This window comes from Chitiniphilus eburneus (assembly GCF_005048205.1).
Lineage (GTDB): Bacteria > Pseudomonadota > Gammaproteobacteria > Burkholderiales > Chitinibacteraceae > Chitiniphilus > Chitiniphilus eburneus.
Genome location: NZ_SUMF01000021.1, coordinates 1 through 57,671, shown reverse-complemented (window position 1 = coordinate 57,671; position 57,671 = coordinate 1). Strand labels below are relative to the sequence as shown.

Below are 57,671 nucleotides of genomic sequence, written 5' to 3'. Positions count from 1 at the left end.
GAATCGCTCGCCTCCCAGGCGGCGGTGGCGCTGACCAACCAGCAACTGATCCTGTCGCTGAAGAAGTTGTTCGAATCCTTCGTCGGCCTGATCAACCTCGCCATCGACGACAAGTCGCCCTATACCAGCAGGCACTGCCAGCGGGTGCCGGTGCTGACCATGATGCTGGCCGAGGCGGCCGTCCGTACCCGCAACGGGCCGTTGGCATCGTTCGAGATGGACGATACCGATCGCTACGCATTGAAGATCGCGGGCCTGCTGCACGATTGCGGCAAGATCACCACGCCGGTGCACGTGATCGACAAGGCGACCAAGTTGCACACGCTATTCGACCGCATCGCGTTGATCGAAACGCGGTTCGAAGTGCTCAAGCGCGATGCGCGCATCGCCCATCTGGAGGGCGAACTGGATGCTGCCGCTTACGCCGCGCGGCTGACCGAGCTGGACGATGCCATGGCGTTCCTGCGGCGCTGCAATGTTGGCGGTGAGGCGATGGCCGATGCCGATGTGGCGCGCGTGGCGGAGATCGCACGCTGGACCTGGCACGGGCCGGACGGTGAGGCATCGCTGCTCGACGACGATGAGCAGGAAAACCTGTCGATCCGCCGTGGCACGCTCACCGCCGCCGAACGCCAGATCATCAATCATCATATCGACGTGACCATCCGCATGCTCGAATCGCTGCCGTGGCCGAGCCGCCTGGCGATGGTGCCGGAATACGCGGGCGGACATCACGAGCGCATGGATGGGCGCGGCTATCCGCGCGGGCTGACCCGAGAGCAGATGAGCGTGCAGGCAAGGGTCATGGGTATCGCCGATGTGTTCGAGGCGCTGACCGCGCGCGATCGGCCATACAAGCCGGGGATGAAGCTATCGCAGGCGCTGACCATCCTGGCCCGGATGGCGCATGAACAGCATGTGGACAGCGATCTGTTCGAAGTATTCATGCGCGAGCAGGTCTGGCTGGAATACGCGAACGAGTTCCTCCCGCCCGAGCAGATCGACGCGGTGGACGAGGCGGCGCTGCTGGCGCAGGCGGGCTGCGGCGGATAGATGCCGTCGCCCGCATCGGCGTAGCGGCAAGGAAAACGCCCCGCCAAAGGCGGGGCGTCGTGGCTGGCGCTGGCGATCAGCGGGTATGGCCGGCGAGTACGTAATGCACGCGCTCGTAATCCACACCACGCTCCAGCGCCGATTCCAGGCGCAGCTTGCGCGTGCTTTCGCCATCCCACCATTCCACCACGCGGCCCGGCCGGAACCAGCCGACCGGCAGGATCAGCGATGCGGGCGAACGCAGCGTGGGGGTGGCCGGCAGTGCCAGGCCTTCGGTCCAGCCGCGACGGCCGGCGTGGACCAGGTCCACCGGGCGGACCGCCGCGGAATGCGGTTGTCCCGGCAACAGTCGGACACCGATGACAACCTGGTCACCTTCCTGTTGCAACCAGCGCACGGTACCGACGTAGTAGCGATTGGCGATGGAGACCGCCAGCAGTTGTTGCAGCGCCACGCGATGGCCCGGCGTGGCCTTGCGCGACAGTTGCATGCCCTGCGGGCTTTCGTTGCGCAGCCACCACGATTCGGACGGGGCCAGTTCGGCGGAGGCGGCGGCCGAGTTCTGTAGCGTCTGCGTGCGGCCGAACAACTGCATGCGTACCAGATCGTCACCGGCCAGCTCCTGCGGGCCGTCGGTCGGCAGTGCAAAGCTACCCTTGCCCACTGCCAGATGCTGGCGCGACAGACCGAAGATCACGTCGATGGTACGGTTGCCGTCGGCACGCGGGTGAACGCGTTCGGTCGGTTGCTCGCACCAGGTGCGGTAAAGGTCGGTCAGCAGCGATTCCACCGCGCTGGACGGGAACTGCTCGCCCAGGCCGAGTTTTTCGGGGTTTTCGCCATTGCGCAGCAACTTGATGCGGCGCGACAGCGCCTGCGCCAGTTGATAGGTATCGATTTCCCGCACCGTGTCGCCGGAAAGGCGTGGTTCGATCCGGCGTGGCGCCGAGGGCGCGGCGAAATCCACTTGCAGGCTGCCACGCCCAGGCAGGGCGCGGGCTTCGCGTTCCAGCGGCGCACGCTGGGCGAAGGCGGGCAGGCGCTCGTCCAGCCACAGGATCTGGCGGGCGGTGAAGTGATACGGGCTGGCGCCGGCCAGCAACAGCGTATGGACGAACACGTTCTCGGGCGCGGCGACACCGGCGACCTTGAGCATGCTGTCCTTGGCGGGTTTTTCGGCCACGCCGGCCTTGTCGGCCAGCGTGTAGTAGCCGTAAAGCGCCTGCCACAGTTCCGGTGGCACCGGCTTGTAGGCCAGCAGGTGTTCGCGCATCACCAGGCACTGGTAGCGCAATGTGCGTTCGGCGGCCAGCGCGTGGTGGTCCAGCGCTTCGGCTTCGCCATCCAGCGCGGCACGCCAGCAGCGGGCATAGGCGTCGCGTAGCAATGCCCACATGCCCACCACTTGTTGCCAGGCATTCTGTTCATCCTGGCCAAACGGTACGGCGCGGCCCAGAAAGCGCTCGGTGAGCGAGGTCTGGACCATGTGGACGCCTTCGCGGAACAGCTCCAGGATCTTGAGCGATTCGTAAGGACTGATACTGCTGGCGTTGAGCAGGGCCAGCGCCTCGGTGAGTTCGTTATGGGCAACCGGTGCGTTGATCAACGGCAGAAGCTGCATCCAGCTTTTGGCCGAACGGGCATCGGTGAAGGGCGGTGCGGCGGAGCCGCGATAGGTGGGCAGGTGTTCCGAATCCATTATGGCTCGAGCAGGCTAAGCCGTTGGCGCAACATGGCGAGCATCTCTTCAGAGACAGGCGGCACGGCGCTCGGACGGCGGGGTTCGGCCCAGACCGGGCTGGGGAAATGCCGATCGCCTTGCCATCGCGGGATCACGTGCCAATGCAGATGCGGCACCATGTTTCCCAGACTGGCAAGATTGATTTTGTCAGGGTGCAAGACATCGCGCACCACATGCTCGACGGCGGTCACTACATCCATCAGCCGCTGACGTTCCGTTCTGTCCAGGTCGCTGAGTTCGGCGACATGGCGATTCAGAATGACGCGGGTAAATCCGGGATATGCGGCATCGTCCACGAGTACCACGCGGCAGAGTTCATCCTGCCACACGCGTTCCCCGCCCATTGAGGTACACAGCTCGCAAACGCTTTGCATTACCCTTTCCTGATTTTTCAGGGATTATAAACAAGCCCCAACCAGAAACAATCAGGAGAACCCCCGTCGTTTGGCCCCGGCCGTCTACGACGGACGTAAGCGGCCCGTATTAATGGTGGGCCGCCCCATCAACCAAACAATTAAAGCAAAACGCGCTCGATCCCGCCGTTGCGGGCGCGTTCCACATATTGCGCCTGCCAGTCGCTGCCGAGGATGTGCTTGGCGATCTCGATCACGATGTAATCGGCCTCGGTGCCCGAATCGTCGTTGTAGCGCGACAGGCCCTGCAAGCATGACGGGCACGAGGTCAGGATCTTCACCGGCGTTTGCGCGCCCGATTCCTCGCGCAGCTTGTCGGCGCCCTTCTGCATCTCCTCCTGCTTGCGGAAGCGCACCTGGGTGGAGATGTCCGGGCGAGCCACGGCGAAGGTGCCCGATTCGCCGCAGCAGCGGTCGTTCAGGTCCACCTGGCTGCCCATCAGCGTATTGGCCACGTCGATGCCCTTGTATTGCTTCATCGGCGTGTGGCACGGCTCGTGGTACATGTAGCGCACGCCATCCACGCCTTCCAGCTTCACGCCCTTTTCCATCAGGTATTCGTGGATGTCGATCAGCCGGCAGCCGGGGAAGATCTGCTCGAACTGGTACTTCATCAACTGATCCATGCAGGTACCGCACGACACCACCACGGTCTTGATATCCAGGTAGTTGAGCGTGTTGGCGACGCGATGGAACAGCACGCGGTTTTCGGTGGTGATCTTTTCGCCCTTGTCGGCAAAGCCGCTGGACGTCTGCGGGTAACCGCAGCACAGGTAGCCCGGCGGTAGCACCGTGGTGGCGCCGACATGCCACAGCATCGCCTGGGTGGCGAGGCCCACCTGCGAGAACAGTCGCTCCGAGCCGCAGCCGGGGAAGTAGAACACGGCTTCCGATTCTTCCTGCGGACGCTCCGGATCGCGGATCACCGGCACGATGGCGCTGTCTTCGACATCCAGCAGGCCACGCGCGGTCTTCAGTGGCACTTTGGCGGGCAGCGGCTTGTTGATGAAGTGGATCACCTGCGCCTTGATCGGCGCCTTGCCCAGCGTGGCCGGCGGTTGCCGGGTGATGCCGCGGATCAGGCCGAACCGTTTGGCCAGGGCGTGGCCCAGGCGCTGTGCCTTGTAGCCGAGCTGCACCATGCCGACGCGCAGCAGCTTGATGGTGGCAGGGTCCTTGATCGTCAGGAACGCCATGCCCAGCGCGGTGCCGGGGTTGAACGGCTTCTTGCCTTCCTTGCGCAGGAAGTTACGCATTGCCACCGTGACGTCGCCGAAGTCGATCTTCACCGGACAGGGATTCACGCAGCGGTGGCAGACCGTGCAATGGTCGGCCACGTCGGCAAGCTCCGCGAAGTGGCGGAACGAGATACCGCGCCGGGTCTGCTCTTCGTAGAGGAAGGCCTCGGTGAGCAGGCCGGTGGCCAGGATCTTGTTGCGCGGGCTGTAGAGCAGGTTGGCGCGCGGCACGTGCGTGGAGCACACCGGCTTGCACTTGCCGCAGCGCAGGCAATCCTTGATCGAATCGGAGATCGCGCCGATATCCGATTGCTCCAGGATCAGCGATTCCGCGCCCAGCAGGCTGAACGATGGCGTGTAGGCGTTGCTCAGATCGGAGCCGGGCAGCAGCTTGCCCTTGTTGAAGCGGCCCTCGGGATCGACCTTGCGCTTGTAGGCTTCGAACGGCGCCAGTTCCTCGCGGGTGAGGAACTCATACTTGGTGATGCCGATGCCATGCTCGCCCGAGATCACGCCATTCAGCCGCCGCGCCACGGCCATGATGCGCGCCACCGCGTGGTGGGCGCGTTGCAGCATCTCGTAGTCGTCTGAGTTCACCGGGATATTGGTGTGCACATTGCCGTCGCCGGCGTGCATGTGCAGTGCCACCCAGGTACGGCCCTTGAGCACTTTCTGGTGCAGCGCATGGATCGCGTCCAGCACCGGTTTGCTGTTGCGGTCGGCGAACAGCAGTTCCAGCTCGGCGCAGACTTCGCGCTTCCAGGATACGCGCAGCATGAAGTCACGCAGTGCGTGGTAGACGCTCTGCGGCATGTTCTCGACCCCGACACCTGTTTCCAGTGGGGCGTCCGGGTGGCGCGCGGTATAGCTTTCGAAAGCGCCGTCCAGGTTTTCCAGCAGCCAGCTCCAGCGGTCGCGCACGGTGTAGACCAGCGCCAGCGCGGCCTCGCGGCGTTCACCGATCAGCGCTTCGCGGCTGATCGGCGAGTCGGCCAGATCCAGCGGCAACTGGCCGTGGGTGAAGAAGTCGGCAAGGCGGTCGAGCAGCTCGATCTTGTTGGTGATCGACAGTTCGATGTTGATGCGTTCGATCTCGTCGGAGTATTCGCCGAGGCGCGGCAGCGGGATCACCACGTCTTCGTTGATTTTGAACGCATTGGTGTGTTTGGCGATGGCGGCGGTACGGGCGCGGTCCAGCCAGAATTTCTTGCGCGCTTCGGCCGAGACGGCGATGAAGCCTTCGCCGGTACGTGCGTTGGCCAGCCGTACCACCTGGCTGGCGGCCTCGCCTACAGCGGCTTCATCGTCCGACACCAGGTCGGCGATCAGCACCATCTTCGGCCGGCCCTTGGACTTGGCCTTGGTGGCATAGCCGACGGCCCGCACATAGCGCCAGTCCAGGTGTTCCAGGCCGGCGAGCTGTACCGCCGGGTGGGCATCGAGGTAATCCTTGATCTCGACGATGGATGGCACGGCGCGGCTGACTTCGCCGAAGAATTCCAGGCAGACGGTGCGGGTGTGCGCGGGCAGGCGGTGCAGGATGAAGCGCGCCGACGTGATCAGGCCATCGGTGCCTTCCTTCTGCACGCCGGGGAGGCCGGCGAGGAACTTGTCGGTCACGTCCTTGCCCAGCCCTTCCTTGCGGAAATGCGAGCCGGGCACCACCAGCGTTTCTTCGCCCAGGCGGGTTTTGCCATCGGGCTTGTAGGTGGTGACGCGGAACGTGGCCTGTTCGGCGTCGTGGATCTTGCCGAGGTTATGGTCCAGGCGTTCGATGAATTTCCAGTTGCCGTCCGGATCGACCATCTTCCAACTGGCAAGGTTGTCGAGCGCAGTGCCCCACAGCACGGCCTTCTTGCCGCCGGCGTTCATCGCCACATTGCCGCCGATGCACGATGCGTCGGCCGAGGTCGGGTCCACCGCGAACACCAGTCCGGCGTTTTCGGCGGCTTCCATCACGCGGCGCGTCACCACGCCGGCCCCGCACTGGATGGTGGCGACCTTGTCGGCGCAGCCGGGCAGGTCGATGAACTCCACGCCATTGTGAAGATCGAGTTTTTCGGTGTTGATCACCGCCGACATCGGCGTCAGCGGTACGGCGCCGCCGGTGTAGCCGGTGCCGCCACCGCGCGGGATCACGGTCAGGCCCAACTCGATGCAGGCGGCGACCAGCGGCGCCATTTCGGCCTCGGTATCCGGCGACAGCACGACGAAGGGATACTCGACGCGCCAGTCGGTGGCGTCGGTCACGTGGCTGACGCGCGCCAGCCCGTCGAAGCAGATGTTGTCGCGCCGGGTGTGCGGCGCCATCCGCTTGATCACCTTGCGGCGCAGCGCGGCGGTTTCGCGGAACTCGCGCTCGAAGCCATCGATGGCTTCACGGCCGCGCTTCACCAGCAGGCCCACCTTCTCATTGCCCTGGCGACGCTTGTCGATTTCGCCCAGGCGATGGTGCAGGGCTTCGACCAGCAGCTTCAGCCGCTTGGCGTTGTCCAGCAGGTCATCCTGCAGGTACGGGTTGCGCTTGACCGCCCAGATATCGCCCAGCACCTCGAACAGCATGCGCGCGGAGCGGCCGGTGACACGTTCCTGCCGCAATTCGTCGAGCACGCGCCAGGCATCGGACCCGAGCAACCGGACCACGATCTCATGATCGGAGAACGAGGTGTAGTTGTAGGGAATCTCGCGCAGGCGTTCTTGAATGTGGGGGATCGGATCAGCCATGTCGTGGGCGGGCTCTCGGAAAATTCGGCAGTGCGGAACCGAGATTTTATCGGAAAACGAATCGGCTAAAGTCCCATTTTTGCTAGGGTTTTGAGCCAGGTCGTCTCAAAGTCACGCGGTACGGCAGGGGCGCGCTATCGATACGCGCCGAAGACGGCGGGGCGGGGGTGTTCCTGCCAAAGGGGCGCCTAGGTGGAAACGCGATTGCGCCCGCTGGTCTTGGCCCCGTAAAGATGACGGTCGGCGTTCTCGATCAGCTCGGTGAGCGTCAACTCATATTGCCGCTCGGCAACGCCGACGCTCAGGGTCAGCCCGAGACCTTCGACAATGTGGTTCCAGCTCCATTCGGCCACCAGCCGGCGCAAGCGCTCGGCGACTTCCACGGCGGCGTGGATATCGCGCCCTGGCAGCAGCACCAGGAATTCCTCGCCGCCGAAGCGACCGACCACATCGTCCTGGCGACAGCCGGATTTGAGCAGCGCCGCGACCTGCCGCAGCACCTTGTCGCCGACCAGATGGCCGAACTCGTCGTTCACCAGTTTGAAATGATCGATATCGAGCAGCAGCAGTGCCAGCGGCGTACCGTCCTCGCGGCAGCGGCCGAAGACGGTGCCGCCCAGGCGTTCCAGGCCACGGCGGTTGAGCACGCCGGTCAGGCTGTCCTGGCTGGCCATGCGTTCGGCACGGCGCAGCTCGCGGCGCTGGCTGGCGTGCTGGCGCTTGAGCCCGTCGTTTTCCAGCCGCGCCTTTTCGATTTCCAGTCGCATTTCCATGGCCTGCATCTTGAACGGCGAGGTCTGCCGCATCACCTCGAGCTGGCGATCGTGATAATGCTTGAAGTGCTGCAATGCCTGCGCGTACTCGCCCAGCATTTCCTGTGCGGTGGCGAAATGCAGCTCCACCTGTAACAGCAGGTGCTGCGCGCCGATCTGGTAGGCCAGTTCGCGTGCTTCCTGCAAGTGGCGGATGGCGCCGACGGGGTGGCCGCGCGCCAGTTCCACCTGCCCCATCGCCACGCGGCTGTTGGCTTCGCCCCACAGCTTGCCGAAGCGCTGGCAGACATCGATGGCGATGTAGAGGTGACGCTCGGCCAGGTCGGGCTGGCCTTGTGCCAGCCGCACCAGCCCGATGGCGTGGTGGGCGTCGGCCTCGAACTCACGATTCTTGGTATGCAGCGCACGGTTCAGGCCGATTTCCAGCTCGTGCAGTGCTTCATCCAGGCGCCGCAGTTGCAGTAGATCCATGCCGATATTGATCGGCACCATGGCATGCAGGTGTTCGGGCACCTCCGCGTTCAGCGCGTCGCGCGCCTTTTCGTGGTGGCGCAGCGCGGTATCGAAATCCTGATGGGCGAAGTAGATTTGGCCGATGCCGATCAGCGCCATCACGTAGCTTTCCTGCGCCGCGTGATCGCGCGAGACGTCCAGGCATTGTGCCCAGTACTGGAGCGCGCGGTCGTAATCGGCCAGTGTGTAGTACGAGCGGGCGATTTCCTGGATGCACTCGGCCACCGGAATGCGCAGGCCATAGACCTCCGCCAGGAACAGGCTGTGCCGCATCATCGCCACGGCTTCCAGGTAGCCGCCCTGGAGCGTGACGGCCATGGCCGCGTTGATCAGGCCGTGCACGAAGCCATTGCTGTAGGACAACGTCACCGACTGCCGACAAGCCAGCTCCGCAATCACGCGGCTTTCTTCGCTGCGGGAATGGAAAAGAATGCGCGCCTGCGCGTTGAGCGCATCGACGGATTCCAGGGTCGGGCTGGACTGATCCATTGAAGACCGGTGATTTGAAAGGGTTATTCGCCAAGATAGCCCTCGGCGCGGGGGGCGGCAAGACATGGCTTGCAAGGGGGGCAGGCCGAAATGTATGTATCTGGCGGCCCCGGGCGAAGCGGCGCCCGATTTATTCGAGCAGGCGCAATTCCAGGTTGGCAAAGCGTGGGCAGTGAGTCTGCATGAACAGCTTCTGCCGCAGGCTTTCGTGCCGCGCCTGATGCTGCGCGGCCGCTTCGGCATCGCCGCTGCGCAGGTGCAACTCGGCCAGCGATTGCTCCAGTTCGGACAGCAATGGCAGCGAACTCATCGATTCGGCCAGCATTTGCGCGCGGGCGAACTGCTCGACCGCCATGTCCAGTTCGTCCGATTCCAGGCTGCATCGACCCAGCCGCAACAGCACCGAGGCCTCGCCCCAGGTGTTGATGTGCAGGCGATTGATTTTCAGCGCCACCATCAGGCTCATGCGCGCGGCTTCGTACTCGCCCGCCTGCATGCGGATCAGGCCGAACATGCCGAAGATCTCCGCTTCGAACTGGTAGTTCTGGTCTTCGCGCACCAACGGCAGGGTCTTCTTGAGGATGGCGATGGCTTCGTCGGCGCGGCCCAGTTGCACCAGGTCGGCGGCGATATTGATGAAGCTGGTGCAGGTGAGATAGACGTTGTCGCAGTTCTCGGCCAGTTGCGCGGCACGCTGGTGATGGGCCAGCGCCAGTTCGAGATGCTGATGGGCGTAGCGCAACTGTCCCAGCCCGATATGGGCCTGGATACGCTCAGCAGCGTTGATCTGGCTGTCTTCGAGTTCGATGCAGGCGCACCAGCAGTCGGCGGCGCGGTCGTAGTCGCCCAGCGTGTAGGCAACGCGCCCGGCCAGTTGCAGCGCCTCGCCACGGGCGGCGCCGATATCCCGCTTTTCACCGAGCACCAGCGCTTCCAGCAGCGTGTCCTGGGCTTCGAGCGAGCGGCCGAACATGAACAGACCATGCGCGAACACCGTCAGCGCTTGCGATTCGCTTTGCGCATCGTCCTGGCTCTGCGCCAGCTTGCGGGCCTGGGTCGCCAAGGCCATTGCTTCGGCACTTTGGTGGTGGACCAGCTTTCGGGCACGCTGCAACAAGATGGGGAGATCAGTCATGGTGATAGGGCCGCAATCAGGCGTGAAGCGTAACATGCGCCCTCCCGGTCCCCAACTGGGGCGCCGGGTGGGCAGGAGGGGTCAGGTCGCTGCGCACCCGGGCGGTGCGTCATTGCCGGGGGCAGTCCTTCGCGCGCCGGTGCCGTTGCGCACGCGATTGATGAACACCGCGCTCGCGACCGGCCCGGGCTGGCCGCGCCGGGCTTGCTGGCGGGGGAGGGGGTGAACAGTGATTCGATTCATTGACGGCTCCACGCGTTTGGAAGCGCTTTCTTGCCGTTCCGCATCATTCGCGTATGCGGGCATTACTGGAGAAAGCGGAATGATCCTTGCATTGGCGCGGGCAATGACGCCCCTCGCCACCGGCGTCCGTCACGGATGAGGGGCGGACGTCGGGCTGATTCCTGACGCGAGGCGTTGTTCCAGGGCCTGAAGCTTGTTGTAGGAGCTGGTACTGACGATGCGCTTGTAGGCTTCCTGGTACAACCGATGATGGTGCTCTGCTGCGGGTTGATCGCCCAACTGGCGGTAGATCTGTGCCAGCAGGTGATGTGCTTTGAAGGTCTTGTGGCCGGTGCCGGTCTCGTTGGAGCGGTCCAGCGCATGGTGGATGGCCTTGAGGGCCGCATCCAGGCGCCCCTCGGCCACCAGGATGCGCGATTTAAGCATCAGTTCCGAGGTCTCGCCCCAGTGCCACACGCGGCGCAGTTGTTCGGCCTGGGCAACGAAATCCCACGCGGTGGCGGTGTCGCCCAGGCCCAGCGCCACCTCGGCGCGATAGACCAGGATCTCGCCCTGGTACTCCTTGTGACCATCCTTCAGCGCCAGCGGCCAGGCCAGATCGAGCGTGGCGTTCGCGTCCTGCCAGAGATGCAGCGCGATCTGATCGGCGGCCAGGTTGATCCAGACCCGCGCGCGCAGTTCCAGCGTCATCTGGTCGGTGGTCAGCGCCTGTGCGTTCAGGTGCTGCGCCAACGCCATGGGAAATTGCTCGTGGGCGAAATACACCTGTCCCAGGCCAATGTACGCATAGATGCGGGTTTCGGTGGAGAAGCCGTTGGCATCGCCGGTCAGGCAATCCGCCCAGTAGGAAATGGCCTCGTCGAAATCGCCCTGGGTGTAATAGGCGCCGGCCAGTTCCTGGAGCAACTCGCCGCGCAGCGCGGGCAGGTCTTCCGTTTCCGCGATGGTCAGCGCCTTCAGGTGCGCCATCTGCCCTTCGGGAATCTGGCCGAAGGCGAACAGCATGTTGCCGTAGCGCTGCCACGCGCTGGCTGCCAGCAGCGGCTCCGGACAGGCGCTTGCCAGGCGGCTGGCGTCTTCGGCCAGCTTGAGCGACGCATGCGGCTCGGTGTAGGTGAGCCGGATGCTTTCGTTGATCAGGTGCGTGATTTCGGCAAGGGCGGCCGTATGCATGGCGGATGTCGGGAAAAGGGTAATTCGAGCCTACCGCGATTCCCCTGGCCCTTCAAGGCGGGATGACGGGATGCTGACGGAGGGGCCAGGCATACAGGAAAAATCAGGTCGCTTGATGCCCGCAAACCCGCGTCACTGCGTGTTCCCGGGTACACGGCGAGCGAAGGAAAATTTGTAAGGAAAAATGCCTCAGTCCTGCTCCCGCCACAGCAGGCGTTTGCACTGGCGGCACATGAACTGGCGGCGATAATCGGTCAGCCGGGCCAGGCCGAGATCCAGCATCTCGCGTCCGTCGCAATGGCAGCAGCCGGGGTGCGCTGCTTCGTCGCTACGGGTCTGGGGGTGCATGGCCAGGTACTCATCGCGCGTGGGCAGGCGGCGCCAGTAGCGGTCCAGCCAGGGGTTGTAGGTGATCAGATAGAACAGACCGGCAACAGCGGCCAGGGCGAGGGCTAGCCAGAGATAAATCATTGATATGGGCCTTGCGAAGTTTGAATTTTTACTTACGGATCAAGTGTGCCCACGGGCCGGGGCCTGCGTATTGATCCAGGTGTGGATTTTTTGCCAATCCAGGTCGTAACGCGCCAGATATTTGCGCAGGCGATCCGCATCGTTGGGCTTGGCCTTCTCCTGGCGCGACACACTGAACAGTCGCCGGCCGGCATCGGACAGCGTATCGGCCTGGCGGCAGACTGCGATCACGTTTTCCAGTTGCAGCCGATCGAACAGGTCGAGCTGTGCGTGGCGCTCGCCGAGCAGATCGTGCAGTGGCGATGCATCCTGTGCCCGCCAGCTACCGCGCAGACGGGCGATTTCCTCTTCCACCCCGGCTTCGGTGATGCGCCCCGCGTCGGCCAGCGTAGCCATGCGCGTGACCGAGGCCGACAGCTCGCGGAAGTTGCCGCTCCAGGTGGCGTCGGGCGAAGCGGCGAACTTCAGATAGGCGCGCCGTGCCTCGGCATTGAAGCGCACCTGCTCGCCGTATTCCGCGGCAAACCGGGCCAGCTCGAAATCCAGGTTCGGTTCCAGATCCTCGACGCGCTCCGCCAGCCCCGGCAGCGCGTAGGTCCACAGGTTGATCCGCGCGTGGAGGTCTTCGCGAAAACGGCCCTGGGCCACCCACTGGCCCAGGTCGCGCATGGTGCCGGCGATCAACTGGAAGCCGCTGGTTACCTCGCGATCGCTGCCGAATGGGAAGAAGCGTTTTTCCTCGATGGCCTTGAGCAGCATTGCCTGCTCGTCCAGCCCCAGCTCGCCGATTTCATCGAGAAACAGCAGCCCGCCGTCCGCGCTGCGCAACAGCCCGGCGCGCTCGGTCTGCGCGCCGGTGAATGCGCCTTTCACATGGCCGAACAGATCGGACATCGCATTGACGCCGCGTAGTGTGGCGCAGTTGACCTCGACAAAGCGGCCGGTGAGCTGATGTCGCGCCTTTTTCATCTCGTAGATGCGCCGCGCCAGGAACGATTTGCCGGCGCCGGTGGGGCCGCACAGTAGCATCGGTGCCTTCGAGCGCGCTGCCACGCGCTCGATCTGCTCGATCATCCGGTTGAAGCGCGCATTGCGCGTGGCGATGCCGGATTTGAGAAACGACAGCGTCTCCGCCTGCTCGTGGGCAAACCGGGTGGCGATCTTGTCGTAGCGCGACAGATCCAGGTCGATCAGCGCGTAACTACCGGCCACGCCTTGTTCCTTGCGCTGGATCGGCGGTGACGTCTGCACCAGCCGTGCCGGCAGATAGCGTGCCTCCGCCAGCAGGAACCAGCAGATCTGCGCTACGTGCGTGCCAGTGGTGATGTGGATCAGGTAATCCTCGTGGTCCGGGTCGAAGGCATAGCCTCGCGCGAAATCGTGCAGCGCGCTGTAAACCTCCTCGAAATCCCACGGATCGCGCAGGTTGATCTCCACGCTGCGTACTTCGGTGCCGGGCGAGACCTGTGCGATGTCCTGCTGCAAGCGGGCAAACAGCCCCCGGCTGCGGCTGTCGTGCAGCAGCTCCAGCCGGTCGATCAGCAGGTCTTCCTGCTGGCACAGCCCGATGGTGGGTCGCCACTTGTCCCAACGCTGGCCGCCCTTGCCGACGTAATCGAGTGTGGTGCCGACAAAGCCAAAGGCGACGGTCTTCTTCATCGAATTATACAAAAAGATAAATAACGATCGAATTGTATATGAAATTCCGACATGGGTTTATGGCTTGGTGATGGTGGTAAAGATAAAAATCAATCAAAAACATAGTGTTATGGAATTTTTCTTCATCGTTGAGCATCTGGCACGACTTTTGCTAACTATTCCAGGGACTGCCGCAACGATGTGCGCCCTGGGGTAAGCGGTTCGAATACCGCACCGGCACGCAGGCATCGTGGGTTGATCCCGCGTGTACCGCCGCAACGAAGCACAGTCAGCGCGACGCTGGTGTCCAGTCGGGTTCGATTCCCGACGTCGCTCCTTCGGAAGCTCAATGGGTAGAGCAACGGCCAAAAGCCGTGTGTCGCGGGTTCGACTCCCGCCCGAAACACCTTCTCCGGTGTCTTGTAAACGAAGTACCCGGCGCGGTGGCGACACCGCCGCTGGTCTGGCCCGGCTGGCGCATCGCCCCCCGGCAGCCCCTCGCAAAGCGCCCCGCGCTGAGCGCGACACTGGCGGTAGCGGTGTCCGCGTGACAGGCCGGCACATTGCGAGCGGCCCCCGGTTGGTCATGCGACGGTCCGGCCAGACCAGCGCCCGCCGGCTTTTGCGGCGCCAACGGCGCTACTGAAAAAAGGAAAAAGAAAAATGATGCTGCAACGATTCCTGGTTCGTAAGAACGAACGTGCGCTGCTACTGCGTGATGGCGACTTCGTCGCTGTGCTGAACCCCGGTACTTATCTGCGCACCGGGCTGCGCCAACGCTTCAGCGCCTGCACCTATCCGCTGACCGAAGCGCTGTTCGAACACCCGTTGGCCGAATACCTGCGCCAGTACGAACCGGCCGTGGTGGCTGAACACTTTGACATGTTCGATCTGGGCGACAACGAAGCCGGCCTGCGCTTCGAGAACGACACGCTGGTCGAGATCGTGCCGCCCGGCTCGCGCCGGATGTACTGGGGGGCGGCGATGCCACAACGCTTCGAGCGCATCGATCTGCTGCAGGACTGGGCGGTGCCGTCTGACCTGTTGGCGCGGATCGCGCAACCGGCATTGCGCGGCAAGGCCATCGTCGGTCTGGGCGCAGTGCTGAACGTACTGGTGCCGGACGGACAGGTGGGCGTGCTGCGGGTGAACGGTCAGCGCGTGGCGCTGTTGCAGCCGGGACGCTATGCATACTGGCGCTTCAACCGCGACGTGGCGGTCGATCTGGTGGATACCCGGTTGCAGGCGATGGAAATCACCGGCCAGGAAATCCTCACCCGCGACAAGGTCAGCCTGCGGATCAACCTGGCGGCCAACTGGTTGTTCGACGATGTGGCGCTGGCGTTCTCGCGCTTGCCCAAGCCGCTGGAGCATGTCTACCGCGAACTGCAATTCGGACTGCGCGCCGCCGTGGGTACCCGCACGCTCGATGAGCTGCTGGAAAACAAGCAGGTGATCGACGACGTGGTGGGGCTGCACGTTGCCACCCGACTGACCGGCTTCGGCGTACGGGTGGTCAGCCTGGGGGTGAAGGACATTGTCCTGCCCGGCGAGATGAAAGCGCTGCTGGCGCAGGTGGTGGAGGCCGAAAAGGCGGCGCAGGCCAACGTGATTCGCCGCCGCGAGGAAACCGGTGCCACACGCTCGCTGCTGAATACCGCCAGGGTGATGGAGGACAACCCCACCGCGTTACGGCTCAAGGAGCTGGAAACGCTGGAGCGCCTGGCTGAACGCATCGACCGGATTTCGGTGTTCGGTGGCCTGGACCAGCTGTTGAACGGGCTGGTGAAACTGAAGGTATAGCGATGCCCGGCGGAACGGCTCCGCCGGGCGCGGAAGGAAAGCATGATGCAAAGCGGAAAACAAAAACGCGCCGCCATCATGGTGCGACGCAAACTCGTACGGGATCAGATGGCGATGGCGCGTATTGCGCCGCCCCCGCCCCGCCCCAAAGGCGCGGTCACGGTCGATGCGGCGCATCTGGCGCCCTACAGCAACAGCTATGGCGTACCGAGCTTCGTGATGCGCGGTTACTACGTAGACCTGGCATTCACCTGCCGTGATTGTGGCGCCCACCAGGTGTGGACGGCCGCACAGCAACAGTGGTGGTACGAAACCGCCAAGGGTTATGTGTATTCGAGCGCCGTGCGCTGCCTGGGCTGCCGACAGCAGCGCCGCCGCGCCCTGGCCGGATCGACCAAGCAATAGCAAGCAATAGAGAGAACCAGGAACATGAACAAGTACGATACCCTCGCCGTCGAGCACGGCGCCCCGATCAAGATGTGGACGCAAGGCGTGCCGGTGGAAGACGAAGCACGCGCGCAACTGATGAACACCGCGCGCATGCCCTTCATCTACAAGCACCTGGCCGTGATGCCGGATGTGCACCTGGGTAAGGGTTCGACCATCGGTAGCGTGATTCCCACGCTGGGCGCCATCATCCCCGCGGCGGTGGGCGTGGATATCGGCTGCGGCATGATGGCCGCCCGCACCACGCTGACCGCGTCGGACCTGCCGGATAACCTGGCTGGGCTGCGCAGCGCCATCGAAGCCGCCGTGCCGCACGGCCGTACTCCCGGCAAGCGCGATAAAGGGTCTTGGGATACGCCGCCCGAGACCGTGGATGCCATGTGGGGCGAACTGGCCATCGGTTTCAAGGCCATCACCGACAAGTATCCCAAGCTGAAGAACACCAACAACCACAAGCACCTGGGAACGCTGGGAACCGGTAACCACTTCATCGAAGTGTGCCTGGACGAAGAAAACCGCGTCTGGTTCATGCTGCATTCCGGATCGCGCGGGGTGGGGAACGCCATCGGCAACCTGTTCATCGAACTGGCCCAGGCCGATATGCGCCAGCACATCGCCAACCTGCCGCACCGTGACCTGGCGTACTTCACCGAAGGCAGCCAGCACTTCGACGACTACGTGGAAGCCGTGGGCTGGGCGCAGGATTTTGCGCGCCGTAACCGCGCGGTGATGATGCAGAACGTCATCGCCGCCGCGCGCCGCGTGATCACCAAGCCGTTCGCGGCCGACGTGGAAGCGGTGAACTGCCACCACAACTACGTGCAGAAGGAAACGCACTTCGGCCACGAGGTGCTGGTTACGCGTAAGGGCGCGGTCTCGGCGCAGAAGGGCCAATTGGGCATCATCCCCGGTTCGATGGGCGCCAAGAGCTTCATCGTGCGCGGCCTCGGCAACGAGGAAGCGTTCTGCTCATGCAGCCACGGCGCCGGTCGTACCATGAGCCGGACCCAGGCCAAGAAGCGCTTTACCGTGGATGACCAGATCCAGGCCACCGCGCACGTGGAATGCCGCAAGGATGCCGACGTGATCGACGAAATCCCGATGGCCTACAAGGACATCGATGCCGTGATGACCGCCCAATCCGAACTGGTGGAAATCGTGCATACGCTGCGCCAGGTGGTGTGTGTGAAGGGATAGGCCCGACCACCTGTGCGGTCGGTGCCATAAAAAAAAGGAAGTAGAACCCATGGACATCCTCAGCGCCCATCCCATCGACCCCGCCGTACGCGAACGGGTCATGGCCGAACTGGCCGCCATCGAAACGCGGCACGACGTGCGGGTGTTGTTCGCTTGCGAATCGGGCAGTCGGGGCTGGGGCTTTGCCTCGCCCGATAGCGATTACGACGTGCGCTTTCTCTACGTGCACCGGCTCGACTGGTACCTGCGGGTGGAGCCGCAGCGCGATGTGATCGAAGTACCGATCAGCGACGAACTCGATGTCGCGGGCTGGGAGTTACGCAAGGCGTTGCAACTGCTGCGCCGTTCCAACCCAACATTGCTGGAATGGCTGGATTCGCCGGTGATCTATCGCCAGGACGACGCGGCTGTGGCGCGGCTACGCGCGTTGTCGGAGGGCTTCTTTTCCGAGCGCAAGGGGCGCTGGCATTACCTGATGATGGCCAGGAAGAACTTTCGCGGTTATCTCCAGGGCGACACGGTGCGGTTGAAGAAGTACCTCTACGTATTGCGTCCGCTGTTGGCCGCGCGCTGGATCGATGCTGGGCGCGGCAGGCCGCCGATGCGCTTTGCCGAACTGGTCGAAGCCATGGTTGGAGAGGTCGCGCTGTGCGAGGAAATCAACCGCCTGCTGGCGATCAAGATGGCGGCCGGCGAGGCCGAACATGGCCCACGCTTTCCACTGATCCATGCCTTTATCGAACGTGAACTGGCGACGGAACAGGCGCCGCAGGATTTCAACAGACCCGAAGGGGACGACGCAGCGCTGGATCGGCTGCTGTTCGACATGGTGACTGCGCCCTAGGGTGAATCGACCTTCAAACATGGGATGCGTTGGTCCGTGGGCCGGATGGCTGCACGAAGCGCGGCGCCGCAGAGAGCCTTCCTCTCTGCAAGCCGTGCGACAAAGCAGACACCGACCCACGGACCAACCCGAAGGGAAGGAAGAAGGCCGGGCGCATGGCTGCGTTGTGCCTCGCTCGTGGGGATCACCCCACTTCGCTTGGCACGCCTTGCCCTGCATCCGGCCTTCCTCCTTCGCACCCACGTTTGAAGGTCGATTCACCCTAGTGGTGCCGGCACCCCCAGGGCAAATTACAAAGAACAAAAAAATGAATCAGACCAAAACAAGAAACTGGATCGAACTCGATGGTGCGCAGGGCGAGGGCGGCGGTCAGGTGCTGCGTAGTGCGCTTACCTTGTCGATGATCACCGGTCGTCCGTTTCGCATCGAACGCATCCGTGCCGGACGCGGCAAACCCGGTTTGCTGCGCCAGCATCTGACGGCGGTCCAGGCCGCCGCCACCATCTGTGGCGCCACCGTGCAGGGCGCGGCGCTGGGCTCGCAATGCCTGAGCTTTGAACCGGGCGTCATCCGTGGCGGCGACTACCGCTTTACGATCGGCAGCGCCGGCAGTTGCACGCTGGTGCTGCAAACCGTGCTGCCGGCGCTGTGGTTTGCCGACACGCCGAGCACGGTGGCTGTGAGTGGCGGTACCCATAACAAAGCCGCTCCCCCGGTGGATTTCCTGATCCGTGCCTGGCAACCGCTGCTGGCGCGCATGGGGGTACGGCAGCAGCTGGCATTGCTGCGCCACGGTTTCTACCCCGCGGGCGGCGGCGAAGTCAGCGCCAGCGTACAGCCGTGTGACGGACTGCGCCCGCTCGACCTGAGCACGCGCGGCGACCGGCTGCACCTGCACGCGCAAGCGCTGGTGGCGGGCGTGCCGGTGGGGGTGGCCCATCGCGAACTGGCACGGCTGAATGCGCGGCTGGAAGGCATTACCGGCGAAGCACGCGTCCTGCCTTTGCAGGAAGGCCCCGGCAATGCCTTGCTGATCGAAATTGCGCATGCCGAGGTGACTGAACTGATCACCGCCTTCGGTGAACGTGGCACCAGTGCCGAAGCAGTGGCCGACCACGCCGCTCGCGAAGCGTTGCACTATCTGGCGAGCAAGGCGGCGGTGGGCGAGCACCTGGCGGATCAACTGTTGCTGCCGATGGCGCTGGCCCGGGGCGGCACATTCACCGCCAGCAGCGCATCGTCGCACCTGCACACCAACAAAGCTGTGGTCGAGCGTTTTCTGCCGGTGCGGATCGAGATCGACACGGACGATAGCGGCATGGCGCGGATTGGCGTGAGCCAGGGGTAGTGCTGATTGGAGTGTGGGCGCTGCGGCGTGGCAGTGACAGATCACAGCAACAAGGGCCTGGCGTGATGACACCAGGCCCTTTTGCCATGCAAGGCAGCGAGGCTTGCTGCTCTGTTCGTGGGAGGTCGGCATGTGCTTGTCGTTCTGCGCATGAAAGTCCGCAAGATCGGCATGGATGTGGTGGTTATGAATACATCAATCCAAGAGGAGAATTTGCTGCATTGCAAATACAAGGACAAAACGAAGCGACATGGACTCCATGACCCCAAGCCAACGGACTTATTGGCAGGCCTTCCTGCGCGACACCGGCCGCCCGCTGGATACCCCTTTTTATGGCTGCGATGTGATCGGCGACACCCGCGAGTTGATCGCGGAACTGATGGCGCTGGTACTGTCGGGCAAGAAGCGTGCGACCACCTCGTGCCTGGCGGAGTACGAAACCAGCGGTGAAGCGCCGCCCCAGGTTGGCAGCCTGACCTTGCTCACCGATTTCGATGGCAACCCCGCCTGCGTGATCGAAACCACTGCGGTCACCCCGCTGCGCTTTTGCGACATGACCTTCGACCTGTGCCAGCGCGAAGGCGAGGACGATTGCCTGGAGAGCTGGGTGAACAACCACCAGACCTTCTTTGGCCGCGAAGGCGCAGCCAAAGGCTACCCCTTCACCCCGGAAAGCCTGGTGCTGTTCGAAGACTTCGAAGTCGTTTACCCACCAGCCAGCTAGGAAAAAAGAAGCGTCTCCCATGTGGGGGCGCTCTTTTTGGTTGTCGGCCGAAGGACTACGGGTATCCCATTGGGACTCATTGGTTCAATGCTCAGCTTGGCTCCATCCAGCGCCAGACCAAGCGCACCTACCCAATCCAACTGACCTGAACCATGCCAGCGCCCCCCCTCGCGCCTCAAGGCGCGGCCCCCTCGCGGCGGCGAGGGCGGGGGAGTGGGTTGGATCAAGTACCTATCGGATTGAGCGGGGATGTACCACGTGCTTCAGCCCCAGCCCGGCTCTGCCGGGCGCCAGCCCAAAGCCGGCACCCAGCCAACTCGGACCACACCAGCGTCCCCGTCGCGCCTCAAGGCGCGGCCCCCTCGCGGCGGCGAGGGCGGGGGGAGTGGGTTGGATCAAGTACCTATCGGATTGAGCGGGGATGTGCCACGTGCTTCAGCCTCAGCCCGGCTTCGCCGGGCGCCAGCCCAAAGCCGGCGCCCTACAAACCCAACCGCTCAATACCGATAGTGAGCGGGCTTGAAAGGCCCATCCTTCGGCACGCCGATGTAGGCGGCCTGCTGGTCGGTCAGCGTGGTCAGTTTGGCACCGATCTTCTTCAGGTGCAGGCGTGCCACCATTTCGTCCAGTTGTTTCGGCAGCACGTACACGCCTACCGGGTATTCGCCCTGCTTGGTGAACAGTTCGATCTGCGCCAGCGTCTGGTTGGCGAACGAGTTCGACATCACGAAGCTGGGGTGGCCAGTGCCGCAGCCCAGATTCACCAACCGTCCTTCGGCCAGCAGGATGATGCGCTTGCCGTCGGTGAATTCGATGTGGTCCACCTGCGGCTTGATGTTGTCCCAGTTGTACTGGCGCAGGCTGGCCACTTCGATTTCGCTGTCGAAGTGCCCGATGTTGCAGACGATGGCGTTGTGGCGCATGGCCTTCATGTGATCGTGCGTGATCACCGAGACGTTGCCGGTGGTGGTGACGAAGATGTCGCCCTGACTGGCCACGTCGTCCATTGTCACCACGCGGTAGCCTTCCATGGCCGCCTGCAAGGCGCAGATCGGGTCGATCTCGGTGACCCATACCGTGGCGCCCAGGCCGCGCAGGCTTTGCGCGCAGCCCTTGCCCACGTCGCCGTAGCCCAGCACCACAGCGATCTTGCCGGCGATCATCACGTCGGTGGCGCGCTTGATGCCGTCCACCAGGCTTTCGCGGCAACCGTACAGGTTGTCGAACTTGGATTTGGTGACCGAGTCGTTGACGTTGATCGCGGGGAAGGCCAGCTTGCCCTGTTCGTGCATCTGGTACAGGCGATGCACGCCGGTGGTGGTTTCCTCGGTTACGCCGATGATCCGGGCCAGGCGCGTGGAATACCACTTGGCATCCTTGGCCAGTTGCGCCTTGATCGCGGCATAGAGCACGGTTTCTTCTTCGTTGGTGGGGTTGCCCACCACGGAAATATCCTGCTCAGCGCGCGCGCCCAGATGCAGCAGCAAGGTGGCGTCGCCGCCGTCGTCCAGGATCATGTTGGCGTACTGGTCGGCGCCCCACTCGAAGATACGGTGGGTGAACTGCCAGTATTCCTCCAGCGATTCGCCCTTGTAGGCGAACACGGGAATGTTGGCGGCGGCGATGGCGGCCGCGGCGTGATCCTGGGTGGAGAAGATATTGCACGAGGCCCAGCGCACTTCGGCACCCAGAGCCACCAGCGTTTCGATCAATACGCCGGTCTGGATGGTCATGTGCAGACTGCCGGCGATGCGCGCGCCCTTCAGCGGCTGGCGTCCGGCGTATTCCTCGCGCACGGCCATCAGGCCCGGCATTTCGGTTTCGGCAATGTTCAGTTCCTTGCGGCCCCAGGCGGCAAGGGACAGGTCGGCGACCTGGAAGTCTTTGAATTCGGCCACAGTGTGTGCTCCTGGTGTGGCCGGGAAGGGCGCTCGCGCGGTCGGAGTTCGACGCTGCTCACCTGTGCGCCCCGTGCCCGGCACGGGTTTCCGGGCCGCTGACTAAACCCTGCTGGGAACGGCGCATCGCCCTTCGAGGCGTGGCACGAACATCTTCGTCCATGTGCCTTGCCAGCATCGTTGCATCGGGTTTGGTCAGCGGCCCGTCGATTCGCTCACGACGCGCGGTTGCGCGGCATCGCTGGCGATTCACGGTCAGGTGAGCGTCGTTGGACGGCATGGCGGGTAGCCGCTACCGGGTCCGAGCCTGGGATGGCGGATAGCCGTCTCGCAACGCTCCTCGGGGAGTCGCAATGATAGCGAATCAGCCTTCGCTTGCCGAGTCCGGGGCGGGGGGCGTCATCTCCCGGGTGACCATCACCTGGTCCACCCGCAGGTGGTCCACGTCCACCACTTCGAAGCGATAGCCCGACAGGTTCACCGACTCCGCCTTGCGCGGAAGCTTTTTCAGCACCCACATCATCAGCCCGGCCACGGTTTCGTAGCTTTCCTCGTGCGGCAGTTCGTCCAGGCCCAGCACCTTGCGCAGATCGTCCACCGGGGTGGAGCCATCCACCAGCCATGAGTTGGCGTCGCGTTGCACGATCAGTTCGTCGCCCGGCAGCGCACCGGCGCCGATCAGGTGGCCGGTTACGTCGGCCAGCGAGATCACGCCGACCACCAGCGCGTATTCGTTGACCACCACGGCGAAATCCTCGCGCGCCTCGCGAAAGCGATCGAGCATCTCGGCCAGCGACAGTGTGTCCGGCACCGCCAGCAGCCGTTCGCTGGTGGCATGCTTCAGGCTGGCCAGCAGGTTGCCGCCGCGCTCGCCGGCCAGCGAGTGCGCCAGTAGCAGCTTGGTCGCCACGTAGGCATAGGCGTTGTCGATCCCATCGCGGCACAACGGGTACTTGGAGTGTGGCGCACCGGCGATCTTGGCGCGCAGCATGGCTTCGTCGTCGTCCACCAGAAAGTAGGTGACCTGCTCGCGCGGCGTCATTGCGCTGGTCACGTAGCGCTCGCCCAGTTCGAACACGTTTTCGATCACGTGGTGTTCGGTACGCGCCACCGTGCCGGCGGCGGCACCCGCGTCGATCACGGCGACGATCTCGTCGGCGGTCATCGATTCGTCGCGCCGGGCCGGCAGTTTGAATAGCCGCAATATCGCGTTGGCAACGCCGTCGAACAGCAGCACCAGCGGTCGCAGCACCCAGGCGCAGCCCAGCATTGGCCGCACCACCGTCACGGCACAGCGCTCCGGCGCCAGCATTGCCAGCCGCTTGGGGATCAGGTCGGCAAACTGGATGAACAGCGCGGTGGTCAGCAGGAAGGTAAGCAGGAATCCCAGGTTGTCCGCGGCGTTTCCCTCGGGGAAATGGGCGGAAAGCCATGCGCTGGCGCGGGCCGAAAAAGTGGCCTCGCCCACCAGACCGCCCAGGATCGACACCGCGTTCACCCCGATCTGCACCACGGTGAAGAAGTCGCCCGGGCGTGACTGCAAGGCGATTACCCGCGCCGCATCGGCGTTGCCTTCCTCCGCCATCCGTTGCAGGCGAAAGCGTCGCGCGGCGGCGAGCGATATTTCGGAAATCGAGAAAAATGCGCTGGCCGCGATCAGCAGCAGCACGAACAGACCGGTACTCAACGTCATGGGACTTCCTTTGGCGCGGTGGCGGATGGCCGCGCGGTCGAACGAGGTCATGCCCGCGAGGGCGGGCGCTTCGAGGGTAGCGCAATGCACCGCTTTTGCAGAATGTGACGTTCGTCCAACGGCCTTGTCTGTTTTAAGACATGCCGGCGGTTGCCGTCGCCCACACTGGGCTCACCACTTCGACTCCGTAGATCGAGCGCCACGCAACATGGCGCTTTCCGCGCCTTTCCTACGGTGCTGAGCGGGCTTGTCCTACATCGAAGCCTTCACCCCGCGCGTAACGTGCAGGGGGTGGTCTCCCATCTCAAAGGATAAACATCATGTTCAAGAAAACGTTGATTGCCATGGGCACCCTGGCCCTCGCCCTGGGCATGCAGGCCCATGCCGATTCCGTCGCTCCGGAAAAGGCCGATGGCGCCCACATGAAGGACCCGCAAGCCCAACAGGCGAAGAAGACGCCGGCCGAACGCCGCGCCGGCATCCGCAAGATGGCCCAGGAAAGCCTGAACGAGATCTACAGCAAGTACCCCGACGCGAAGGACCAGATTGCCAAGGCCGCGGGCTATGCCGTGTTCAATACCGGCAGCGTGCAGGTGATCTTCCTCGGCGCTGGCGGTGGCGATGGTGTGGCGGTTCGCAACGGCAAGGAAACCTTCATGAAGGTGGCACAGGCCAAGGCCGGCCTGGGCCTGGGCGCCAAGAACTCGCGCCTGGTGCTGGTGTTCACCGACAAGGCGGCATTCGACAAATTCGTGAACAAGGGCTGGGCCTTCGAAGGCCAGGCCACCGCAGCGGCCAAGGCGGGCGATACTGGCGGCGGCATCGCCGGCGCCACGCTGATCGCGCCCAAGGTCTATGGCTATCAGTTCACCGAGAACGGCCTGACCGCCGAAGCCACGGTGGCGGCGGGCAAGTACTTCAAGGACAAGGAACTGAACCAGGGCAAGTAAGGCCGCGTGCCTTCGGCGACATCGCTCGCCTGAGCAAAGCCCCCGGCCCGACCGGGGGTTTCTTTTTGTAGTGCAAGCCTGCCTTGTAACAAGTTGCAGCGCCCGCGTCGCGGTTATCGTGGTTTTCTTTCCCGCTGCGATCTTCCTCATGCAACTGCACCTGCGCGTTAACATGTTCGGCCCCGACCTGCACCGGCGCCATGGGCAGAAGGTGCACAAGCTGGCGCTGCATGGCGGTTTTTCCTGCCCCAACCGCGACGGTACGCTGGGGCGCGGTGGCTGCACCTTCTGCAACGTGGAATCGTTCGCCGACGAAGCCATGCAACACCAGGACATCGCCACCCAGTTGGCCGAACAGATGGGCAAGGTGGATCGCGCCCTGCGTTACCTGGCGTATTTCCAGGCCTACACCAGTACCTACGATGAAGTCTGCCGGCTGCGCGCCATGTACGAATCCGCGCTGGCGCAGGCGGATATCGTCGGCCTGTGCGTCGGCACTAGGCCGGACTGCGTGCCCGACGCCGTGCTGGAACTGCTGGCCGGCTATCAGCGGAGCGGCTGCGAAGTCTGGCTGGAGCTGGGCTTGCAAACTGCCAACAATCACACGCTGCGCAAGATCAATCGCGGCCACGATTTCGCCTGCTATCAGCACACCGCCCGCGCCGCCCGCGCGCTGGGGCTGAAAGTGTGCACCCATCTCATCGTCGGCCTGCCGGGGGAAACGCATGGTCATGCACTGGAAACACTGGGTGCGGTGCTGGCCACCGGCGTGGATGGCCTCAAGCTGCATCCGCTGATGGTGGTGCAGGGCAGCACGCTGGAACGCGTGTGGCAGCGCGGGCGCATCGCGCCGCTGACGCTGGATGATTACGCTCGCACTGCCGGTGAACTGATCCGCCACACGCCAGCCGACGTGGTGTTCCACCGTGTCTCCGCCACCGCGCGCCGCCCCACGCTGCTGGCGCCGGACTGGTGTGAAAATCACTGGCTGGGCATGCAGGCCATCGAACGCTATCTGGTCGAACACGGCAGCCAGGGTTGCGCGGTGGGCGAACCGTGGAACGCGGTGCCGGTGGCGGGTTGAAGCTGTTGCCCGATGGTGGTCGCAAGCTGGTGTGGTGAACCGCAAAAGATGGGATAGTGCCGCCCCATTCATGCCGGGCGGGTAGACCTGCACGCAGCAGGCGACCCATTCGCGGTCAACCAGGGGGAATGTCGTGGGAATCATCAAATACATGGCGCTGTGCGCCGGCCTGCTGGCCGTCGTCGTGGCGCACGGGGCCGAGGCGGAGCGCAAGTATCTGAATCCGGCCGAGGTGAAGGAGGTGAACAACGTGGTGGTCCTGCGCCAGGACACGCCTGAATGGTATGACGTCTCCAACAACGTCAACCCGTGGTTCGCGTTCGGAATGCTGGGCGCGCTGCTCAGCACGCTGGACCCCAACTCGGATGCCGGTCCCTTCATGCCGTCGCTGATCTCGGGCAAGGGTCATAAGCTGACCAAGGCCATGGATCCAGCCACCACCAATCTGCAAGGCGCGCTGGCCGACCAGATTGCCGCCGGCCTGGCGCAGCGTGGCTACGTCACCAAGGTAGTGGGTTTTGCCGATCAGAAGCAGTTCGTCGAAACCGTCGCCCGCCTGCGGCAGGACGCCGGGGTGGATGCGATCCTGGTCACCAAGCTGTACTCGGCGTTCATCTCCCGTTCGATCATCTCGCCCTACGAGCCGTATTTGCTGGTCAACACGGCCTTTCTGAACAACCGCAGCGGGGCCACGCTGTACCAGCAAGACCTTACCTATGGTTTTTCCTTCTTCAAGCAGAAGAGCATCCACGTCGGTAGCGGGCTGAGTTCGTCTTTCGACAACATGGACCAGTTGCTTGCCCAGCCGCAGGTGCCTCGTAAGGCGTTGTACACCGGCGTGACCCGGGTGGCCGAGCAGGTCGTCATCGACCTGGGCAAGTTCTCGCCCCCGCTGCCGGAGCCAGAGCCGGAAGAAGAAGCCGCACCGGTGGCCGACGATGCCTCGGCGGTTGTCACCGAAAACGATGCGATCGAACCGCTCGCAGACAGCGTCGAGCCCTGAGCGCCTGTTCCAGGCCTTTTCACGGCGGTGGGCGGCGCAGTGCCGGGCCTCCGCTTGCGGCTTCGTGTGCTGCCAGGCCAACCGATTGCTGCGCGCCATGCTGCAAATGCAGCAGTCCTGCCCAGTCTGGCCCAGGCAATACGCGGCCTGACGCGCTGGTATGGCGTTTGCTCCGGGGGTGGTTCCGATTGCCACCCACCGAGAACCGCCCGCCATGGGAAACCCTGCCGACTTCGATCCACTGACGCTTGCCAATCGCCGCTATGGTCGCGATGAACTGCGCACGTTGCCGGACTTCAACGCCACGCTCGCCACCCAGTTGAGCCATCGTTCCGTGCGCGCGTTCACGCCCGAGCCACTGGCCGACGGCACGCTGGAACTGCTGCTGGCTGCCGCGCAATCGGCGCCCAGCTCATCCAATCTCCAGGTGTGGAGCGCCGTGGCAGTGCGGCAACCGGCGCGCAAGGCACGGCTGGCGGCGCTGGCCAACCACCAGACGCAGATCGTCGAGGCGCCATTGCTGCTGGTATTCCTGGCCGACCTGTCGCGATTGCATCGCATCGGCGCTGCGCAGGGCGAACCGTTGGTGGGCGCCGATTATCTCGACACCGCGCTGATGGGCTTCATCGATGCCGCGCTGGCGGCGCAGAACGTCGTCACCGCCGCCGAATCGCTGGGGCTGGGCACCGTCTACATCGGCGCGCTGCGCAACCGCCCGGAGGAAGTGGCCGCCGAGCTGGGGCTACCCCTGCACGTCGCGCCGGCCTTCGGCCTGGTGGTGGGTCATCCCGACCCGGCCCGGCCGACCGCGGTGAAGCCGCGCCTGCCGCAACGCGCCGTGCTGCACCACGAACAGTATTCCAGCGGCCCGGAAGCGGCCGCCGTGGCGGAGTACGACGACCTTATCCAGCATTTCCAGGCTACCCAGGCGCTGCCGCAGCAGGCGTGGAGTCGCCAGGCCGTGGCGCGTTTACGCGGGCCGGAGTCGCTGTCCGGCCGCCACCGGCTGCGCGAGGCGCTGGCGCAACTGGGCTTTCCGCTGATCTAGCGCCAGGAATGGCCGCATTGGGCATGGCCGGGAAACCGGCACCGGTGCTCGACGGCCTGGGCGCGCTGGCTATGACGCGATGGCCCCGGCCCGTTTCCCGGCGCAAAGCCACTTCCGGTCCGGCGCATCCGAACCACCCGTATCGCCATGAACCGTTCGATCCCACCCTTGGAGCGCCCCCATGCCCAGCCTTGCCCTCGATACGCCTGAACTGGCGGAACAATACGATCAGGTCAGCGACCTGCAATACGAACACGGCCAGTACCTGTTGCGGGCGCTGGCGCTCAAGCCTGGTGAAGCGTTGCTCGACGTGGGCAGTGGCACTGGCCGGTTGGCGGAATACGCCGCGCGCCACTATGTGGGCGTCACTGGCCGCGTGGTCGGCGTCGATCCGCTGCCGTTGCGCATCGAGATCGCGCGCCGGCGCGGACTACCGCAACTGTCGTTCGACGTCGCGCGGGGCGAAGACCTGACGCGCTTTTCCGATGGCGAGTTCGACGCGCTGGTGCTCAACAGCGTCTACCACTGGCTGCCGGACAAAGCGCCGGTACTGGCCGAGGCGTTTCGCGTGCTCAAACCGGGTGGGCGCATCGCCATCAGCACGGCCAGCCGCGAGCGGCCGCACGACATCCAGCAGGTGCTGGCACGAGTACTGGCACGCGCCGGCCTGGGCCGCGCCACTTCGTCCGGCAGCACGCCATTCCGTGTCAGCCACGCCGAACTGGCGCGGCAACTGGAGGAAGGCGGCTTCTTCATCGATGAAATCCGCTTGCGGCGCTTTCCCGACCATTTCCCCAACGTCGATGCGGTACTGGCATTCAGCAGTGCCAGCTCGTTCGGCAACTTCCTTGGCGACTTCGTCCCCGAGGTGCGCGCGCAGCTGCTGCCGGCGCTACGCCAGGCATTGCAGGAGCTGGCGACGCCGAACGGGTTGCTGCTGCATCGCAATCTGCATTTCGCGTTGGCGCACCGGCCGGTGTAGGTGAGCCATCTTGGTACTTGATGCAAAAAAAGGCAGATCCAGGTCCCCGCGACTGAACACCCGCAGCGCGGATGGCTTGGTGCCCTCAACGGCCGGGCAGGCCGGTTCATTTCTTCTGCGCGGCCAAAAGAACCGAGCCAAAGAAAAGGGCCGCTTGCGTCTTCGCCCCTCCGGGGCTCCCTCGATCGGTCGGGAGCCTAAGGTCTCCCTCCACTCCTCAGCGCCATGTAACGGAACCTGAAAACCCGTTGCGTGCGAAGGGAAGCGGTCGTGACACAAGACCGATCAAACCACTCACTTCTTTCACTACAAGGAATAACCATGCCCCATCAACTGTTCGTTTCGCCTGGCGCGTGTTCGCTGGGTGCCCATGTCGTCGTGCGCGAGCTGGATCTGCCGGTCGAGATCGTGCTGTCGCCGCCGCGCGACCCCGCGTCGCGCATCCACAGCGTCAACCCGCTGGGCCGCGTGCCGGCGCTGCTGCTGGACGATGGCACCGTCATCACGGAGAACAGCGCCATCCTGCCGTTCCTGGCGGACCTTGCGCCGGGTACATCCCTGTTTGCGCCGGCCGGCAGCGCTGAGCGCGGGTTGATCCAATCGTGGATCGGCTACTTCAGCGCCGAGGTACATGCTGGCGGCTTCCGCCAGGTGAACCGTCCCGAGCGCTACGCGGAAGACCCGGCCAGCCATGAAGGCGTGCGCGCGCAATCCAGGCGCACGCTGCATGCCACCGTGGCGCACATCGATCGCCACCTCGCCACGCGCGATTGGCTGGTGGGTGGTCGTTTCACCATTGCCGACGCTTACCTGGGCGTATTCGTCCGCTGGATCGCCCGCCTCGGCCCTGAGTTCGCCGAATTCGATGCCCTCAACCGCTACCGCGAGGCCTACCAGGCGCGTCCCTCGGTGCTGGCCGCGCTGGCGGCGGAGGGGTAGGGGTGCGTGAGGGGTGAGGGGTAAAGGCAGCAGCAACAACTCCGGCACCTGCTTTTGCTGCTGCCTTTACCCCTCACTCCTCACACTTTTATTTCCATTGGAAATAAAAGAATCATTCAAAAGTATTTGCAGCACTAATAACGACGACATAAATTCCTTCCTGTTCTGTAAATAACAGCCGTTATTCCAGGGAGAAAATCATGCCGACCGTCGTCACGCTCTCGGGCAGCCCCAGCAGCCGGTCCCGTTCGCAAGGGTTGCTCAACCATGCCGCCACGCGACTGGCGGCGCAGGGCATCGAGATCCAGCCGTTTACGCTGGCCGATTTTCCGGCCGAGGCGCTGGTGTTCGCCCACTTCGATCACCCCGACATCCAACGGTTGCACCAGGCGGTTGCCCAGGCCGACGGCCTGGTGGTCGCTACGCCGGTCTACAAGGCGGCGTATTCCGGCGCACTGAAGCTGTTGCTCGATCTGTTGCCCGAACGCGCGCTGTCGCACCACGCGGTATTGCCGCTGGCCACGGGTGGCAGCAATGCCCACATGCTGGCTGTCGATTACGCATTGCAGCCAGTGCTGGCGGCGCTGAAGGCGCGTCACATCGTCGGCGGGGTGTACGGCACCGACCAGGAACTGAGCTGGGGCGAGGACGGCACGCTGCAACTGGCGTCCGGCATCGCCGAGCGCCTGGAAGACGTACTGGCGCGCTTCATCGCCCACCTGCCCAACCCTGGCCGCGCCCAGCTCGACCCGCATGCGCTGCATGACCGGGTCCGGATCGCCGCGATTTCCGTTTGAGCATGAGCCGGAAATGACATGGCAATCCGTGGCGGTGCGCTACCCAGGCAAGGCCCCCGGCAAAGCCGGTCGCGAGCGGGGCGGCTGTGCGCCGGTAGCCAGCCCACCTTGATTGATTCCACTCCCCCGCCCTCACCGTAGCAAGGGGGCCTCGCCTGGCTCGGGGCGGTGTGGGTTCGCTGTATCGCAATGAATGAAAACAATCGATTCGAACCAATAACCACCATTTGGAGAACACCCATGAAACGTATCCTGACCGCCGCCCTGGCCGGGCTGGCCCTGACCTTCGCGGCGCATGCCGCCCACGCCGAGGAACTGCGCATCGGCTTCCAGAAATACGGCACGCTCACCGTGCTCAAGGCGCGCGGCACGCTGGAACAGCGGCTCAAGCCGCTGGGCTTCACTGTGCGCTGGGTGGAGTTCCCGGCCGGGCCGCAACTGCTGGAAGGGCTGAATGTCGGAGCCATCGACTTCGGCACCACCGGCGAAGCGCCGCCGATCTTCGCCCAGGCCGCCGGTGCCAGGCTGGTTTACGTCGGCAACGAACCGCCGGCGCCGGCTAGCGAAGCCATCGTGGTGCCCAAGAATTCGTCGCTGAAATCGGTGAAGGAACTCAAGGGCAAGAAAGTGGCGCTGAACAAGGGCTCCAACGTGCACTTCCTGCTGGTGAAGGCGCTGGAGGAAGCCGGCCTGAAGTGGACCGACATCCAGCCGGTGTACCTGCCGCCGGCCGACGCGCGCGCCGCGTTCGAGCGCGGCTCGGTCGAAGCGTGGGTGATCTGGGATCCGTTCCTCGCCGCCGCCGAAAAGCAGTTGAACGCCCGCGTGCTGCGCGATGGCAAGGGCCTGGTGGCCAACCACCAGTTCTTCCTGGCCGAGCGCGGCTTCGCCGAGCGCAATCCCAAGGTGTTGAGCACCGTACTCGACGAACTGGACAAGACTGACGAGTGGGCCGCCGCCAACCAGGCCGAAGTGGTCAAGCAGATCGCCCCGCTGCTGGGCCTGCCGGCCGACATCGTGCAGCTCGCGGTGGCGCGCTACAGCTACGGCGTGCAGCCGGTGACCGCCAAGGTGGCCGACGCCCAGCAACAGATCGCCGATGTGTTCCACGACCTGAAGCTGATTCCGAAGCCGATCAAGGTGAAGGACGCGCTGGTTCCCGCTAAATAAGGGGCTGGCCATGATCCGCCACCTTGCCACCCTCGCGCTTGCCGGCCTGCTGCTGGCGGGCGGGACCGCCGCCACCGAAGTGCACATCGGCTATCAGAAAAGCTCGCTCAACCTGATCGTGCTGAAAAGTCGCGGCTTGCTGGAAAAGCGTCTGGCTGTCGATGGCCACACCGTGAAATGGCACGAGTTCGCAGCCGGCCCGCAATTGCTGGAGGCGTTGGCGGTCGGCTCGGTGGACGTGGGCATGACCGGCGACACTCCGCCGATCTTCGCCCAATCCGCCGGCACATCGCTGGTCTACGTCGGCTTCGAGCCGCCCAAGCCGCAGGCGTCCGCCATCCTGGTGCCGGCCGATTCGGCCATCCGCCAGTTGGCCGACCTGAAAGGCAAACGCATCGCATTGCAGAAGGGCTCCAGCGCGCATTGGCTGCTGGTGCGCGCGCTGGACAAGGCCGGACTGAAGTGGGACGACATCCAGCCCGCCTACCTGACCCCGGCCGAGGCGCGCGCCGCGTTCGAACGCGGCAGCGTCGATGCCTGGGTGATCTGGGACCCGTTCTACGCCGCCGCGCAGAAGAGCCTGACCCCACGCGTGCTTGCCAGCGGCGAAGGGCTGGTGGCCAACCAGAGCTTCTACCTGGCGTCGCGCCGCTTCGCCGACGAGCAGACCCGCCTGTTGCAGGTCGTGTTCGACGCGCTGAGCGACAACGATGACTTTCTGGAGCAGCAGCCGGCCGAAGCCGCGCGCGTGCTGTCGCGCGCGGTGGGGCTGGACGTGCCCACCTTCGATCAGGTGGTCGCGCGGCGGCCCAGCTTCAAGGTCACCTGGCTGACGCCGCAGGTGGTGGCTGAGCAGCAGCGCATCGCCGACCGCTTCACCGATCTGAAGCTGATTCCCAGGCGCGTGGTGGTGAAGGACATCGTCTGGCAGCCGCAAACGCAATGACCGGGCGGTGCGGCCACTGGCCACGCCCCACAACCCGAGCGCGACGACGCGCCGCCCCCACGGCTTCGGCCGGGCGCCCGTCGCCGGTAATCGACATACCTACAAGGATTTCGCCATGAATGTCTTCTGGTTCCTGCCCACCCACGGCGATGGCCGCTATCTCGGTACCCAGCACGGGGCCCGCACCGTCGATCACGGTTACCTCAAGCAGATCGCCCAGGCCGCCGATCAGCTCGGCTTCGAAGGTGTGCTGATCCCCACCGGCCGCTCTTGCGAGGATTCGTGGGTGATCGCCAGCTCGCTGGTGCCGTTTACCGAACGCCTGAAGTTCCTGGTGGCGATCCGCCCCGGCATCATCTCGCCCACCGTCTCGGCGCGGCAGGCCGCTACGCTGGACCGCATCTCCGGTGGCCGACTGCTGATCAACGTGGTCACCGGCGGCGATCCGGACGAACAGCACGGCGACGGTAACTTCCTCGACCATGCCCAGCGCTATGAGGTGACCGACGAGTTCCTGCGCATCTGGCGCGGCGTGCTGTCGGGCGAGGCGGTGGACTTCGAAGGCAAGCATCTCAAGGTGAAGAACGCCAAGGCGTTGTTCCCGCCGATCCAGCAACCGTACCCGCCGCTGTGGTTCGGCGGCTCGTCGCCGGAGGCGCACCAACTCGCCGCCCAGCAGCTCGACGTCTACCTCACCTGGGGCGAACCTCCCGAGGCCGTCGCCCGCAAGATTGCCGACGTGCGCGCCAAGGCCGCCGCCGTTGGCCGCAGCGTGCGCTTCGGTATCCGCCTGCACGTGATCGTGCGCGAAACCAGCGCCGAGGCGTGGCGCGCCGCCGACAAGCTGATCGAGCATGTCACCGACGACACCATCGCTGCCGCGCAAAAGGCGTTTGCCCGCTTCGACAGCGAAGGCCAGCGCCGCATGGCGCAACTGCATGGCGGCCGGCGCGACAACCTGGAAGTAGCCCCCAACCTGTGGGCCGGCGTCGGTCTGGTGCGTGGCGGCGCTGGCACCGCGCTGGTGGGCAGCCCCGAGGAAGTGGCCGCCCGGATGAAGGAATACGCCGATCTCGGCATCGAGACCTTCATCTTCTCCGGCTATCCGCACCTGGAAGAAGCCTACCGCGTGGCCGACCTGCTGTTTCCGCTGCTGCCACTGGCGCAGCGCCGCTCCACCGCGAAGCAGAACCTGACCGGCCCGTTTGGCGAGGTGATCGCCAACGACATCGTACCGATCGCGGTGCCGGCATGAACTTGCGGGCAGTGTCGCGGCATCACCTGAATCAGGCCCTCGGCGAAGCCGGGCGCGCACTAGGTCTGGTAGGCAGGTATCGGCGCTGCTTGTTTGATTCCACTCCCCCCCTCGCTGCCGCGAGGGGGCCTCGCTTTGCTCGGGGTGTGGTTCCCGGTCAATGGCACGCTTGAAGCAAGCTTTAGGAGGTAACTCATGACGATTGCCAATGTCCTGTTCAAACGCCTGGCACCTTGGGCCGCGCCGGCCCTGCTGGTCCTGGCGTGGCAATGGGCCGCCACTCACGGCTTGATCGGTAGCCGTATCCTGCCGCCTCCGCTGGAGGTGCTGAAGGCGGGGGTGACGCTGGCCGAGAACGGCGAGCTGTGGACCCACCTGAAGATCAGCTTCTGGCGCGCGCTGATCGGCTTTGCCATCGGTGGCGGGCTGGGACTGTTGCTGGGGCTGATCACCGGGTTGTCGCGGCGCGGCGAACTGCTGCTGGATACCAGCGTGCAGATGATCCGCAATATTCCGCCGCTGGCGTTGATTCCGCTGGTGATCCTGTGGTTCGGCATCGACGAAGCCGCCAAGCTGTTCCTGGTGGCGTTCGGTACGCTGTTCCCGGTGTACATCAACACCTACCACGGTATCCGCTCGGTGGACGCCGGCCTGGTGGAAATGGCGCGCAGCTACGGCCTGCGCGGCTGGCCGCTGTTCCGCGACGTGATCCTGCCCGGCGCGCTGCCGAGCATCCTCGTTGGCGTGCGCTTCGCCATCGGCTTCGCCTGGATTCTGCTGATCGTGGCCGAAACGATCTCCGCCAGCTCCGGCATCGGTTACCTGGCGATGAACGCGCGCGAGTTCCTTCAGACCGACGTGGTGGTGCTCGCCATCCTGCTCTACGCCGTGCTCGGCAAACTGTCGGATTGGGCCGCGCGCTGGGTGGAACGCATCTGGCTGCGCTGGCATCCGGCCTATCAGTGAGAAAACACCATGACCCAGACCACTCTTGAAGGCACTGCCGGCGTAGCGCTCGCCATTCGCGGGCTGAGCAAGCGCTTCGGCACCCAAACCGTGCTGACCACGCTGGACCTGGACATCCAGGCCGGCGAATTCGTCGCCATCGTCGGTCGCTCCGGCTGCGGAAAATCCACCTTGCTGCGGCTGGTTGCAGGGCTCGACCGTGCCAGTGCCGGTCGCATCGACGCCGATGGCGTGCCGCTGGCGCAGAGCGGCGCCGACACCCGGCTGATGTTCCAGGACGCGCGCCTGCTGCCGTGGAAAAGCGTGCTCGCCAATGTCGGCCTGGGCCTGGCCGGCGACTGGCAGCCGCGTGCCCGCGCCGCGCTGGGCGAAGTGGGCCTGGCTGAGCATGCACACAAATGGCCCAGCCAGTTGTCCGGCGGCCAGCGCCAGCGCGTGGCCCTGGCGCGCGCGTTGATCCACGAGCCACAACTGCTGTTGCTGGACGAACCGCTGGGTGCGCTGGACGCGCTGACCCGCATCGAGATGCAACAACTGATCGAACGGTTGTGGCAGCGCCACCGCTGCACCGTGCTGTTGGTGACGCACGACGTGGAAGAGGCCGTGGCGCTGGCCGATCGCGTGCTGCTGATCGAAGAAGGCCGCGTTGGCCTCGACCTGCCGGTGCCCCTATCCCGCCCGCGTGCCCGCGGCGCCACCGGCTTCGGCGCCATTGAAGAACAGGTGCTGGCGCGCGTACTGCGCCAGCCCGAACTGGCCACCCCACAGGTGGACGAACTCCCTATCGCGCCGGGAGCGCTGCGCTGGGCGCTGTGAGTTTTGGAACTCGAGATTTGGGGGTTCAAGGGTTCGGGTTTTACCCTTCCCCCTTCTCTCTTCCCCTTCCCGATCACCATGCTCACCACCGAACGCTTGATCCTGCGCCCCTGGCGCGACGAAGACCTGGCGCCGCTTGCGGCGCTCAATGCCGACCCGGAGGTGATGCGTCACTTTCCCGCGCCGCTGGATCGCACGCAGAGCGATGCGCTGGCGGCGCGTTGGCAGCAGGGCATCGATGAGCGTGGCTGGGGGTTCTGGGCGGTGGCGTTGCGCGATGGCGGCGAGTTCGTCGGCATGGTCGGGTTGAACCCACCGGTGCTGGTGTTTCCGTTCTCGCCCTGCGTCGAGGTGGGCTGGCGGCTGGCTGCGCGCCATTGGGGGCGCGGCTATGCCAGCGAGGCCGCGCGCGCGGCGCTGGCGTTCGGTTTCGGGACGCTGGGGCTGGATGAAATCGTGTCGTTCACCGCAGTGTCCAACCTGCGCTCGCAGGCGGTGATGCGGCGGCTGGGCATGACGCGGGGCGATGATTTCGACCATCCGGCACTGGCGGCGGATCACCCGTTATGCCGGCACGCGCTGTATCGCCTGGGGCGGATCGCCGCCTTTCAGTCCCCCGCCTGATGTGGGGGGCGGCGCACGCCGTCCGTGACAAATGCCTATTCAAAATTAATATTAGAGGCATGCTCGTTCCCCGAACGAGCCGTTTCCGCAAGGCTCATCCCGCTCCCGCCAGCCACCAGGGTCACCCCATGCACAAGAAAGGCATTGCCGCCGCATCGCTGTTCCTTGCCGGTTGCGCCCGGGCACCATCGATCAATGTGCTGGGCGCATTCTTCCCGGACTGGCTGTTCTGCATCGTGGGCGGCATCTTCCTGACGCTACTGATCCGGTTGCTGATCCGCCGCCTGGGTTGGGCGCGCCACCTGGCCTGGCCCGGCCTGGTCTATGCATCGCTGACGGTACTGACCACGCTGGTGATCTGGCTGATCGTGTTCCAGGCATGACCAGCCGCCGCGCCCTGCGTCATGTTTCCATCGGGCGCGCTCGCCCCGGTGCCCGGCATTTGCGGGGCCACCGTTCAACCACCCCGGCTCGTAGCAGGCGTTAAGGAGCATTCATGGATACCCCTGTTCAACCCGCCCGCGGAAAGCTGATCGCCATCCTCCTGGTGGTCGCCGCGCTGCTGCTGGCCCTGTATGTCATCTGGCGGGTGGATACCGCGCCGCGCACCGACGATGCCTACGCCTATGCCGACACCATCAATGTCGCGCCGGAGGTCAGTGGACGCATCGTCGAAATGGCGGTCAAGGAAAACCAGGCGGTTAAGAAGGGCGATCTGCTGTTCCGCATCGACCAGCGCCCGTATCGGCAGACGCTGGCCAAGGCACGGGCCGCGTTGCTGGCGCTGGACAAGGAAATCGGGCTGACCCAGCGCTCGGTGGATGCGCAGAAGTACGGTGCCGACGCCGCCATTGCCAGCGTCGAGCGCGCGCGGCTGGCGGCGCGGCAGGCAAACGACACACTGGAACGGATGGCGCCGCTACTGGGCAAGGGCTACGTGGCGGCCGAACAGGTGGATCAGGCGCGCACCGCGGCGCGTGCGGCGCAGGCGCAACTGCTGGCGGCGCAACACGACGCGCAGCGGGCCACTGCCGGGATTGGCGGCGTGGATGCACTGGTGGCCCGGCGCGAAGTGGCGCGGGCCGAGATCGCGCTCGCGGAACTCAACCTGGACTACACCATCGTGCGCGCGCCGTTCGATGGCCGCGTCACCGGGCTTTCCACCACAGCCGGCCAGTTCGCCGCTGCTGGGCATCCCGTGTTCACGCTGATCGACAGCAGCCACTGGTACGTGGTGGCCAATTTCCGCGAAACCGAGTTGTCGAACATCCGGCCGGGCTCGCCAGCGCAGGTCTACCTGATGAGCGACAGCGGCCGGCACTTCAACGGCACCGTGGAATCGGTCGGCTTCGGTGTGTTCCCGGATGATGGCGGCGCAACGGTGGCCGGTCTGCCGCGCGTGGGCCGCAGCATCAACTGGGTGCGGGTGGCGCAACGCTTCCCGGTGCGGATCAAGGTGGAGGGCGCCGATCCGGCACTGTTCCGCATCGGTACGTCGGCCGTGGCCAGCATCACCGGGCCGGCGCCGGAACCGCGTGCGAAGCACTGAGCGGACCGGATCAATGCAAGCGCTCGCCGACCTGCGCCTCTGGCTCGATACGACGCCGGCGTGGTCGTTCCTGAAAAGCCAGCTCGCGCCATTTCCCGGCCGCGCCAACGCCATGTGGCGCTATGTATTCGCCAGCGCCTGCGTCATCGTCATCTCGCTGGGTTTTCAGATCCCCCTGCTTTCGCTCTCGCTGATCGTGGTGTTTTTCACCGCGCAGGAAAACACCGCCCTCACCAAGCTGAGCGCCGCCATCATGCTGGCGGGCAGCCTGGTGATCACCTCGCTGTGCCTGCTGCTGGTGATGTTCACGTTCGACTACCCCGTGCCGCGTATCCTCGGCGCGTGCGCGCTGGTGTTTTGCGGGCTGTATCTGCTGCGTACCAGCTCGCTGGGCGTGCTGGGCTTCCTCGGCTCGATCCAGGTGATCTACACGCAGAGCTTCATCGATCTGAACCTGCCGCCGGAACTGCTGGTTCGCGTGATCCTGTGGAGCTGGGTCGCCACCGCCTACCCGGTGGTGCTGACCGTGCTGGTGAACCTGCTGTTCCTGCCGACCGAGCCGCAGCGCCAGCTGGAGGCCGAAATCCGCCGCCAGCTCGATGACGTGATCGCCCAGCTCGACGCCCGGCTGCTGGGTCGTGCCGCGCCGCCGCTGCCAGCCAGTGCGCTGGAGCGTGGCGTGCTCACCCTGCAACGCCACCTGGGTTTCGCCGTGATGGCGGAGGCGGACTATCGCCGCAATCAGGCGTGGCACTTGCTGCGCATCACCACCGTGGACCGATTGCACACCGCCGCCAGCCACCTGGCTGGCGAGACGCCGGCCGAGCTCGATCCGGCAAACCGGGAACTGCTGCATGCGCTGCTCGCGACGGTGCGGGCCCTGCGGGACCAGACCGGCGGGCGGGCGGCGTTCCAGCCGCCACAACCGCTGTCGGCGCTGGCGCAAGCGCCAACGGCGGACCCGACCCTGGTGGAAATGGCCTACGCGCTGCAAGGGCTGGGCGACGCCAGCGACGCCGACCTGCCCCCGCCGCCGTCCCGGCCGCGCGGCCTGATGGCGGCGGACGCCTTCAGCAATCCGGCGTATGCCCGCTTCGCCGTGAAAACGTTGCTGGCCACGCTGGTCTGCTATGTGTTCTACACCGCCGTGCAGTGGCAGGGCATCCACACCATCATGCTCACCGTCATCATCCTGGCGTTGCCCAGCGTCGGCAGTAGCCGGACCAAGGGCTGGCAGCGTATCGCCGGCTGCGCGGTGGGCAGCGTGATTGCGCTGGCGGCCACTGTGTTCGTCATTCCGCATCTGGACGGTCTCACCGGCTTCCTGTTGATGTCGCTGGTGGTGATCGGCGCCGGTGGCTGGGTGGCGGCCGGCCCGGCGCGCAGCAACTATGCCGGCATGCAACTGGTGCTGGCCTATGTGCTGGCGATGTTTGCCCATGCGGGCCCCAGCACTGACCTCACCGAGATTCGTGATCGCATGATCGGCATCCTGCTGGGTGCTGCGGTGTCCACCCTGGTGCAACTGACCGTATGGCCCGAACTGGACCGCGATGCGCTGCGCCCCCGGCTGGCGCGCATCCTGCGCAGCATCGCCACGCTGGCGCGCGCGCGCGAGGCAGAGCCCGAACGGCGGCAGGCCAGTATCGACCAGGCACGGCTGGCTGGCTGGGCGCTGGTGGCCGGCGCGCGCGAAGCGCAGGCCAATGCATTGCTGGAGCCGGGCTGGCATGTTGCGGCGCTCGACCCGACCCAGGTGCAGACCTGGCTGACGCAGGCGCAGGAAGCATTGCTGGCGGTGAACCGTTTGCAAACATTGTTGCAGGCGGGTTTGGGCGATCTGTCCGCGCCGATGCGCCAGGCGGCGGAGCGCTTTGCCCTGGATGCGGCGGCCACCCTCGACGCGCTGGCGATAAGGATGGAACAGCGGGCGGGCGAGGTAACGGCACTCTCCAGCGCGGCGGTGGATGCGCTGGACGGGGTGGACGATGCGCCGGGGCAACCGGCGCTGATTGCGGCGGTACACGCGGTGCGGTCCTGCATCGCGCAAATGCAGCCGTCGGCCTCTCAGGCGGCGGCGGATTGAGGTTTCCGAACATGCGCACACGACTCATCATTTCCTGGCGCGCCGTGGTCGGCGGTGCGGCGCTGCTGGCGCTGACCGGCTGCGCCCTGATCCGCGACGAGCCCCCCGCGATGGCTGCCGTCGATCCGGCGCGGATCAGGCTGGCGGAAGACATCAAGCTGGCGCGCGAAGGCTGGCCCGAGGCGCAATGGTGGCAACGCTACCAAGACCCGCAGCTCGACGCACTGATCGCCACCGGCCAGCGCCGCTCGCCCCGGATGGCCATCGCTCGCGCCCAGGTGGAAGCGGCCCGCGCCCAGACGCGGCTGACACATGCCAGCGGCGGCCTGCTGTTGGGGCTGGTTGGCTCCATCTCGCGCCAGTCGCCGTCCGAAAACGGCTATCTCGGCCCGTTTGCCAAGAACGAACCGGCGCTGGGGCTGGACGGCCCCTGGTATACCGGCGGGACGCTGGCGCTGGAAGGCAGCTACGAATTCGACCTGTGGGGCAAGCACAGCGCGCAGACCCAGGCCGCACTGGGCATCGAAAACGCGCGCCTGGCCGAAGCGGCGCAGGCAGAGCTGTGGATCGCGGCCCAGATCGCCCAGGTGTATTTCGATATCCAGTCGCTGTACGCCGCGCGGGACCTGCTGCGCCAATCGCGGGAGATCGAACGCGAAATGCTGGCCGCGCATACCGCGCGCGCCGAGCGCGGGCTGGAGCCGCGTACCCAGGTCGAACTCACGCGCATCCACGTGCTGGAGCTGGACAAGCAGATGGCGGATGTAGAGAGCAAATTGAAGATGCTGGAAGAGGCCATGCGGCCATTGCTGGGCGCCGGTGCCGACGATCTGCCGGAGATCGCGCAGCGCCCGCTGCCCCCGCAAGCCGGCGCCATCCCCGCCACGCTGGGTTACGAGTTGCTGGCGCGGCGCGCCGACCTGCAGGCGATGCGCTGGTCGGTGCAGGCATCGCTGAGCGGCGTGGATGCCGCCCGCGCGGCGTTTTACCCCACCTTCGACATCAAGGTGTTCTTCGGGCTGGATTCGCTGCACCTCGACAATCTGCTGGAACGCTCCAGCCGACAGATCCAGGTAGTGCCCGGCCTGACGCTGCCGCTGTTCGACAGCGGCCGGCTCAACGCCAACCTCGCCAGCGCCCGCAGCAGTAGCAACCTCACCATTGCCCAGTACAACGCCGCTGTGGTGGACGCGGTGCGCCAGGTGGCGCATGCCGGGGTGGAACTGCAAGGCTTGCAGCAACAAGCCGATATCCAGGACGCCAAGCTGGCCGCCACCCGCTTCGCCAGCGACAGCGCCGTCGCCCATTACCAGCGTGGCCTGGCCGACAAGGTACTGGCGATGGAATCTCGCCTGCCGGTGCTCTACGAACAAGGCCAGCAACTGGCGCTGCGCAGCCGCCAGCTCAACGCCGAAATTGCCCTGACGCTGGCGCTGGGCGGGGGCTATCGCGTGGCGGATGACGCGCATGCTCCGGCACCCTGAGCGTCGGGTCGCCCGATGCGGCATGCGATAGTCGTCACTCCACCGGCTGCGGCCCGGTTGGCGATTGCGGCGGTGTGGCGTTGGCCTGACCGGGGCCGAGCATGCCGGCATTGCGGAACGCCTGCACCGGCACGGCGAACTCCAGGCCCTCACGCTCGAACGCGCTGACCAGGTCCAGATTGATCGCCTGCTGGATGTCCATGTAGAGATTGAAATCCGGCGACAGTACGAAATACACCACTTCGAACGTGAACGCGGCGTTGCCGATGCCCTGGAAGTGGGCGCGGTCGATCCGCACCTTCTCGCGTGCGGTGACAATATCGCGGATCAGGCCGGGCAGCCGTTCCAGCTTGTCGCGCGGCGTGTCGTAGGGCACGGCCACGCTGAACACCACGCGGCGCTCCTGCAACTTCTGGTAATTGCGGATGCGGCTTTTCAGCAGGTCGTCATTGGAGAACACCAGTTGCTCTCCCGACAGGCTGCGCACCCGCGTGGTCTTCAGCCCCACGCGCTCGATGCTGCCCATCATGTCGCCGACGATGATGAAATCGCCCACCACGAATGGTTTGTCCAGCACGATGGCCAGCGAGGCGAACAGATCGCCCAGGATGTTCTGCACCGCCAGCGCCACCGCCACGCCGCCAATGCCCAGGCCGGCGATCAGGCCGGAGATATTGAAGCCGAGTTGATCGAGCACGATCAGCAGGATCATCGTCCACAGCACCAGCCGTGCCAGGAAGCCGAGCACGGTCATGGCGGTGGCTGCCTCGGCGTCGATCTGGCGACGACGCACCGTTTCGCTGGCGAACCATTGCACCAGCGCGCGGTTTACCCAGAACGCCACCTGCACGATGAAGGCGATCAGGGCGATGATGGAGAGTGTGCTGTCCACTTTGACCGGCAGCGTCAATCCGTTGGTGCCCACCTTGATGGCGATGGGCAGCAGTAGCCAGAAGCGCGTGGCGGCGAACGACGCGGCCCAGGCCTGGACGACGCTGGATTTGCGCGTTTGCAGGCGCGGCGCCAGCCAGGCGGTGAGGGCATACCGGATGGCGTACAGCGCCACGAGGGTGGCGAGGGCAATGGCGATGGCAACCAGCAGGTCTTGCTGGCTGTTGTCGCGGAGGATCTGGCGGATCATTCGGTACTCCTTTCTTTTTGCATCGCCCTTTGGGGGCGGTGCCTGGAATCGTGGTGCTTACTGTGACTTGCCATTGCCATTGCCATTGCCATTGCCACCGCAACTGCAACTGCAACTGCAACTGCAACTGCCTTTAACCGCCTGGCGCCTGCGGCGCGGATGATTGATGCCCTTGGCGGCCGGGCGGGCCGGTTCATTTCTTTTGCTTCGCCAAAAGAAACGAACCAAAGAAAAGGCGACCCTGCATCCGCGCCCCTTCGGGGTTCCCTCGCTCCAGACAATCGAGCGGTGGCTGCGGAACTCGCGCGCAAGCGCGCTCAGACAGTCCTCGCCGAATTCCCGCCCGCTTGTCTTCCTCTCGGCGCTGCTGAAGGGGACCCGGCAGACCATCCACTCCCCCGACCCCTCGCCTTGAAGGCAAGAGGTGACGTGTGCGAGCGCCTGCGGGTAAAAGCGGCCACATTGGCAATTCGGGCGCTCGCAAAACTCACAAACCTTAGTTTTGTTTTTCCAGTCCCTTGGCACTCAACGGCCTTGCCCCCGTTACGTGGCGCCGAGGAGTGGAGGGAGACCTTAGGCTCCCGACCGACTGAGGGCACTCCGGAGGGGCGCAGACGGCGGTGCCGCCAAAGCTTAGCGGCTTGCCGCTTGGCGACGCGCCATGCAGAGCGAAGCGTCGCACCGCCTTTTCTTGGGTTCGTTTCTTTTGGCGGAGCAAAAGAAATGATCCGGCCTGCCCGGTCGCTAAGGGCGTCAATCATCCGCGCCGTAAGGCGCTCAACGGTTAAAGCCTTTGAAGTTGTTGCAGTTGCCGTCGTCGTTGCCGTAGCAACCGCAACGGCAAAGTCCTGGTTCTCGGCCCCCATCACTTTCCCCCCGCCGCCGTCGGCGTCACCTTCGGCTTCGTCGTTGCCGGGGCCGGCGTTACCTTGGTCTTGGGCGTGGAGGTCGGCGCCGGTGCGGGGGTCGGCGTTCCCGTCGGCGTGCGGTTCCAGGTGCCTTGCCGCTCCGCCGGATCGCTCGCCGTACCTTTCCCGCCTGGTGCGCGGGCCTTCTCCTGTTCCTGCAATTGCTTCCCCGCTTTGCGCGGATTCTTCAGCAGCGCCGCGCACGGCGTATCTTCCGCACCGCCCAGCTCGATCAGCGGCAAGAGCGCCAGCGGCGGCGAGATTGTGGCTAGCGCGGCGGCGACGGCCACGCGGCCGGTGGGTTGCGGCAGGCTGGGGCGCACATTGGGCTTGCCCAGTGGGCCGGACAGCACGATCGGCCCACGTAGCGCGGCCAGGCTGATGTCCTTCGGATCGGAACGCAGCCGCATGTCCAGTTGTTCGTTCTTCAGATCGATGGTGCCTTCACCCTTGACCACGCTCTTTTCGGTATCGAGTACCAGCGTGCGGGTGATCAGGTTGCCTTGCTTGGCCTCGAAATCGGCCACGGCGCAGCGGATGTCGATCTGCTCGTCGCCCGTGAGCAGAATCGCCAGCGAGTTGGCCACGTCCAGATTGGCCAGGCGCATGATCAGCTTGCTGGTGCTGCCGCCGTGCATCAGCAGCGCGATGTCCCCATTGGCGCTGCCGGCCATGCGCGCGACGGAATCGCCGCGCATGTCCAGCTTGGCCCAGCCGCCGACGAGACCGACACTGGCTTTTTCGCCGAGATCCAGCTTGGGTACCAGGCGCTTCAGTTCCAGCTTGCGTACCTTGATGTCGGCCTGGGTGCGGAACGGCTCCAGGTTGCTGTCCAGTTTCACCGTGGAGCGCAGGTCGCCGCCGGCGACGCCGAAGTTGAGTGGATTCAGCGTGACCACCCCGTCTTTCAGCAGCATGTGGGCTTCGAAGTCATCCAGCGGCAGCTTTTCGGTCTGGATGCGATGGCCTTTCAGATGCACGTCGGCATTGGCGACTTTGAGCTTTTCCACGTTGAAGGTGTTCTGTGGCAGTACCTTGCTGCCCGGCACGGCGATGGTCTGGCCGCTTTGCTCATCGCGCGCGCCGAGAAAGCCGGACAGGTCCTTCAGGTCCAGCCGGCGCGAGCTGAGGTTGGCCTGGATGAATTGCGGCTTCTGGCCGCGATCCACCTTGAACTCTCCGTTGAGGTCGCTGTTGCCCACCTTGCCGGCGATACGGCTCAGGTCCCAGATTTCGCCGCTGTGCTTGAGGTTGCCCCGTACCGAGTAGGCCGGGGTGGCGGGCAGTGGTACGCCGATCAGCGGATAAAGCTCGGCCAGGCTGCGCCCGGCGATGGAGAAGTTGGCGTCCAGCCCGCTGAACTCGCGCAGGTTGGTGATGGTGCCGTCGGCGCTGACGCGGGTGGGGCCGATGTGGCCGCGCGCTACGACGGGGTAGGGGCGCTGGCCGCGTGCCAGCGTCTGTTGCAGGTCGGTGACCGAGCCGATCTCGCCGGCCACGGCCAGCGGCTGGTTCTGGTAGCGGCCGTCGGCATCGATCACCAGCCGGCTGTGGCGGGTGTCGGCATCGCTGGCCTTGGAGTGTGCCTTGATGGTGACGTCGCTCTTGAGCCGCGGGTCCAGGTAACGCACCAACCCGTCATCCACGCGCAGCGTAACGATGTCCACGCCCTCGCTGTCGGGCCTGGTTGTGCGCGGTTTCAGGTCGAAGGCCCAGTTCCCCTGGCCTTTTTCATTGCGTTCCAGCAGCACGCGCGGGGCATCCAGCGCCACCAGCGGCAGCACCACGTGTCCCTTGAACAGTTGCCACAGGTCGATCTGCACCGCCAGCGAGCGCGCGTGCGCCATGGTCGGCTCCTTGCTCCACGCGGTGTTGCCCAATACCAGGTCGTTGGCGGTTACGGTGGGACGCATCGACAGGCGCACGTCCAGGTCGCCGTTGATGGCGAAGCTGCGCCCGGTTTCGGCGGTGACGCGGCGGGCGATGGGGCCGCGCAGCATGTTCCAGTCGAACAGCACGATGGCGGCGATCAGCAGCGCCAGCACGGTGCCGATGACGGCCAGTGCAGTGCGATGCCGGCGCGCCCAACTTCGGGTTTCGGTGTTCTTGTTCATTTGCATTCTCCTGTGCCCCCGTTCGATCGATGGACCGATGCCTCCTGTGCCTGAAGGTCGAATCGCCCTGTTGGCGTTGTCATGCGCGGTGGCGCCGAAGCACGGCGACCGGCAGTGGGTCGAGCACTGCCGACAGCGCGATGCGGTCGGTGGCGTCGAAACGCCGGCCGTTCAGTACGTCTTCCCATGGGCCGTCACCGGGCAGTGTCACCTCGGTGTCGGCCCAGTGCGCCGGGTCCAGCGTCGGCGCGGCGGCGCCATCCAGCAGCGCGGCCATGTGCAGCGGCACGATCACCACCAGCGTGTCGCCTTGGTATAGCCGGGAGAAGGCCAGTAGGTGCCGCTCCAGCGGGCCGCTTGCGGCCAGCGGCAGGTACTGCCCCAGCGTGAACAGTTCGGGATGCAGCCGCCGCGCGTTCAGCAGCCGGGCGATCAGTGCCTGCTTGATGCGGCCGTCCTGCCAGCTCGCCACCAGCGGTGCCAGCGTGCCCTGGCGCTCGAACAAGGCCAGCGCGGCTTCGCGGCTGTGCCAGTCCACTGGGCGGCGGTTGTCCGGGTCCACCAGGCTGAAATCCCAGAACTCCGTGCCCTGATACAGATCGGGAACACCGGGCACGGTGAGGCGCAGCGTGGTCTGTGTCAGCGCGTTCAAGGCGCCGGCGGCGGCGATGCGTTCGACGAAGGCCACCAGCCGCCGCACGAATTCGCTATCCGGCCGGAGCAGCGCTTCGACGAAGGCGCGACTGGCGGCTTCGTAGTCGGGGTGCGGAGTCAGCCAGTCGGTGCGTTGCTTGGCTTCGCGCTCGGCCTTTTCCTGCCAGCGCACGATGCGCTCAGCGAACGCGGCCAGCCCCGGCGCGTCGTCGGCGCGCAATCCCGGTGGCCAGGCGCCGATCAGTGTCTGGTACAGCATCAGTTCGGCCGGGCGGTCGGGAGTGGGCAGGCCATCGACCTCGCGCTTGAGCGCGGCGTTGGCGTCGCACCATACGGCCAGTTCGGCCAGGGTGTCGCGATGGTGTTCGCTCAGCACCGCCAGCCGCGCACGCAGGTCTTCCCCGCGCTTGTGGTCGTGGGTGGCGGTGGCCAGTTGCGCGTTCGGATAACGCTCGGCGCGCTGCGCGGCCAGGGCGTGAAAGGTATCGCGATCATCGGCGAAGCGTGCGGGATCGCCGCCCACTTCGTTGCTCGACAGCAGCCGGCCATGGCGGTAGAAGGCGGTATCTTCGATAGCCTTGGCGGCCACTGGCGATGTCAGTTGCTGGAAGCGCCGGCGCGCCGTGTGCAGCAAGGCGCTGTCGCGCGCCGGTTCGCGGCCCAGCCAGTCGGCGATGCGTTGCAGCACCGGGCGGTCGATGGGGCGCAATGTTGCCTGTGCGGCGCGCACGGCGGCATCGAGCTGGCGACGGTCTTCGCCGTCCAGCGCGTCGTCGCGGGCATAGATGCGGTAGACCGGGAAATGCACCACCAGCTCGGTCAGTGCGCGGGTCAGCGCGCGCGGTGGATAATCGCGCGTGGCGCGGCGCGAGCAGGCCACGTCGGCCAGTGCCTGCGCGGCGGCCGCCAGTTCGCTGGGAAAGCACTCCACCAGCATCTTGCGGCGCGCGGCGAGGCGCATCACATCGAAATCGCCGGCATCACCCAGCCCGGACAACGCGGCCCAGCCGGCTTCCAGTGGTTGAGCGCCGGCCGGGTCGTGCAGCAGCCGGCCCACCTGGTTCATGAAGTCGTAGCCGGTGGTGCCATCCACTGGCCAGTCGCGCATGGCTTCGTCGGGGGCGAGGATTTTTTCCACCACCAGCCAGGGTGCTCCGACGGGAGCGTGGGCCGGGCGGCGTTCGGCCAGCGTGGTCAGGCGGGCCCGCAACGCGGCGCAATAGCCGGCCGGGTCGGTCAGGCCGTCGATGTGATCGACCCGAACCCCATCGATCAGGCCGGCGGCGTACAAGCGGAAGATCAGTGCGTGTACGGCTTCGAATACGGCGGGGTCTTCGATGCGCAGCGCGGCCAATGTATCCACGGCAAAGAAGCGCCGCCAGTTGATGGCGTCCGACGCCGTGGTCCAGCTCGTCAGCCGGTAGTGCTGCTGTTCCAGTATCTCGTGCAGGCGGTCGATCGCTTCGGGGCTGCGCGGGTCGTGCGCGACCAGCGTGGCCAGGATGTCGGCGCGGCCGGAGCCGGTGGCGGCGTAGTCGCGCAGCTTGCGCCACGCCAATGCCGCGGCGGCAGTCAGCGCTTCGGGGGTGTCGTGGCCACCCAGAGCGTCGAACAGGTCGGCCAGCGCCAGCCCCTCCGCTTCGCCCAGGCCGTCGCGCAGCAACCGGGCATGGCTTTCCGGCGACAGCGGCAGGCGGCGTTCGCCGTAGCAGAGGTAGAAGTGGCCGGTGTCCCAGTCGAAGCGCGGCAGCAGTTCGCCTGCCTCCAGCAACGCGGCATAGTGCCCGCTCAGGATCGGCAGCAGCACCTTGCCCGCGAGGCCGGGCGTGGGCGAGTGCCAGTCGATGTCGAAGCAATGGGCATGACGGCTGCGCGCGCCCCAGGTGAGCACGTCCACCCACCACGGGTTGTGTTCGCAATCGATGCCCATGTGGTTGGGCACGATATCGACGATCAGCCCCATGCCGCGTTGGCGCAGCGCGGCGACCAGATGCGCCAGCCCGTCCTCCCCGCCGAGTTCCGGGTTGACGTGGGTGGGGTCGATCACGTCATAGCCATGCCGCGAGCCGGGCACGGCGGTGGTGATCGGCGAGGTGTACAGATGGCTGATGCCCAGGCTCGCGAAGTAATCCACCAGGTCGGCGGCGTGATGGAAAGTGAAGTCGCGGTGCAGTTGCAGGCGAACGGTAGCGCGGACTTTAGGCATGGGTTCGCTCCGGGGTGCGGCGGGGGTGGGAAGGTGGAGCAATTTCAAACCTTGAACCACTGCGGACACAGAGCGCACGGCGAGCCCCAGAGAACAACAAGAAAGACCTCATGCCGAACGGAATGGGTTGCTCTGTGTGGCTCTGTGTCCTCATTGTTCTCTGTGGGTCAAGGTTTGAACTTGCCTTCAAACCCAGTCTTGGATCAGCTTTCATCGCAGGGTCTCCCCGTCGCTCAGCCAGATCAGGCAGCACTGTGCCGGGATGTGGCCTTCAGCCAGGGTGGCGGTGGCGTCGGGCGGCGTCTGGTACAGCAGGCCGTTGTCGGGTAGTTCGGCCGGCAGTGCCGCGATGGGTAGCGCCGGGCCGAAGTTGGCCAGGACCGTGAGCAGGCGGCCGTCCCGCAGGCGCCATTGCGCCAGCACGCCGCGTTCGCCCGCCGGTTCGGCCAGCACCGCCTGGCAGCCGGGCAGCGCGGGAATCAGGTAGTCCCGGCGCAAGGTGAGCAGCAGGCCAACCAAGGCCAGCCGTTCGCGCGCGGCGGCGTTGCGCGGGGCGCTGGGATCGATGCAACTGCGCGCGAACGTATCGGGAGCCTGCGGGTCGGGAATGCGTTCGCGCTGCGCCGGGTCGGCGAAATCGGCAAAGTCGGCGAATTCTGCGCGCCGGCCGTTGCGGATGGCATCGGCCAGCTCCGGCTGATGGTCGATGAAGTAGAGGAAAGGTGCGGTTTCACCCCATTCCTCACCCATGAACAACATCGGGATCGGTGGCGTGAGCAGCAGTAGGGCGAGTGCGGCGTTCAGTGATGCGGGTTCGCACAGGGTGGTCAGCCGTTCGCCCAGCGCTCGGTTGCCGATCTGGTCGTGGTTTTGCAGGCAATTGACGAAAGCCGTGGGTGGCAGGTGGCCGCAGGGTTCGCCGCGCGGCGCACCCTGCCAGGGGGCGAACGGTTCGCCCTGGTAGACGAAGCCTTCGCGCAGACTGCGCGCCAGGTGGCGGGCGGGAGCGTCGGCATAGGCGGCGTAGTAGCCGGTGGCTTCGCCGGTGAGCAACACGTGTAGCGCGTGATGGGCATCGTCATTCCACTGGGCGGTATACGCGGTGTCGAGCAGGCTGGCGCTGTTGTCGGCGTTTTCCAGGACCAGGTGCACATGGCGGCGCGCCTCCACGCCGGCGCGGATACGCTCGGCGAAGTGGCGCAGGAAGGCGTGGTCGCCGATGGCGTGTGCGGCATCCAGCCGCAGGCCGTCGCAGCGGAATTCATTCAACCAGTACAGTGCGTTGGCCACCAGAAAGGCGCTGACCACCGGGTGGGCGGTGTTGAGCTGGTTGCCCCAGCCGCTGCCGTTGTCGAGGAAGAAGGGCTGTGCGTAGCCGTGCAGGTAATTGCCGGCCGGGCCGAAGTGGTTGTAGACCACATCAATGAATACCTGCACGCCATGGCGGTGCGCGGTGTCGATCAGGGCCTTGAGCTGGTCGGGCGTGCCGTAGCCTTCGAACGGGGCGAACGGCAGCACGCCGTCGTAGCCCCAGCCACGGGCGCCGGGAAATGCCGACAGCGGCATCAGTTCGATGGCGGTGATGCCCAGTTGCGCCAGTGCCGGCAGGTGTTCGCGCACGGCATCAAAGCCGCCGAACGCACCCACATGCAGTTCGTAGATCACCGTTTCCAGCCAGGGGCGGCCTAACCAGCCGCCAGTTTCCCAAGCGTAGGCATCGGGATCGGTGAGAACGCTCCAGCCGTCTGGCCCGCCCTGCTGGGCGCGCGATGCCGGATCCGGCACTGGCTGGCCATCCACCAGGAAGCGGTAGCGCTCGCCGGGGCGGGCGGGGGCATCGATCTCGTGGCCCCCATGCGGCGTGGCGGTCATTGCCAGCACGCGCCCATCGGCGAATTGCAGCGCGACGCGAGCGGCGTCGGGCGCCCACAGGCGAAAGCGCGCCAGCTCGCCGGTCAGGCAGTCGGCGCCGAAAGGCAGGGGCAGGGGCTGCGGTGCGTTCATGCAGGCTCCGGCGCGTTCTCCGGGGCGCCGTCGGCGTGGGCTTCGGCCGGCGCGTCGTCGGCATCGCCTTCGTGATCGTCATACGTTTCCGGTTCGGCCTTGGGTACCCGTACGCGCGGGCCGGGCACCTGATCGATGCGCACCGAAGCCAGCAGCAGCGCCATGCTGTGCGCCGGTACTTCCAGCCCGTCCTCGTTGCCCAGTGGCGCGCTCGGCTGTTCCGGGAAAGCACTCTGGATCGCGACCTGCCACGGCAGATCCGGGCCGTCAGGCAGCTCGAAGCGGAGCGAATCGTGGCCGGCGTTGAGCAGGACCATCGTCACGGTGCCGTCGCCGTCTTCGTCCACCCCGGAGCGGCGCACCGCCAGCGCCCGGGCGTCGCCGTTCTCCCAGTCGCCCTGCGACAGTGGCTGGCCGCGCTCGTCGAAGAACGCCAGGTCGGCCACGCCGGGCAGGGTCTGGGTTTCGCCGTGCGGAAAGCCCAGCGCGCGCAGCGATTTGCATTCGCGGCGCAGCGCGATCAGCCGTGCCACGTAGCGGGTGAGGCTGGCGCCTTCCTCGCCGCGCGCGGCAGCCCAGTCGTACCACGATAGCTCGTTGTCCTGGCAGTAGGTGTTGTTGTTGCCTTGCTGGCTGCGGTTGATTTCGTCGCCGCCCAGCAGCATTGGCGTGCCGGTGGATAGCAGCAGCGTACCCAGCATGGCGCGCTGGACGCGCTCGCGGGTAAGGCGGATGTCGGCGTCGTCGGTGGGGCCTTCGGCGCCCCAGTTGTTGCTGCGGTTGTCGTTGTGGCCGTCGTTGTTGCCTTCGCCGTTGGCGTCGTTGTGCTTGTCGTTGTACGACACCAGGTCGGCGAGGGTGAAGCCATCGTGCGCGGTGATGAAGTTGATCGACGCCCACGGCTTACGGTGCCGTTTGTCGAAGTAATCGGCCGAGCCGGCCAGGCGCGCGGCCAGCGGCGCGCGGGTGGCGGGGTCGCCGCGCCAGTAGGCGCGCACGGTATCGCGGTACTGGTCGTTCCACTCGGCGAAGCCGGGCGGGTGCTGGCCCAGCACGTAGCCGCCGGGGCCGCAATCCCACGGTTCGCTGATCAGTTTGAGGCGCGACAATTGCGGGTCCTGCTTCAGTGCGTCGAAGAAGCCTGCGCCGGGGTCGAAGCCCCAGCTTTCGCGCCCCAGCGTGCAGCCCAGGTCGAAACGGAAGCCATCGACGTGGTAGGCATCCACCCAGTGGCGCAGCGAATCCATCACCATTTGCAAAACGCGCGGGTGCGACAGGTTGAGCGTGTTGCCGCAGCCGGTTTCGTTGATGTAGTAACGGCGCTCATCCGGCATCAGGCGGTAGTAGCTGGCGTTGTCCAGGCCGCGCCACGACAGGGTGGGGCCGCGCTCGTTGCCTTCGCAGGTATGGTTGTAGACAACGTCCAGGATCACTTCGATGCCGGCCGAGTGCAGCCGGCGCACGGCGGTGCGGATTTCGTCGAGCGAGCCGTTCGACAGGTAGCGCGGTTCCGGCGCGAAGTAGCTGAGCGTGTTGTAGCCCCAGTAGTTGGCCAGGCCTTTGTCGAGCAGGTACGAATCCTGGGTGAACGCCTGCACCGGCAACAGCTCGACCGCGGTGACGCCCAGCTTGTGCAGGTGGTCGATGAAGCGCGGGTCGGCCAGCGCGGCGAAGGTGCCGCGCTTGTGTGCCGGCAGGTCGGGCCGACGTTGCGACACCCCGCGCACGTGGGTTTCGTAGATCACCGTATCGCGCCACGGCACGTCGGGCGCATTGTCGCCGCTCCAGTTGAAGCCCCCACCCTCGACCATGCTGCGCGGCATGGCATGCGCACTGTCGCGTTTGTCGAAGCTGAGGTCGGCACGGTGCGCGCCCAGCTTGTAGCCGAACACGGCCTGGCTCCACTTGATGTCGCCGATGATGCGGCGTGCGTAGGGGTCGAGCAGCAGTTTGTTGGGGTTGAAGCGATGACCGTTGGCGGGATCGTACGGGCCGTGTGCGCGGTAGCCGTAGAGCAGGCCCGGCTTGGCGTCGGGCAGGTAGCCATGCCACACCTCGTCGGTGCACATCGGCAGCGGATAGCGCGCCACCTCCTTGCGGCCGCGTTCATCGAACACGCATAGCTCGATCATGGTGGCGCTGGCGGAGAACACGGCGAAGTTGACGCCCTGGCCATCCCAGTGTGCCCCCATCGGATAGGGGCGGCCGGTGTCGAGTCGATCGGGAAGGGTATGCGGCATGGGAGGTCCTCGGGGCGAAGGGAATCAGGCGGTGGCCTGACGCGAAGCGGTTTCCGGACGCGGGCCGATCAGGCCGGCGTACAGCGCCAGGTAATGTGCGACCGATGGCTGCCAGCCGAAGTCGGCCTGCATGGCATTGCGTTGTAACTGGCGCCACACGCGCGGTTGCGAATACGCGGCGAGCGCGCGTTCGACGGCTTCCACCATGGCGGCGGGCTCGGCGCCGTCGAACAGAAAGCCGTTGGCGCGCGCGACCTGCGGGTCGTGCTCGACCGGATCGGCGATGGTGTCGGCCAGCCCGCCGACGCGTGACGCAACCGGGATCGTGCCGTAGCGCATGGCATATAGCGGGGCAAGGCCGCACGGCTCGAAGCGGCTGCCGTGCAACAGGATGTTGGCGCCGCCGTGCAGCAGGTGGGCCAGTGCCTCGGTGTAGCCGATATGCACCACCACGCGGCGCGGGTAGCGTTGTTGCAGCATGCGAAAGCCCTGCTCGTACTGTGGCTGGCCGCAGCCGAGCACGGCCACTTGCAGACGCGGATAGCGGTTGAGCAGAAACGGCAGCGCTTCCAGGGCGACGTCTGCCATCTTCTGGTGCGTCAGGCGGCTGCCCAGCGCCACCACGGGTGCGAAGGCATCTTCCGGCAGGCCGAGACGGTGTTGCAGCGCGGCCTTGCAGCGATGCTTGCCGGCGGGATCGGCGGCGCTGAAGCCTTTCGGCAGCAGTGGATCGAGGGCCGGGTTCCACACGCCGGTATCGATGCCATTGAGGATGCCACTCAGCCGATCGGCACGCGGGCGCAGCACGCCATCCATGCCGTGTCCGGCTTCGGGCGTGACGATCTCGCGAGCATGGCTGGGGCTCACGGTATTGAGACGATCGGCATAGACCAGCCCGGCCTTGACGAAGCTGAGCTGGCCCCAGAACTCGCAGCCTTCGCTACCGCGCGCCTCGGCGGGCAGATCGAGCGTATCCATCCACGCCAGCGGGTAATTGCCCTGGAACGCCAGGTTGTGGATGGTGAACAGCGTGCGCACCGGGGCGCCGGTTTCGCGCACGAACAGCGGCACCAGGCCCGCGTGCCAGTCGTGGGCGTGAACCACGTCCACTGCCGGCAGGCCGGGCAACCCGGCGGCCACGCGCGCGGCGGCGCGGCAGAAGGCGCCGAAGCGCAGCGGGTTATCGGCGTATTCCTGGCCATCGGCATCGACATAGAGCGGCCCTTCACGGCCAAACAGCGCATCGTTGCGCAACAACAGCAGCGGTACATCGGTGCCCGGCAGCGTGGCAGCCAGTAACGTGGCCGGCCCACCCGGCAGATCGTCGAAGCGTGCCACTTCGCGGGCATCGCCCACCGCCGCCAACGCCTCGGGCCAGCCGGGCAACATCAACGTGACGCGCACATCCGACCGATGCAGCGCGGGTGCGAACGCACCCACCATATCGCCCAGGCCGCCGGTCTTGGCGAGCGGCACCGCTTCGGCAGCCACCATCAGTACGTGAAGACTCATTGTTTTTTCCAGATTGATTGGCGTCCGGCAAATCGCCGATGGCGGTGGGGAAGGGGAAATGGCTGATATGCGCTTTTAAAGAAAAAAAGCGAAATCGCAGCGGGCGGAAATTGGATTTCCTTATTTGCCGCCAATTGCGCATTCACATTCATGGCAATCGGCGGGAATGATTCATTCGACTTGTCCCACCAGCCTCCACGGTAATGCAGCGGGGCATGAAGGCGGATTCAAGGCGGGACTGATATTGGTGTAGGAAAAAGGGCGACGGTGCTGTAGGAGCGTCACCACGAAAAACGGCGGACCGCATCGCGGTCCGCCGTCCTGGTGCGTGGCAAGCCGTGCCGCTACAGGCTTCCGGTCAGCATCAGCACCACCAGGATCAGGAGCAGCACGCCGACGATGCCCGTCGGGCCATAGCCCCAGCCCCGGCTATGCGGCCACGCGGGGAAGGCACCAACCAGCAGCAATACCAGCACGATCAGAATAATCAGGCTCAGCGACATGACATATCTCCTTTCTGTTTTTCGAATGGGTCGATTTGCATTGCCCCTTGAAATTGCGAGGGCAGGGCAGGCAATGGGGATGAGCAGTTTTCGTGCCAGCAATTTTGCGGGGTACGGAATGCTGGCTTGTTAATTGCTTTTTCCGCTTCGATGTTTCTTTTTTACCAATTGGAAGGGAGAGATACCGATGCGCCCATTACCCATGAAATCCCCCCGCTCCGTGGCCGTGCCGCTGCCGTTGGCACGCGGTGCCGGCCACGCCGGTTATGCCATGGTCTTTGCCGTACTGGCGTTGCTGGCCACCCTGCAATCACCACCCCTGGCCGCCCCGCAGCACCATCCCAATTTGCAAAGCACTGCAATTCCTACACAGCCGGGGGTGTGATGGACCCGCTCTATCTATCGCAACTGAGCATCCTGGCCGAAGTGGCGCTAGCGATGCTGCTGGGCGGGCTGATCGGCCTGGAGCGCGAAGCGGCCGACAAACCGGCCGGCCTGCGCACCCACATGCTGGTTGCCGGCGCCGCCGCTTTGCTGGTGGGGCTGGGCGACACCCTGCTTGCCCACTATCGCGATAGCGAGATGCGCGAACTGGTCAACACCGACCCGATCCGCATCATGGGCGCCGTCATCACCGGGGTGAGCTTCCTGGGCGCCGGCACCATCTTTCGCAATGGCAGCGGCACCGGCATCCACGGCCTGACCACCGCCGCCGGCCTGCTGATGGCCGCCGCCGTCGGCATCGCCGTGGCCCTGCGCCAGCATGTACTGGCGGTGACGGTGACGTTGCTGATCCTGGCGGTGCTGCGGGTGGTGCATTGGGTGGAGGAGTGGGTAGAGCGGCGAGCGGAGCGGTAACAGGAGTTATGACAACGGTGATCCGCCGTTCTCCAGAACAGCTAAACAAGCTCTTCTGGCAGCGAGGCGTGGGGATGAGTTGCCATATGCCTCCTCCCGACATGTTTCGCGACTCTTACCAGGATCTCCGTGCTGCCCCTTGAGTGGGGCTTGAGACATTCTGCCGTGCGGGATTGCCATAGGTCGTGGGAATGGTCGGAACTCATCCAGGCTCATCGACCAAAGAACGTAGAGCGCGCAGAGCCCATGGGCGAAGCGGCATCTGCTTGGCTATCGCGACGGTGGCAGGCAGTTTGGGCGAGTTGCCGTGGTGCTGACTTATGAGTTTGACGCTGCGTTGAGCCGTGGCTGTGCAGAGCTCATAACGAAGAGCGCACATTATGACTTACAACAAATTTATGTTATTTCCGCAGATTTGTACGATTCTTTTGTAAGAAATGCCCAATTTTTATAGTAATCTTGCTATTTGCTGTGCGGACCCTCCCCCTGAAAAGTGGGCTTGGTAACTCACCCCCTCTTCTTTCTGATTATGCTGATAGGCTTTGTTTTTGAATGAAAAATATTAAATATTATAAAGTGCTGATTTTTTCAGTTTTTGCGTTAATTTCAAATTTATCTTTTGCTGAGGCGGAGCGTATTGAACCGGGTTGGCTGGGGTTTAATTCGGTTGTGGTTTCCAGCCCAGAGGCCGCAAAGCAAACATTGATTCCAAATATTGAACTATATAATCCGCAGTATCCATGTTATTTGAGTGATTGGATATTTTCCCTAACGAAAGTAGACACCTATCGCAATACGGCCACTTGGGTGGGGGCGAGAACCAGTCAGACATGTATCCACAGTGGGAATTTTTCTTATCAAGCATCATGCCAGGCGGCTCATACAGGGGGCATTCGATCGTTGTCGATCAAGGGAGATGGAAACTCTGCTTGGTGCGAGTGCCCCGCTGATTATTATTTAGGTCAGGCAAGCAATCAGTGTCGTCCGATGTGTAATGAAGGTTCGTATTTGAGCTTGGCAAAAGGGGGGTGCAGCCCATTAACGCCATGCTCAACATATCCCTGCACGGGGCCATATACTGCCGACCCTGATTTGGGGGCGCCTGATGTATGCTCCGGAAATCCAATCAATACTGCAATGGGAAATAAATACCAAATTGAAAATGATATTGCAAGCAGGAAAGGCCTGCGCTTCGACCGGTACTATAACAGTTATGATTCGAGAAATGTTGGAATTGGTGGTGGATGGCGTCACTCCTTTGTAAGAAAGATTGTTCCCGTCTATCAAACGCACTTCAACCCACCTCCGCGAAATGATATCGACCCCGACTGGATTGTTAAGCTGGTTGGTGAAACTGTTGCATACTATTTAGCTGAACGAGACGATGGTAAGAGCTTTGCCTTTAGTTTGAGTGGAGCGGCCATGGGAGCTCCAATGAAGGAAGGATTCTCGATGAGAATCAGTCCAGATGGCTTTGAATTGTCTAATGGAACGCAAGTGGAGCGTTATAACGGCAAAGGAGCCTTGCTAAGTGTCGAAGATGGAAATTACCTAAAAACCACTATTCAATATGGAAGTGATGGCAAGATTTTCCAAGTATCCAACGACCGTGGGGAAGTGCTGGTTTTTCAATATTTGAGAGGAAGGTTAGGTTCGATTGATAAAGATGGGGAGGCTGTCAATTTCGAATACAATTCCTTGGGTGGCTTAGCCAAAGTGCTCTATGCGGATGGAAGCAGTCGTCGCTACACATACGGAACGGGTAGGCAGTCCTTTCTTCTTAAGTCGCTTATTGATGAGTCCGGCACTGTGTTTGCTGCTTGGACTTATGACGGCCAATTGCGGGCCATCAGTTCGGAACACGCACAAGGTGTGGGGCGGGTAACGCTTACATATGGCGTCGATGGGACTCTACGTTGGACCGATGAAAAGGACCCGTTAGGAACTACTCGTAGATATACGTTCAAAACGATGGTAGGGGCTTCCCTGCCGGTCGGAAATAGTCAGCCCGGCGGCGCGGGATGTAACGCAGCCAACAGTGCTTTGACGTACGACGCCAATGGCAACGTGAGCACGCGCAGCGACTTCAATGGCATCAGCACCACCTACGTCTACGACCTGAGCCGCAACCTCGAAACCAGCCGCACCGAGGCCGCCGGCACCCCGCAAGCGCGCACCATCGCCACCACCTGGCATCCCACCCTGCGCCTGCCCGCCAGCATCACCGAACCGGGCCGCAGCACCACATTCACCTACGACGCCAACGGCAACCTG

Annotated in this window: 44 protein-coding genes, 1 tRNA gene and 1 riboswitch (1 of these 46 running past the window's edge); of the genes, 28 read left to right on the top strand and 17 right to left on the bottom strand. The window is 64.8% G+C overall.

What is annotated here, in order from left to right; all coding sequences use genetic code 11:
- Positions 1–1,053, top strand: partial view of an HD domain-containing phosphohydrolase gene (locus FAZ21_RS15100; protein ID WP_136774277.1) — the 3' portion only. It extends 534 nt beyond the left edge of the window; the window shows 1,053 of its 1,587 coding nt (coding positions 535–1,587); the start codon falls outside the window, past its left edge; it ends in the stop codon at positions 1,051–1,053.
- A gap of 76 nt (positions 1,054–1,129) precedes the next feature.
- Here FAZ21_RS15100 and FAZ21_RS15095 read toward each other — a convergent pair whose 3' ends face one another.
- From FAZ21_RS15095 to rtcR, 8 genes are all read right to left on the bottom strand, one after another.
- On the bottom strand, positions 1,130–2,752 hold the full coding sequence (locus tag FAZ21_RS15095; protein WP_136774276.1) for a cyclic-di-GMP receptor FimW-related protein: 1,623 nt from the start codon (positions 2,750–2,752) through the stop codon (positions 1,130–1,132).
- Positions 2,752–3,168, bottom strand: a complete 417-nt coding sequence (locus tag FAZ21_RS15090; protein ID WP_136774275.1) for an HIT family protein — start codon at positions 3,166–3,168, stop codon at positions 2,752–2,754. Before FAZ21_RS15090 ends, FAZ21_RS15095 begins: the two co-directional genes overlap by 1 nt.
- A gap of 140 nt (positions 3,169–3,308) precedes the next feature.
- Positions 3,309–7,169, bottom strand: coding sequence for a DUF3683 domain-containing protein (locus FAZ21_RS15085; protein ID WP_136774274.1), 3,861 nt, complete (start codon positions 7,167–7,169; stop codon positions 3,309–3,311).
- 188 nt (positions 7,170–7,357) lie between these two features.
- Positions 7,358–8,944, bottom strand: coding sequence for a GGDEF domain-containing protein (locus tag FAZ21_RS15080; protein WP_169307428.1), 1,587 nt, complete (start codon positions 8,942–8,944; stop codon positions 7,358–7,360).
- A 130-nt stretch (positions 8,945–9,074) separates the two neighbouring features.
- Positions 9,075–10,013, bottom strand: coding sequence for a tetratricopeptide repeat protein (locus tag FAZ21_RS15075; protein WP_169307427.1), 939 nt, complete (start codon positions 10,011–10,013; stop codon positions 9,075–9,077).
- A 438-nt stretch (positions 10,014–10,451) separates the two neighbouring features.
- The gene (locus tag FAZ21_RS15070) at positions 10,452–11,495 is read right to left on the bottom strand and encodes a tetratricopeptide repeat protein (RefSeq protein WP_136774271.1); all 1,044 of its coding nucleotides are present in this window, start codon (positions 11,493–11,495) and stop codon (positions 10,452–10,454) included.
- A 189-nt stretch (positions 11,496–11,684) separates the two neighbouring features.
- Positions 11,685–11,966: a hypothetical protein gene (locus tag FAZ21_RS15065; RefSeq protein WP_136774270.1), complete on the bottom strand. Its 282-nt coding sequence runs from the start codon at positions 11,964–11,966 to the stop codon at positions 11,685–11,687.
- 39 nt (positions 11,967–12,005) lie between these two features.
- Entirely contained in the window at positions 12,006–13,625 is a 1,620-nt protein-coding gene (gene rtcR / locus FAZ21_RS15060) for an RNA repair transcriptional activator RtcR (protein ID WP_136774269.1), read from the bottom strand.
- 316 nt (positions 13,626–13,941) lie between these two features.
- Between rtcR and FAZ21_RS15055 the strand changes: the two genes are divergently transcribed.
- From FAZ21_RS15055 to FAZ21_RS15025, 7 genes are all read left to right on the top strand, one after another.
- Positions 13,942–14,010, top strand: a tRNA-Phe gene (locus FAZ21_RS15055).
- A gap of 257 nt (positions 14,011–14,267) precedes the next feature.
- Positions 14,268–15,407 carry a slipin family protein gene (locus tag FAZ21_RS15050; RefSeq protein ID WP_136774268.1) on the top strand — a complete coding sequence of 380 codons (1,140 nt, stop codon included), beginning with the start codon at positions 14,268–14,270 and terminating at the stop codon, positions 15,405–15,407.
- Positions 15,408–15,452: 45 nt separating this feature from the next.
- Complete coding sequence (locus tag FAZ21_RS15045) at positions 15,453–15,812, top strand: zinc-ribbon domain-containing protein (RefSeq protein ID WP_136774267.1); 360 nt, start codon at positions 15,453–15,455, stop codon at positions 15,810–15,812.
- Positions 15,813–15,836: 24 nt separating this feature from the next.
- Positions 15,837–17,051: an RtcB family protein gene (locus tag FAZ21_RS15040; protein ID WP_136774266.1), complete on the top strand. Its 1,215-nt coding sequence runs from the start codon at positions 15,837–15,839 to the stop codon at positions 17,049–17,051.
- Positions 17,052–17,100: 49 nt separating this feature from the next.
- Positions 17,101–17,895 carry a nucleotidyltransferase domain-containing protein gene (locus tag FAZ21_RS15035; RefSeq protein WP_136774265.1) on the top strand — a complete coding sequence of 265 codons (795 nt, stop codon included), beginning with the start codon at positions 17,101–17,103 and terminating at the stop codon, positions 17,893–17,895.
- A 307-nt stretch (positions 17,896–18,202) separates the two neighbouring features.
- Positions 18,203–19,243 (top strand): RNA 3'-terminal phosphate cyclase, encoded by a 1,041-nt coding sequence (gene rtcA / locus FAZ21_RS15030; protein ID WP_136774264.1) that lies wholly within the window; start codon positions 18,203–18,205, stop codon positions 19,241–19,243.
- A gap of 259 nt (positions 19,244–19,502) precedes the next feature.
- Positions 19,503–19,967, top strand: a complete 465-nt coding sequence (locus FAZ21_RS15025; protein ID WP_211243479.1) for an ASCH domain-containing protein — start codon at positions 19,503–19,505, stop codon at positions 19,965–19,967.
- Positions 19,968–20,464: 497 nt separating this feature from the next.
- Here the strand turns inward: FAZ21_RS15025 and ahcY are convergent, their stop codons facing one another.
- The gene (gene ahcY, locus FAZ21_RS15020; protein ID WP_136774262.1) at positions 20,465–21,865 is read right to left on the bottom strand and encodes an adenosylhomocysteinase; all 1,401 of its coding nucleotides are present in this window, start codon (positions 21,863–21,865) and stop codon (positions 20,465–20,467) included.
- 254 nt (positions 21,866–22,119) lie between these two features.
- Positions 22,120–22,213, bottom strand: a riboswitch (S-adenosyl-L-homocysteine riboswitch).
- Positions 22,214–22,229: 16 nt separating this feature from the next.
- Positions 22,230–23,558 (bottom strand): polyamine export protein PaeA, encoded by a 1,329-nt coding sequence (gene paeA, locus FAZ21_RS15015; protein ID WP_136774261.1) that lies wholly within the window; start codon positions 23,556–23,558, stop codon positions 22,230–22,232.
- Between the two features lie 320 nt (positions 23,559–23,878).
- On the opposite strand from paeA, the gene FAZ21_RS15010 reads away from it, so the two are divergent.
- The 17 genes from FAZ21_RS15010 to FAZ21_RS14930 all read left to right on the top strand — a co-directional run bounded on the left by FAZ21_RS15010 (position 23,879) and on the right by FAZ21_RS14930 (position 41,257).
- Positions 23,879–24,508 (top strand): lipid-binding SYLF domain-containing protein, encoded by a 630-nt coding sequence (locus FAZ21_RS15010; RefSeq protein ID WP_136774260.1) that lies wholly within the window; start codon positions 23,879–23,881, stop codon positions 24,506–24,508.
- Between the two features lie 148 nt (positions 24,509–24,656).
- Positions 24,657–25,592 carry a tRNA modification radical SAM protein MnmL/YtqA gene (gene mnmL, locus FAZ21_RS15005; protein WP_136774259.1) on the top strand — a complete coding sequence of 312 codons (936 nt, stop codon included), beginning with the start codon at positions 24,657–24,659 and terminating at the stop codon, positions 25,590–25,592.
- Positions 25,593–25,725: 133 nt separating this feature from the next.
- A complete protein-coding gene (locus FAZ21_RS15000) occupies positions 25,726–26,595 on the top strand; it encodes a hypothetical protein (RefSeq protein ID WP_136774258.1) in 870 nt (289 codons plus the stop codon).
- Positions 26,596–26,809: 214 nt separating this feature from the next.
- A complete protein-coding gene (locus FAZ21_RS14995) occupies positions 26,810–27,643 on the top strand; it encodes an NADPH-dependent oxidoreductase (RefSeq protein WP_136774257.1) in 834 nt (277 codons plus the stop codon).
- 181 nt (positions 27,644–27,824) lie between these two features.
- Positions 27,825–28,625: a class I SAM-dependent methyltransferase gene (locus FAZ21_RS14990; protein ID WP_136774256.1), complete on the top strand. Its 801-nt coding sequence runs from the start codon at positions 27,825–27,827 to the stop codon at positions 28,623–28,625.
- Between the two features lie 321 nt (positions 28,626–28,946).
- Positions 28,947–29,564, top strand: a complete 618-nt coding sequence (locus tag FAZ21_RS14985; protein WP_136774255.1) for a glutathione S-transferase C-terminal domain-containing protein — start codon at positions 28,947–28,949, stop codon at positions 29,562–29,564.
- A 200-nt stretch (positions 29,565–29,764) separates the two neighbouring features.
- Complete coding sequence (ssuE, locus tag FAZ21_RS14980) at positions 29,765–30,361, top strand: NADPH-dependent FMN reductase (RefSeq protein WP_136774254.1); 597 nt, start codon at positions 29,765–29,767, stop codon at positions 30,359–30,361.
- Between the two features lie 240 nt (positions 30,362–30,601).
- A complete protein-coding gene (locus tag FAZ21_RS14975) occupies positions 30,602–31,531 on the top strand; it encodes a sulfonate ABC transporter substrate-binding protein (protein WP_136774253.1) in 930 nt (309 codons plus the stop codon).
- A 10-nt stretch (positions 31,532–31,541) separates the two neighbouring features.
- Complete coding sequence (locus FAZ21_RS14970) at positions 31,542–32,477, top strand: sulfonate ABC transporter substrate-binding protein (RefSeq protein WP_136774252.1); 936 nt, start codon at positions 31,542–31,544, stop codon at positions 32,475–32,477.
- A 115-nt stretch (positions 32,478–32,592) separates the two neighbouring features.
- Positions 32,593–33,732, top strand: a complete 1,140-nt coding sequence (gene ssuD, locus FAZ21_RS14965; protein WP_136774251.1) for an FMNH2-dependent alkanesulfonate monooxygenase — start codon at positions 32,593–32,595, stop codon at positions 33,730–33,732.
- Positions 33,733–33,927: 195 nt separating this feature from the next.
- Positions 33,928–34,698, top strand: a complete 771-nt coding sequence (gene ssuC, locus FAZ21_RS14960) for an aliphatic sulfonate ABC transporter permease SsuC (protein ID WP_136774250.1) — start codon at positions 33,928–33,930, stop codon at positions 34,696–34,698.
- A gap of 9 nt (positions 34,699–34,707) precedes the next feature.
- Positions 34,708–35,514 carry an ATP-binding cassette domain-containing protein gene (locus tag FAZ21_RS14955; RefSeq protein WP_136774249.1) on the top strand — a complete coding sequence of 269 codons (807 nt, stop codon included), beginning with the start codon at positions 34,708–34,710 and terminating at the stop codon, positions 35,512–35,514.
- 78 nt (positions 35,515–35,592) lie between these two features.
- The gene (locus tag FAZ21_RS14950; RefSeq protein ID WP_136774248.1) at positions 35,593–36,138 is read left to right on the top strand and encodes a GNAT family N-acetyltransferase; all 546 of its coding nucleotides are present in this window, start codon (positions 35,593–35,595) and stop codon (positions 36,136–36,138) included.
- Positions 36,139–36,266: 128 nt separating this feature from the next.
- Positions 36,267–36,521, top strand: a complete 255-nt coding sequence (locus FAZ21_RS20350) for a YtcA family lipoprotein (protein WP_169307426.1) — start codon at positions 36,267–36,269, stop codon at positions 36,519–36,521.
- Between the two features lie 113 nt (positions 36,522–36,634).
- The gene (mdtN, locus tag FAZ21_RS14940; RefSeq protein ID WP_136774246.1) at positions 36,635–37,687 is read left to right on the top strand and encodes a multidrug transporter subunit MdtN; all 1,053 of its coding nucleotides are present in this window, start codon (positions 36,635–36,637) and stop codon (positions 37,685–37,687) included.
- A gap of 13 nt (positions 37,688–37,700) precedes the next feature.
- Complete coding sequence (locus tag FAZ21_RS14935; protein WP_136774245.1) at positions 37,701–39,773, top strand: FUSC family protein; 2,073 nt, start codon at positions 37,701–37,703, stop codon at positions 39,771–39,773.
- 11 nt (positions 39,774–39,784) lie between these two features.
- The gene (locus FAZ21_RS14930) at positions 39,785–41,257 is read left to right on the top strand and encodes an efflux transporter outer membrane subunit (protein ID WP_136774244.1); all 1,473 of its coding nucleotides are present in this window, start codon (positions 39,785–39,787) and stop codon (positions 41,255–41,257) included.
- 34 nt (positions 41,258–41,291) lie between these two features.
- Here the strand turns inward: FAZ21_RS14930 and FAZ21_RS14925 are convergent, their stop codons facing one another.
- The 7 genes from FAZ21_RS14925 to FAZ21_RS14895 all read right to left on the bottom strand — a co-directional run bounded on the left by FAZ21_RS14925 (position 41,292) and on the right by FAZ21_RS14895 (position 54,539).
- Positions 41,292–42,398, bottom strand: a complete 1,107-nt coding sequence (locus tag FAZ21_RS14925) for a mechanosensitive ion channel family protein (protein ID WP_136774243.1) — start codon at positions 42,396–42,398, stop codon at positions 41,292–41,294.
- Between the two features lie 865 nt (positions 42,399–43,263).
- Complete coding sequence (locus FAZ21_RS14920; protein ID WP_169307425.1) at positions 43,264–45,420, bottom strand: AsmA family protein; 2,157 nt, start codon at positions 45,418–45,420, stop codon at positions 43,264–43,266.
- A 79-nt stretch (positions 45,421–45,499) separates the two neighbouring features.
- On the bottom strand, positions 45,500–48,280 hold the full coding sequence (gene treY / locus FAZ21_RS14915) for a malto-oligosyltrehalose synthase (RefSeq protein WP_211243478.1): 2,781 nt from the start codon (positions 48,278–48,280) through the stop codon (positions 45,500–45,502).
- Positions 48,281–48,490: 210 nt separating this feature from the next.
- Positions 48,491–50,284, bottom strand: a complete 1,794-nt coding sequence (gene treZ / locus FAZ21_RS14910; protein ID WP_136774240.1) for a malto-oligosyltrehalose trehalohydrolase — start codon at positions 50,282–50,284, stop codon at positions 48,491–48,493.
- Complete coding sequence (glgX, locus tag FAZ21_RS14905; protein ID WP_136774239.1) at positions 50,281–52,524, bottom strand: glycogen debranching protein GlgX; 2,244 nt, start codon at positions 52,522–52,524, stop codon at positions 50,281–50,283. Before glgX ends, treZ begins: the two co-directional genes overlap by 4 nt.
- 24 nt (positions 52,525–52,548) lie before the next feature.
- On the bottom strand, positions 52,549–54,036 hold the full coding sequence (gene glgA / locus FAZ21_RS14900; protein WP_246038686.1) for a glycogen synthase GlgA: 1,488 nt from the start codon (positions 54,034–54,036) through the stop codon (positions 52,549–52,551).
- Between the two features lie 344 nt (positions 54,037–54,380).
- Positions 54,381–54,539 (bottom strand): DUF3309 family protein, encoded by a 159-nt coding sequence (locus tag FAZ21_RS14895; RefSeq protein ID WP_136774238.1) that lies wholly within the window; start codon positions 54,537–54,539, stop codon positions 54,381–54,383.
- A 187-nt stretch (positions 54,540–54,726) separates the two neighbouring features.
- Here FAZ21_RS14895 and FAZ21_RS14890 point away from each other — a divergent pair, with 187 nt between their 5' ends.
- The 3 genes from FAZ21_RS14890 to FAZ21_RS14880 all read left to right on the top strand — a co-directional run.
- Positions 54,727–54,924: a hypothetical protein gene (locus FAZ21_RS14890; protein WP_136774237.1), complete on the top strand. Its 198-nt coding sequence runs from the start codon at positions 54,727–54,729 to the stop codon at positions 54,922–54,924.
- Positions 54,924–55,397 (top strand): MgtC/SapB family protein, encoded by a 474-nt coding sequence (locus tag FAZ21_RS14885; RefSeq protein ID WP_136774236.1) that lies wholly within the window; start codon positions 54,924–54,926, stop codon positions 55,395–55,397. Before FAZ21_RS14890 ends, FAZ21_RS14885 begins: the two co-directional genes overlap by 1 nt.
- 552 nt (positions 55,398–55,949) lie before the next feature.
- The coding region (locus tag FAZ21_RS14880; protein WP_136774235.1) for a DUF6531 domain-containing protein at positions 55,950–57,671 on the top strand (1,722 nt) is incomplete at its 3' end.

What these genes read in the sequence shown, in the direction of transcription:
- FAZ21_RS15095 (WP_136774276.1), bottom strand. Translation starts at nt 2,752, where the DNA reads ATGGATTCGGAACACCTGCCCACCTATCGCGGCTCCGCCGCACCGCCC.
- FAZ21_RS15090 (WP_136774275.1), bottom strand. Translation starts at nt 3,168, where the DNA reads ATGCAAAGCGTTTGCGAGCTGTGTACCTCAATGGGCGGGGAACGCGTG.
- FAZ21_RS15085 (WP_136774274.1), bottom strand. Translation starts at nt 7,169, where the DNA reads ATGGCTGATCCGATCCCCCACATTCAAGAACGCCTGCGCGAGATTCCC.
- FAZ21_RS15080 (WP_169307428.1), bottom strand. Translation starts at nt 8,944, where the DNA reads ATGGATCAGTCCAGCCCGACCCTGGAATCCGTCGATGCGCTCAACGCG.
- FAZ21_RS15075 (WP_169307427.1), bottom strand. Translation starts at nt 10,013, where the DNA reads ATGGCCTTGGCGACCCAGGCCCGCAAGCTGGCGCAGAGCCAGGACGAT.
- FAZ21_RS15070 (WP_136774271.1), bottom strand. Translation starts at nt 11,495, where the DNA reads ATGCATACGGCCGCCCTTGCCGAAATCACGCACCTGATCAACGAAAGC.
- FAZ21_RS15065 (WP_136774270.1), bottom strand. Translation starts at nt 11,966, where the DNA reads ATGATTTATCTCTGGCTAGCCCTCGCCCTGGCCGCTGTTGCCGGTCTG.
- rtcR (WP_136774269.1), bottom strand. Translation starts at nt 13,625, where the DNA reads ATGAAGAAGACCGTCGCCTTTGGCTTTGTCGGCACCACACTCGATTAC.
- FAZ21_RS15050 (WP_136774268.1), top strand. Translation starts at nt 14,268, where the DNA reads ATGATGCTGCAACGATTCCTGGTTCGTAAGAACGAACGTGCGCTGCTA.
- FAZ21_RS15045 (WP_136774267.1), top strand. Translation starts at nt 15,453, where the DNA reads ATGCAAAGCGGAAAACAAAAACGCGCCGCCATCATGGTGCGACGCAAA.
- FAZ21_RS15040 (WP_136774266.1), top strand. Translation starts at nt 15,837, where the DNA reads ATGAACAAGTACGATACCCTCGCCGTCGAGCACGGCGCCCCGATCAAG.
- FAZ21_RS15035 (WP_136774265.1), top strand. Translation starts at nt 17,101, where the DNA reads ATGGACATCCTCAGCGCCCATCCCATCGACCCCGCCGTACGCGAACGG.
- rtcA (WP_136774264.1), top strand. Translation starts at nt 18,203, where the DNA reads ATGAATCAGACCAAAACAAGAAACTGGATCGAACTCGATGGTGCGCAG.
- FAZ21_RS15025 (WP_211243479.1), top strand. Translation starts at nt 19,503, where the DNA reads ATGACCCCAAGCCAACGGACTTATTGGCAGGCCTTCCTGCGCGACACC.
- paeA (WP_136774261.1), bottom strand. Translation starts at nt 23,558, where the DNA reads ATGACGTTGAGTACCGGTCTGTTCGTGCTGCTGCTGATCGCGGCCAGC.
- FAZ21_RS15010 (WP_136774260.1), top strand. Translation starts at nt 23,879, where the DNA reads ATGTTCAAGAAAACGTTGATTGCCATGGGCACCCTGGCCCTCGCCCTG.
- mnmL (WP_136774259.1), top strand. Translation starts at nt 24,657, where the DNA reads ATGCAACTGCACCTGCGCGTTAACATGTTCGGCCCCGACCTGCACCGG.
- FAZ21_RS14995 (WP_136774257.1), top strand. Translation starts at nt 26,810, where the DNA reads ATGGGAAACCCTGCCGACTTCGATCCACTGACGCTTGCCAATCGCCGC.
- FAZ21_RS14990 (WP_136774256.1), top strand. Translation starts at nt 27,825, where the DNA reads ATGCCCAGCCTTGCCCTCGATACGCCTGAACTGGCGGAACAATACGAT.
- FAZ21_RS14985 (WP_136774255.1), top strand. Translation starts at nt 28,947, where the DNA reads ATGCCCCATCAACTGTTCGTTTCGCCTGGCGCGTGTTCGCTGGGTGCC.
- ssuE (WP_136774254.1), top strand. Translation starts at nt 29,765, where the DNA reads ATGCCGACCGTCGTCACGCTCTCGGGCAGCCCCAGCAGCCGGTCCCGT.
- FAZ21_RS14975 (WP_136774253.1), top strand. Translation starts at nt 30,602, where the DNA reads ATGAAACGTATCCTGACCGCCGCCCTGGCCGGGCTGGCCCTGACCTTC.
- FAZ21_RS14970 (WP_136774252.1), top strand. Translation starts at nt 31,542, where the DNA reads ATGATCCGCCACCTTGCCACCCTCGCGCTTGCCGGCCTGCTGCTGGCG.
- ssuD (WP_136774251.1), top strand. Translation starts at nt 32,593, where the DNA reads ATGAATGTCTTCTGGTTCCTGCCCACCCACGGCGATGGCCGCTATCTC.
- ssuC (WP_136774250.1), top strand. Translation starts at nt 33,928, where the DNA reads ATGACGATTGCCAATGTCCTGTTCAAACGCCTGGCACCTTGGGCCGCG.
- FAZ21_RS14955 (WP_136774249.1), top strand. Translation starts at nt 34,708, where the DNA reads ATGACCCAGACCACTCTTGAAGGCACTGCCGGCGTAGCGCTCGCCATT.
- FAZ21_RS14950 (WP_136774248.1), top strand. Translation starts at nt 35,593, where the DNA reads ATGCTCACCACCGAACGCTTGATCCTGCGCCCCTGGCGCGACGAAGAC.
- FAZ21_RS20350 (WP_169307426.1), top strand. Translation starts at nt 36,267, where the DNA reads ATGCACAAGAAAGGCATTGCCGCCGCATCGCTGTTCCTTGCCGGTTGC.
- mdtN (WP_136774246.1), top strand. Translation starts at nt 36,635, where the DNA reads ATGGATACCCCTGTTCAACCCGCCCGCGGAAAGCTGATCGCCATCCTC.
- FAZ21_RS14935 (WP_136774245.1), top strand. Translation starts at nt 37,701, where the DNA reads ATGCAAGCGCTCGCCGACCTGCGCCTCTGGCTCGATACGACGCCGGCG.
- FAZ21_RS14930 (WP_136774244.1), top strand. Translation starts at nt 39,785, where the DNA reads ATGCGCACACGACTCATCATTTCCTGGCGCGCCGTGGTCGGCGGTGCG.
- FAZ21_RS14925 (WP_136774243.1), bottom strand. Translation starts at nt 42,398, where the DNA reads ATGATCCGCCAGATCCTCCGCGACAACAGCCAGCAAGACCTGCTGGTT.
- FAZ21_RS14920 (WP_169307425.1), bottom strand. Translation starts at nt 45,420, where the DNA reads ATGAACAAGAACACCGAAACCCGAAGTTGGGCGCGCCGGCATCGCACT.
- treY (WP_211243478.1), bottom strand. Translation starts at nt 48,280, where the DNA reads ATGCCTAAAGTCCGCGCTACCGTTCGCCTGCAACTGCACCGCGACTTC.
- treZ (WP_136774240.1), bottom strand. Translation starts at nt 50,284, where the DNA reads ATGAACGCACCGCAGCCCCTGCCCCTGCCTTTCGGCGCCGACTGCCTG.
- glgX (WP_136774239.1), bottom strand. Translation starts at nt 52,524, where the DNA reads ATGCCGCATACCCTTCCCGATCGACTCGACACCGGCCGCCCCTATCCG.
- glgA (WP_246038686.1), bottom strand. Translation starts at nt 54,036, where the DNA reads ATGAGTCTTCACGTACTGATGGTGGCTGCCGAAGCGGTGCCGCTCGCC.
- FAZ21_RS14895 (WP_136774238.1), bottom strand. Translation starts at nt 54,539, where the DNA reads ATGTCGCTGAGCCTGATTATTCTGATCGTGCTGGTATTGCTGCTGGTT.
- FAZ21_RS14890 (WP_136774237.1), top strand. Translation starts at nt 54,727, where the DNA reads ATGCGCCCATTACCCATGAAATCCCCCCGCTCCGTGGCCGTGCCGCTG.
- FAZ21_RS14885 (WP_136774236.1), top strand. Translation starts at nt 54,924, where the DNA reads ATGGACCCGCTCTATCTATCGCAACTGAGCATCCTGGCCGAAGTGGCG.